The organism is Nonlabens dokdonensis DSW-6 (assembly GCF_000332115.1).
GTDB classification, from domain to species: Bacteria; Bacteroidota; Bacteroidia; order Flavobacteriales; family Flavobacteriaceae; genus Nonlabens; species Nonlabens dokdonensis.
On record NC_020156.1, the window covers coordinates 576714 to 633624 of the forward strand.

66 protein-coding genes (2 of these 66 only partly in view) are annotated in these 56911 nt (G+C 35.6%); 19 read left to right on the top strand and 47 right to left on the bottom strand.

Going from position 1 to position 56911, the window contains the following annotated elements; all coding sequences use genetic code 11:
• From DDD_RS02410 to rpsL, 36 genes are all read right to left on the bottom strand, one after another.
• Window positions 1–232 carry the beginning of a citrate synthase gene (locus DDD_RS02410; protein WP_015361135.1) on the bottom strand. 1055 nt of this gene lie to the left of the window's left edge, so only the first 232 of its 1287 coding nucleotides appear in the window; the start codon lies at window positions 230–232; the stop codon falls past the left edge of the window.
• 256 nt (window positions 233–488) lie between these two features.
• On the bottom strand, window positions 489–5753 hold the full coding sequence (locus DDD_RS02415) for a reprolysin-like metallopeptidase (RefSeq protein WP_015361137.1): 5265 nt from the start codon (window positions 5751–5753) through the stop codon (window positions 489–491).
• Between the two features lie 201 nt (window positions 5754–5954).
• Complete coding sequence (gene eno / locus DDD_RS02420; RefSeq protein ID WP_015361138.1) at window positions 5955–7241, bottom strand: phosphopyruvate hydratase; 1287 nt, start codon at window positions 7239–7241, stop codon at window positions 5955–5957.
• Entirely contained in the window at window positions 7241–8353 is a 1113-nt protein-coding gene (carA, locus tag DDD_RS02425) for a glutamine-hydrolyzing carbamoyl-phosphate synthase small subunit (protein ID WP_015361139.1), read from the bottom strand. Before carA ends, eno begins: the two co-directional genes overlap by 1 nt.
• A gap of 84 nt (window positions 8354–8437) precedes the next feature.
• Window positions 8438–8911 carry a 50S ribosomal protein L17 gene (gene rplQ, locus DDD_RS02430; RefSeq protein ID WP_041566863.1) on the bottom strand — a complete coding sequence of 158 codons (474 nt, stop codon included), beginning with the start codon at window positions 8909–8911 and terminating at the stop codon, window positions 8438–8440.
• A gap of 30 nt (window positions 8912–8941) precedes the next feature.
• Window positions 8942–9934, bottom strand: coding sequence for a DNA-directed RNA polymerase subunit alpha (locus DDD_RS02435; protein WP_015361141.1), 993 nt, complete (start codon window positions 9932–9934; stop codon window positions 8942–8944).
• A gap of 23 nt (window positions 9935–9957) precedes the next feature.
• On the bottom strand, window positions 9958–10563 hold the full coding sequence (gene rpsD / locus DDD_RS02440) for a 30S ribosomal protein S4 (RefSeq protein WP_015361142.1): 606 nt from the start codon (window positions 10561–10563) through the stop codon (window positions 9958–9960).
• Between the two features lie 89 nt (window positions 10564–10652).
• A complete protein-coding gene (gene rpsK / locus DDD_RS02445; RefSeq protein WP_015361143.1) occupies window positions 10653–11042 on the bottom strand; it encodes a 30S ribosomal protein S11 in 390 nt (129 codons plus the stop codon).
• An 8-nt stretch (window positions 11043–11050) separates the two neighbouring features.
• Window positions 11051–11425 (bottom strand): 30S ribosomal protein S13, encoded by a 375-nt coding sequence (rpsM, locus tag DDD_RS02450; RefSeq protein ID WP_015361144.1) that lies wholly within the window; start codon window positions 11423–11425, stop codon window positions 11051–11053.
• A gap of 3 nt (window positions 11426–11428) precedes the next feature.
• A complete protein-coding gene (gene ykgO / locus DDD_RS17480) occupies window positions 11429–11545 on the bottom strand; it encodes a type B 50S ribosomal protein L36 (protein WP_015361145.1) in 117 nt (38 codons plus the stop codon).
• A 1-nt stretch (window position 11546) separates the two neighbouring features.
• On the bottom strand, window positions 11547–11762 hold the full coding sequence (infA, locus tag DDD_RS02455; RefSeq protein WP_015361146.1) for a translation initiation factor IF-1: 216 nt from the start codon (window positions 11760–11762) through the stop codon (window positions 11547–11549).
• Window positions 11762–13096 carry a preprotein translocase subunit SecY gene (gene secY, locus DDD_RS02460; protein WP_015361147.1) on the bottom strand — a complete coding sequence of 445 codons (1335 nt, stop codon included), beginning with the start codon at window positions 13094–13096 and terminating at the stop codon, window positions 11762–11764. Before secY ends, infA begins: the two co-directional genes overlap by 1 nt.
• Before the next feature lie 9 nt (window positions 13097–13105).
• Window positions 13106–13558: a 50S ribosomal protein L15 gene (gene rplO / locus DDD_RS02465; RefSeq protein WP_015361148.1), complete on the bottom strand. Its 453-nt coding sequence runs from the start codon at window positions 13556–13558 to the stop codon at window positions 13106–13108.
• A gap of 11 nt (window positions 13559–13569) precedes the next feature.
• On the bottom strand, window positions 13570–13749 hold the full coding sequence (gene rpmD, locus DDD_RS02470) for a 50S ribosomal protein L30 (RefSeq protein WP_015361149.1): 180 nt from the start codon (window positions 13747–13749) through the stop codon (window positions 13570–13572).
• Window positions 13750–13758: 9 nt separating this feature from the next.
• Window positions 13759–14283 carry a 30S ribosomal protein S5 gene (gene rpsE, locus DDD_RS02475; protein WP_015361150.1) on the bottom strand — a complete coding sequence of 175 codons (525 nt, stop codon included), beginning with the start codon at window positions 14281–14283 and terminating at the stop codon, window positions 13759–13761.
• Between the two features lie 18 nt (window positions 14284–14301).
• On the bottom strand, window positions 14302–14649 hold the full coding sequence (rplR, locus tag DDD_RS02480) for a 50S ribosomal protein L18 (protein WP_015361151.1): 348 nt from the start codon (window positions 14647–14649) through the stop codon (window positions 14302–14304).
• A gap of 12 nt (window positions 14650–14661) precedes the next feature.
• The gene (rplF, locus tag DDD_RS02485) at window positions 14662–15204 is read right to left on the bottom strand and encodes a 50S ribosomal protein L6 (protein WP_015361152.1); all 543 of its coding nucleotides are present in this window, start codon (window positions 15202–15204) and stop codon (window positions 14662–14664) included.
• Between the two features lie 9 nt (window positions 15205–15213).
• On the bottom strand, window positions 15214–15612 hold the full coding sequence (gene rpsH, locus DDD_RS02490; RefSeq protein WP_015361153.1) for a 30S ribosomal protein S8: 399 nt from the start codon (window positions 15610–15612) through the stop codon (window positions 15214–15216).
• 18 nt (window positions 15613–15630) lie between these two features.
• Window positions 15631–15900 carry a 30S ribosomal protein S14 gene (gene rpsN / locus DDD_RS02495; protein WP_015361154.1) on the bottom strand — a complete coding sequence of 90 codons (270 nt, stop codon included), beginning with the start codon at window positions 15898–15900 and terminating at the stop codon, window positions 15631–15633.
• 5 nt (window positions 15901–15905) lie between these two features.
• Complete coding sequence (gene rplE, locus DDD_RS02500; protein WP_041566864.1) at window positions 15906–16457, bottom strand: 50S ribosomal protein L5; 552 nt, start codon at window positions 16455–16457, stop codon at window positions 15906–15908.
• A 2-nt stretch (window positions 16458–16459) separates the two neighbouring features.
• Entirely contained in the window at window positions 16460–16771 is a 312-nt protein-coding gene (gene rplX / locus DDD_RS02505) for a 50S ribosomal protein L24 (protein ID WP_015361156.1), read from the bottom strand.
• An 8-nt stretch (window positions 16772–16779) separates the two neighbouring features.
• Window positions 16780–17148: a 50S ribosomal protein L14 gene (rplN, locus tag DDD_RS02510; RefSeq protein WP_015361157.1), complete on the bottom strand. Its 369-nt coding sequence runs from the start codon at window positions 17146–17148 to the stop codon at window positions 16780–16782.
• Window positions 17148–17405, bottom strand: coding sequence for a 30S ribosomal protein S17 (gene rpsQ / locus DDD_RS02515; protein ID WP_015361158.1), 258 nt, complete (start codon window positions 17403–17405; stop codon window positions 17148–17150). Before rpsQ ends, rplN begins: the two co-directional genes overlap by 1 nt.
• A gap of 5 nt (window positions 17406–17410) precedes the next feature.
• Window positions 17411–17593 (bottom strand): 50S ribosomal protein L29, encoded by a 183-nt coding sequence (gene rpmC, locus DDD_RS02520; RefSeq protein WP_015361159.1) that lies wholly within the window; start codon window positions 17591–17593, stop codon window positions 17411–17413.
• A 9-nt stretch (window positions 17594–17602) separates the two neighbouring features.
• A complete protein-coding gene (rplP, locus tag DDD_RS02525) occupies window positions 17603–18022 on the bottom strand; it encodes a 50S ribosomal protein L16 (protein ID WP_015361160.1) in 420 nt (139 codons plus the stop codon).
• A 12-nt stretch (window positions 18023–18034) separates the two neighbouring features.
• The gene (rpsC, locus tag DDD_RS02530) at window positions 18035–18757 is read right to left on the bottom strand and encodes a 30S ribosomal protein S3 (RefSeq protein ID WP_015361161.1); all 723 of its coding nucleotides are present in this window, start codon (window positions 18755–18757) and stop codon (window positions 18035–18037) included.
• Window positions 18758–18761: 4 nt separating this feature from the next.
• Window positions 18762–19172: a 50S ribosomal protein L22 gene (rplV, locus tag DDD_RS02535; RefSeq protein WP_015361162.1), complete on the bottom strand. Its 411-nt coding sequence runs from the start codon at window positions 19170–19172 to the stop codon at window positions 18762–18764.
• 8 nt (window positions 19173–19180) lie between these two features.
• Entirely contained in the window at window positions 19181–19459 is a 279-nt protein-coding gene (rpsS, locus tag DDD_RS02540; RefSeq protein ID WP_015361163.1) for a 30S ribosomal protein S19, read from the bottom strand.
• A gap of 3 nt (window positions 19460–19462) precedes the next feature.
• Entirely contained in the window at window positions 19463–20287 is an 825-nt protein-coding gene (rplB, locus tag DDD_RS02545) for a 50S ribosomal protein L2 (RefSeq protein ID WP_015361164.1), read from the bottom strand.
• Between the two features lie 13 nt (window positions 20288–20300).
• A complete protein-coding gene (rplW, locus tag DDD_RS02550) occupies window positions 20301–20591 on the bottom strand; it encodes a 50S ribosomal protein L23 (RefSeq protein ID WP_015361165.1) in 291 nt (96 codons plus the stop codon).
• Between the two features lie 6 nt (window positions 20592–20597).
• The gene (gene rplD, locus DDD_RS02555; protein ID WP_015361166.1) at window positions 20598–21227 is read right to left on the bottom strand and encodes a 50S ribosomal protein L4; all 630 of its coding nucleotides are present in this window, start codon (window positions 21225–21227) and stop codon (window positions 20598–20600) included.
• Entirely contained in the window at window positions 21227–21844 is a 618-nt protein-coding gene (gene rplC, locus DDD_RS02560; protein WP_041566865.1) for a 50S ribosomal protein L3, read from the bottom strand. Before rplC ends, rplD begins: the two co-directional genes overlap by 1 nt.
• A gap of 88 nt (window positions 21845–21932) precedes the next feature.
• Window positions 21933–22238, bottom strand: coding sequence for a 30S ribosomal protein S10 (gene rpsJ, locus DDD_RS02565; RefSeq protein ID WP_006795812.1), 306 nt, complete (start codon window positions 22236–22238; stop codon window positions 21933–21935).
• Window positions 22239–22249: 11 nt separating this feature from the next.
• Window positions 22250–24388, bottom strand: a complete 2139-nt coding sequence (gene fusA / locus DDD_RS02570) for an elongation factor G (RefSeq protein WP_015361170.1) — start codon at window positions 24386–24388, stop codon at window positions 22250–22252.
• 4 nt (window positions 24389–24392) lie between these two features.
• Window positions 24393–24869 (bottom strand): 30S ribosomal protein S7, encoded by a 477-nt coding sequence (rpsG, locus tag DDD_RS02575; protein ID WP_041566866.1) that lies wholly within the window; start codon window positions 24867–24869, stop codon window positions 24393–24395.
• A gap of 67 nt (window positions 24870–24936) precedes the next feature.
• A complete protein-coding gene (rpsL, locus tag DDD_RS02580) occupies window positions 24937–25311 on the bottom strand; it encodes a 30S ribosomal protein S12 (RefSeq protein WP_015361172.1) in 375 nt (124 codons plus the stop codon).
• A gap of 172 nt (window positions 25312–25483) precedes the next feature.
• On the opposite strand from rpsL, the gene DDD_RS02585 reads away from it, so the two are divergent.
• The 5 genes from DDD_RS02585 (at window position 25484) to rlmB (ending at window position 33344) form a co-directional block, all read left to right on the top strand.
• Window positions 25484–27124: a BamA/TamA family outer membrane protein gene (locus DDD_RS02585; protein WP_146250757.1), complete on the top strand. Its 1641-nt coding sequence runs from the start codon at window positions 25484–25486 to the stop codon at window positions 27122–27124.
• 117 nt (window positions 27125–27241) lie between these two features.
• Window positions 27242–30271 carry a SusC/RagA family TonB-linked outer membrane protein gene (locus DDD_RS02590; RefSeq protein WP_015361174.1) on the top strand — a complete coding sequence of 1010 codons (3030 nt, stop codon included), beginning with the start codon at window positions 27242–27244 and terminating at the stop codon, window positions 30269–30271.
• An 18-nt stretch (window positions 30272–30289) separates the two neighbouring features.
• Window positions 30290–31753: a RagB/SusD family nutrient uptake outer membrane protein gene (locus DDD_RS02595; protein ID WP_015361175.1), complete on the top strand. Its 1464-nt coding sequence runs from the start codon at window positions 30290–30292 to the stop codon at window positions 31751–31753.
• A gap of 19 nt (window positions 31754–31772) precedes the next feature.
• Complete coding sequence (locus DDD_RS02600; protein WP_015361176.1) at window positions 31773–32519, top strand: hypothetical protein; 747 nt, start codon at window positions 31773–31775, stop codon at window positions 32517–32519.
• A gap of 93 nt (window positions 32520–32612) precedes the next feature.
• A complete protein-coding gene (rlmB, locus tag DDD_RS02605) occupies window positions 32613–33344 on the top strand; it encodes a 23S rRNA (guanosine(2251)-2'-O)-methyltransferase RlmB (protein ID WP_015361177.1) in 732 nt (243 codons plus the stop codon).
• Window positions 33345–33371: 27 nt separating this feature from the next.
• On the opposite strand, the gene DDD_RS02610 is transcribed toward rlmB, so the two are convergent.
• Window positions 33372–34091, bottom strand: a complete 720-nt coding sequence (locus DDD_RS02610) for a rhomboid family intramembrane serine protease (protein WP_015361178.1) — start codon at window positions 34089–34091, stop codon at window positions 33372–33374.
• Window positions 34092–34164: 73 nt separating this feature from the next.
• Between DDD_RS02610 and DDD_RS02615 the strand changes: the two genes are divergently transcribed.
• Window positions 34165–35457 carry a replication-associated recombination protein A gene (locus tag DDD_RS02615; protein WP_015361179.1) on the top strand — a complete coding sequence of 431 codons (1293 nt, stop codon included), beginning with the start codon at window positions 34165–34167 and terminating at the stop codon, window positions 35455–35457.
• Here the strand turns inward: DDD_RS02615 and DDD_RS02620 are convergent.
• The 6 genes from DDD_RS02620 to DDD_RS02645 form a co-directional block, all read right to left on the bottom strand.
• A complete protein-coding gene (locus DDD_RS02620; protein WP_041566869.1) occupies window positions 35439–36137 on the bottom strand; it encodes a YjjG family noncanonical pyrimidine nucleotidase in 699 nt (232 codons plus the stop codon). The genes DDD_RS02615 and DDD_RS02620 overlap by 19 nt on opposite strands.
• Window positions 36121–37434, bottom strand: coding sequence for a DUF7033 domain-containing protein (locus tag DDD_RS02625; protein WP_041566870.1), 1314 nt, complete (start codon window positions 37432–37434; stop codon window positions 36121–36123). Before DDD_RS02625 ends, DDD_RS02620 begins: the two co-directional genes overlap by 17 nt.
• Window positions 37434–38132, bottom strand: a complete 699-nt coding sequence (gene radC, locus DDD_RS02630) for a RadC family protein (protein WP_015361182.1) — start codon at window positions 38130–38132, stop codon at window positions 37434–37436. Before radC ends, DDD_RS02625 begins: the two co-directional genes overlap by 1 nt.
• A 16-nt stretch (window positions 38133–38148) precedes the next feature.
• Window positions 38149–38910 carry a peroxide stress protein YaaA gene (yaaA, locus tag DDD_RS02635; RefSeq protein ID WP_015361183.1) on the bottom strand — a complete coding sequence of 254 codons (762 nt, stop codon included), beginning with the start codon at window positions 38908–38910 and terminating at the stop codon, window positions 38149–38151.
• A 212-nt stretch (window positions 38911–39122) separates the two neighbouring features.
• Window positions 39123–40163, bottom strand: coding sequence for an RluA family pseudouridine synthase (locus DDD_RS02640; protein WP_015361184.1), 1041 nt, complete (start codon window positions 40161–40163; stop codon window positions 39123–39125).
• Window positions 40156–40740: a PASTA domain-containing protein gene (locus DDD_RS02645; RefSeq protein ID WP_015361185.1), complete on the bottom strand. Its 585-nt coding sequence runs from the start codon at window positions 40738–40740 to the stop codon at window positions 40156–40158. Before DDD_RS02645 ends, DDD_RS02640 begins: the two co-directional genes overlap by 8 nt.
• A 142-nt stretch (window positions 40741–40882) precedes the next feature.
• Here DDD_RS02645 and DDD_RS02650 point away from each other — a divergent pair, with 142 nt between their 5' ends.
• From DDD_RS02650 to DDD_RS02665, 4 genes are read left to right on the top strand one after another with little or no spacing between them, the layout of a single operon-like run.
• Window positions 40883–41866 (top strand): D-alanine--D-alanine ligase, encoded by a 984-nt coding sequence (locus DDD_RS02650; protein WP_015361186.1) that lies wholly within the window; start codon window positions 40883–40885, stop codon window positions 41864–41866.
• The gene (coaD, locus tag DDD_RS02655; RefSeq protein WP_015361187.1) at window positions 41863–42315 is read left to right on the top strand and encodes a pantetheine-phosphate adenylyltransferase; all 453 of its coding nucleotides are present in this window, start codon (window positions 41863–41865) and stop codon (window positions 42313–42315) included. The genes DDD_RS02650 and coaD overlap by 4 nt, the downstream gene beginning before the upstream one ends.
• Window position 42316: 1 nt before the next feature.
• Window positions 42317–44071 carry a M14 family metallopeptidase gene (locus DDD_RS02660; protein ID WP_015361188.1) on the top strand — a complete coding sequence of 585 codons (1755 nt, stop codon included), beginning with the start codon at window positions 42317–42319 and terminating at the stop codon, window positions 44069–44071.
• A complete protein-coding gene (locus DDD_RS02665) occupies window positions 44068–44895 on the top strand; it encodes a hypothetical protein (protein ID WP_015361189.1) in 828 nt (275 codons plus the stop codon). The genes DDD_RS02660 and DDD_RS02665 overlap by 4 nt, the downstream gene beginning before the upstream one ends.
• Here DDD_RS02665 and DDD_RS02670 read toward each other — a convergent pair.
• Window positions 44875–45486 (bottom strand): NUDIX hydrolase, encoded by a 612-nt coding sequence (locus DDD_RS02670; RefSeq protein WP_041567300.1) that lies wholly within the window; start codon window positions 45484–45486, stop codon window positions 44875–44877. The genes DDD_RS02665 and DDD_RS02670 overlap by 21 nt on opposite strands.
• Window positions 45487–45493: 7 nt before the next feature.
• On the opposite strand from DDD_RS02670, the gene pyrE reads away from it, so the two are divergent.
• Window positions 45494–46135, top strand: coding sequence for an orotate phosphoribosyltransferase (gene pyrE, locus DDD_RS02675; RefSeq protein ID WP_015361190.1), 642 nt, complete (start codon window positions 45494–45496; stop codon window positions 46133–46135).
• A gap of 9 nt (window positions 46136–46144) precedes the next feature.
• Complete coding sequence (locus tag DDD_RS02680) at window positions 46145–46531, top strand: hypothetical protein (RefSeq protein ID WP_015361192.1); 387 nt, start codon at window positions 46145–46147, stop codon at window positions 46529–46531.
• On the opposite strand, the gene DDD_RS02685 is transcribed toward DDD_RS02680, so the two are convergent.
• Window positions 46528–47235, bottom strand: a complete 708-nt coding sequence (locus DDD_RS02685) for a biotin--[acetyl-CoA-carboxylase] ligase (protein ID WP_041566872.1) — start codon at window positions 47233–47235, stop codon at window positions 46528–46530. The two genes, DDD_RS02680 and DDD_RS02685, sit on opposite strands and share 4 nt — an antisense overlap.
• A gap of 85 nt (window positions 47236–47320) precedes the next feature.
• Here DDD_RS02685 and rsfS point away from each other — a divergent pair, with 85 nt between their 5' ends.
• The 6 genes from rsfS (at window position 47321) to DDD_RS02715 (ending at window position 52163) form a co-directional block, all read left to right on the top strand.
• Entirely contained in the window at window positions 47321–47692 is a 372-nt protein-coding gene (rsfS, locus tag DDD_RS02690; protein ID WP_015361194.1) for a ribosome silencing factor, read from the top strand.
• An 18-nt stretch (window positions 47693–47710) separates the two neighbouring features.
• Window positions 47711–49720, top strand: coding sequence for an ATP-dependent zinc metalloprotease FtsH (ftsH, locus tag DDD_RS02695; RefSeq protein WP_015361195.1), 2010 nt, complete (start codon window positions 47711–47713; stop codon window positions 49718–49720).
• Window positions 49721–49785: 65 nt separating this feature from the next.
• Complete coding sequence (locus tag DDD_RS02700; RefSeq protein WP_015361196.1) at window positions 49786–50403, top strand: LUD domain-containing protein; 618 nt, start codon at window positions 49786–49788, stop codon at window positions 50401–50403.
• Window position 50404: 1 nt separating this feature from the next.
• Complete coding sequence (locus DDD_RS02705; RefSeq protein ID WP_015361197.1) at window positions 50405–51244, top strand: phosphatidate cytidylyltransferase; 840 nt, start codon at window positions 50405–50407, stop codon at window positions 51242–51244.
• Entirely contained in the window at window positions 51234–51884 is a 651-nt protein-coding gene (locus DDD_RS02710; RefSeq protein ID WP_015361198.1) for a phosphatidylserine decarboxylase family protein, read from the top strand. Before DDD_RS02705 ends, DDD_RS02710 begins: the two co-directional genes overlap by 11 nt.
• On the top strand, window positions 51885–52163 hold the full coding sequence (locus DDD_RS02715) for an acyl-CoA-binding protein (RefSeq protein WP_015361199.1): 279 nt from the start codon (window positions 51885–51887) through the stop codon (window positions 52161–52163).
• 300 nt (window positions 52164–52463) lie between these two features.
• Here the strand turns inward: DDD_RS02715 and DDD_RS02720 are convergent, their stop codons facing one another.
• Complete coding sequence (locus DDD_RS02720; protein WP_015361201.1) at window positions 52464–55097, bottom strand: valine--tRNA ligase; 2634 nt, start codon at window positions 55095–55097, stop codon at window positions 52464–52466.
• A 115-nt stretch (window positions 55098–55212) separates the two neighbouring features.
• On the opposite strand from DDD_RS02720, the gene DDD_RS02725 reads away from it, so the two are divergent.
• On the top strand, window positions 55213–55611 hold the full coding sequence (locus DDD_RS02725) for a DUF1573 domain-containing protein (protein WP_041566873.1): 399 nt from the start codon (window positions 55213–55215) through the stop codon (window positions 55609–55611).
• Window position 55612: 1 nt separating this feature from the next.
• Here DDD_RS02725 and DDD_RS02730 read toward each other — a convergent pair whose 3' ends face one another.
• Window positions 55613–56911 carry the 3' portion of an aspartyl protease family protein gene (locus tag DDD_RS02730; RefSeq protein WP_015361203.1) on the bottom strand. It continues 33 nt past the right edge of the window, so only the last 1299 of its 1332 coding nucleotides appear in the window; its start codon lies off the right edge, out of view; its stop codon occupies window positions 55613–55615.

Sequence of the window (56911 nt, forward strand, 5' to 3'; positions counted from 1 at the left end):
CTAGTTCCTCAATCGAGTAACCTCTATATCTTAGAATACCTTCTTCACCATTTAAAAACGTTATAGCACTTGTACAGCTACCTGTGTTCTTGTAACCAGGATCAATAGTGGTAAGTCCACCAGTTGCACCTCTCAACGTCTTAATATCTATTGCTTTTTCATTTTCTGAGCCAGTGATCACAGGAAAATCGTATTTCTTGCCATCAAACTCTAGTATCGCCTTGTCTGTCATTGTTAAAATTTGAGTTTTGTGCCTACGAAAATACGTCACAACCTTTGATTTTCACACTATTTGACCATCGAAGTGGGCTACTTTAATAAAAATTTAGTTTTTAATCCATCGATATAGTTGGTCAGCTATTGAAATGATATAAAATTAACAAGATAATGTATAAGATTTCCGCTTTCGCGAAAGCATGATAAAACAGAAACGACGACCAATTAAGGTCGCCGTTCAAGAATTTGTAAGTACCAAAAACTAACAAATATTATCTTACAATAACTTTTACTGTACCACTTTCTTCTGCGGTCTGTACTTTTAAAATATACATTCCAGAGCTTAATTTTAAGGATGGTTTTATGGTAAAGTTATTATTAAACTCAGTCGTTACATCGTAAACTCGTTGCCCGAGCGTATTGAATAGGATCATTGTAACCTCTTTCCCATTTAAATAATCACTACTAAGAACAAATGTATTCTCAGTAACCGGATTAGGGTAAATCGATAAACTATTTGACAAGGAAATCTCGTTTAAATTAAGAGTTACATTACTGTACTCTATATAAAATCTATCGACGTCACTACCAGAAGCGTTTACATTAAAAGATATGCTGTTCATTCCATCTTGTAGAGGCGTACGTTGCCCAGATTCTTGATCTACCAGTGTCGCATTTAAACCTGCTCCTAGTGCTACTTCAATCTCAAAAACATAAGTAGAAGACCTATAATTACGTAAATGTAAATTTGTACGTTCACTCGCAATAGGAAGTTGTTTTCTATTAATACTTAATAAATCTCCATTTACCATTGAAGCAAGGGACTCATCTATATTTGTAAATTTAAAAGCATCTTGTGTAGTTACCGCGTTATCAAAAGTAGGATCAAATTGAAATATAGTTTGATCTAACAAGTTCATACTTGCTGCATCCTTAAGCGTTATACTCAAAAATGAATTTTGATTAAACGAGCTGAACACTTGTGTAAGTGTTTGATTTACTGCCTTATCACTTTCTCTAAATTGTATGCTTGAAGGTCCTGTAGTAGGAACAAAAACGGATTGTCCAGGTTGCAAAAATTTATTTGCAGTACTACTTGCTGGTAATGCCATACCATCACCTACAGTAACGTCTACGGTTACATAGGCTCCTCTAGTATTAATATTAGGATCCCAAACATACATAAATGTAGGGTTTAATCCAGAGGTGCTCGCATCACTAAGTACCTCTTCAAAGTTGACAATTGCTTGATAAGGATTTGCTATCATCGCAAACTCGCCGTTTGCTGTTGTAAAACTTTGTGTAAAATCACCTTGATAAATTGTTCCACTCGATCTTAAGGTAGTATTTGTTGGAGTTGTGTTATTATCAGTCAAATCAACTGTACGATCACCTCTAACAAACATTCTTAAAGGAACTCCTACTTGCAGCGTTTCCATATTTGTGTTAGTAAAGGCCGTCCAAGCAAGGTTATTATTATCAAAAGTAAAAAGCGAATTTGCACCTGAACTATTCACATCAAAACCATTAATCGCTCCACCACCAGTAATGTGTGTACCGAAATTTGGCGCATTAGAACCACCTTCTTGCCAGTTTGCTCTTATAGAACTTGTAGAGTTCACTGAAGAGGCGAGAAATCTATAGGCTCTTTTGGCTGGAATGAATTGTTCCACTTTAGCATTTCCATTAATAGTTGCGTTTTGTGAATTATCTAGCTGTCCCGTGCTCGTGGCGTTACTTTTAAAAGTGACATTATCATTTAAAAATAAAGTAGATGATTGTGGTTTTAACACATCATAAATATTTGTAGCTGTATTGAAAGTAAGCCCAGCACTATTGTTGACCTCTACAACTCCTAATTCCAACGTTCCAGAACCGGATATTGTTTGTGCTGTTGAGTTGTTAATTATAAGACTACCATCTCTTCCGTCTAAAATTCCATCTACTGTTAAAGTTCCATTTACAGTAAAAGATATATCTGTGGCGATATCTAGAACTCCTCCAAAAACAGTCAAGTTATTGATTTGCGAATCTAAACTAATAGGAGCTACACCAGAAAGTACTTCGGCAGTTAAGCTTCCAGTATCTGCGTTAGGTGCAAATGGTTCCCATGATGCACCATTATAGGTAAGTACAGGATCGTTAATGGCTATAGAAAATGTTTGACCTTCTAATAGGGTATTAGAACCACCTAAGACAGTATAATCGAAGGAGTCTGCATTCACAAGCTCTGTAGAATCGTGAACATATTGTATAAGACCATTATTTAAATCACCTTGGGTAAAGGTATCTCCGACGTTCAAGTTCACTCCATTAAGTTGAATCTGACCATAATCAGTATCGTTAGTTACTACGTAGGTTAAATTCGAATTTGTAAATCCTGCTTGTGCAGACCTAAGAAGAGTTTGATCAATGGTGTTAGTCGCATTATAATTAGTAATTAAACCTAGATTTCTATTATTATCAATATCGTTTACGTATTGTAATCTACCACAAACTGTTACAGAGAATTCATTAAATGTTCCTCCATCAGCAGGTATAATATTACCGTTTCGATCTCTATTTCCTCCAACTCTATCTGTGGCTAAAAGAACCCATTCTCCTTGTGCATTTAAACCATTAAATCGTGAAAAGGCCTGACCAGGACGTTGATTACCAGTTAAAGCACCTCTATATGAAGAAGCACAACCGAAGCTTTGCGTTCCTTGATCGCTTACTGTAAGGTTAAAGTTCGCACCATCTGCACAATCTCTATTATATACCTCAGAAAACCTACCGCTAGGAGCACTCAGTTGCATCTTTATATCACCGGTATCACTATGTGTGGCGTTCATATAAAAGCTTAAGTTTGTTATTTGAATATCGTCTGGCACATCAATTATAGCGCTTACGGCATTAACATTTGTTGCGCTCCATTCATTTTGTCTATTTGTAGGCTGCGCAGTATTAATGTAAGTTTCATTGTCATAAACTCTACATACATCTTGTGCGGTTTGAAAAGAGGATATGCTCGCGTTTTGACCAGTAGAACAATCATTAGACGGCGTTACTCTCCAATAGTAAATGGTACTATGAACTAATGATGAAGGTTGATAATTATTTTGAAAAGAAACTGTATCAGATTCTACAATAGAAGAAAAATTACTGTTTTCTGAAATTTCAACCAAATAACTGGATGCACTTTCTAGGTCGATCCATTCTAATAATGGATTTGCTACTTGATTACCTGCGCCATTCATTGGACTGGTTTGCACGACGTCTCCTACACTATTTTCAAAAACTTTAAAACTGAAGTCTTCAGAGATGGTGGCTGAAGTAGATTGCGCTTGAACACTAAAATCATATTCCCCTGCATCCACACTCGATGTACCTAATATAATCACATCTACATTGGAATCACTCGAAGTAGTACTAGGAGAAAAATTTGCTGTTAATCCAGCTGGTAATCCTATGGCACTAAACGTTACTGTCTCATTAAAATCAGGAGCAGCATTATAAGTAAATGAAAATGATCCATTACTAGGTTTACAAGTTGAAAAATCATTTGTAGCTGTAGTTAATTCAAAAGTACTTTCCTTAATTTTAAAGTTACCATTATTCACGTTAAAGAAGTAGTTCCCAACAGCTTCAACCATAATTCTAGCATTGTTAGTTTTTGTTCCAGTAGGAATGGTCACATTTCTTGATCCAGTGTTACTTACCCCACTTGCTAGAGTTACTGGATACGTATAACCTCCATCTAAAGATAACAAGATATTTACTTCAGTAGCAAGTTCAACTCTATTTGTTCCAGCAACATCCCAAGTGACAGATTTTGTCTCACCTTCATGCCAAATTTCAGTCGATAAAGGAGTATTTACTACAAAAGGCCCTACGACAGAACGAGGCATAACAATTACTTCTCCACGATCTGTTTGTCCACCATTAGGATTATTATCTCTTATGGTACACACAAATCTCATATCTCTAGAAACGGAATTAAGTGTCTCCCAAATATCATCTGAACCATTAAGAACCTCTTCAAGGTTTGGGAAATACCTAGTTGGATCTGTACTAGCAAACTTAGATCTAAACATTGGTCCAATAGTGTTAGTACTTAAAGGAGGCTGTGGAGCTCCAGTATTTGCATCTGAACCTGTGTCCCATTGCTCCCAATTGTAAGTGTAAACCTCTCCGCCATCTGGAGCTTGACCTGAGTTTGCAGTGAGTTTAAATGGGGTAGATATAGGTAAAAACTTGGTAGCTAAATTGTTTGAAATAGGAGCTGTAGGATTGCTACTATTTAGATTAAGCTCATCATCACAAACGTCAATGTCAATTGAGTTATGCATTTGTTGAATACTAACTGCGTGAAAATATGCATCAGAATTGTCTTGAACGTTAGGAGCACAAATTCCAGCATAACCCATGATAGTTGAAGCACTTCCAGTCTCAAAAGGTTGAGAGGACGGAAATCCACCAAAACAACCATTATAAAATGTATGGCTAGCACCGTATTGATGACCTATTTCGTGACATACATAATCGATATCGAATGGATCAAATTCTGGAGTAACAATTCCTGTCACACCTTCTGCCTTACCAGATCCACATGGACTGGTACCAGCGATTCCTCCACCACCTGTAGAGAAAACATGACCGATATCAAAATTTCCTGAACCTATGACTGCATTTAAATTATTTCTGTTCTCTGAAAGCATTGCAGATCCTGAATAGTTACTGTATGGATCGGTTTGAGAGTTTGTATAGATAATACTACTATTATTTCCTATCAAAGAAAATCTCATAGACATTTCAAGTTCATAAACCGAATTAACTCTTGTAAGAGTAACAACTATAGCTGCAAGAGCATCTGAAATTGCATTTCCATTTGAGGCATTACCATCATCGTGATATGCAGTATATTCAGCAGTAGCTGCAATAGCGATATCGTAAGTTCTAAAAACTCTATCTCTAAAAGCTTTAGTTGTCAAATTTGCTTCAAGTTCCTCTATCACAAGTGAATCTACCTCGTCTTGTGTATGACACTCAAAATTATCGTCACTAGGTCTATTCAAGTTTTTCCTGTTATAAATCATAATAGATTCTGGAGAAACTTTTGAATAGGGATCCATATAAAGAATCTTTTCTCCTGTGATTAATCCATGAAAACCCTTTGAAGTAATTGTAAAATAAATTTTATTCAATGGGTTCTGTTGACTTTGCCCCACGAAAGAAGTGATTTCTGGATATTGAATTTGTAATTCTGGTGACACCGTTCCTGAACTATAAACACTAAAAGTTTCAAACTGATTGTTTTCTACAGGAAAATCAACATCAATGGCTGCTCCTCCAGAGAATCTATCCACCGCATTATCTAATCTATCAGATAATGCATCTACATTTACTTCAAAAAGATCGTACGTATTTGGTTGAATAGGTTTTAAGTGATCAGCTATTTTATCTAGTTGATGAGTATTTGCTGGTTGCCATATGGATTGAGCAAACGTAAAAAAAGGCAGTAGCACCCAGAAGGTGACAAGTAATAATTTTTTCATTTGTAATTAGTTTTTGGAATCACAAATAAACAACACGTCGGCGAATAAAAAGCACCTTTCGACGTTAAAAACATAATTTTAACTAATTTATACGCTTTTAATCGATGTTTCTATCGCTTCAGGCTATGTAATAAAAAAAGCCATCGTTAATAGATGGCTTTTTATCTCGCTTTCGCGAAAGCGTAATATTATAAAATCATTTTATAATTGAAATGCGTCTCGTCCAGGATAGTATGCAGAATCACTTAGTTCTTCTTCAATACGAAGTAGTTGGTTATATTTTGCCATACGATCAGATCGAGAGGCAGATCCTGTTTTAATTTGTCCAGTGGAAAGTGCTACCGCTAAGTCTGCAATCGTGTGATCTTCTGTCTCACCACTTCTATGTGACATCACTGAAGTGTAACCAGCTTTATGAGCCATAGTAACTGCCGCAATAGTCTCACTTAGAGTACCTATTTGATTAACTTTAATAAGAATAGAGTTTGCAATTCCATTTTTGATTCCTTTTTCTAAACGCTCAACATTAGTCACGAAAAGGTCATCTCCTACCAGTTGTACTTTATCTCCAGCAAGATCTGTTAAGATTTTCCAGCCTTCCCAGTCGTTCTCATCCATTCCATCTTCAATAGATATAATTGGGTATTTGTTTGCTAATGAGGCTAAATATTCTGCCTGCTCCTTGCTAGAACGAATGACACCATTATCACCTTCAAATTTTTTGTAATCGTATTTTCCGTCCACGAAGAATTCGGCCGCAGCACAATCTAACGCAATCATTACATCTTTACCAGGAGTATAACCTGCATTTTTAATTGCTTTTAAAATCGTATCGAGAGCGTCTTCAGTGCCATCCAATGTAGGCGCAAATCCACCTTCATCTCCTACAGCTGTGCTTAAACCTCGATCATGCAGCACCTTTTTTAGGTGATGGAAAATCTCAGTACCCATTTGTAATGCATGAGAAAAACTCTCAGCTTCTACAGGCATCACCATAAACTCTTGAAAGGCTATAGGAGCATCACTATGAGAACCTCCATTAATGATATTCATCATAGGTACTGGTAATTTACATGCACTAATACCACCTATGTATTTATACAATGGCTGGTTCAATTCATTTGCTGCAGCCTTTGCACAAGCAAGGGAAACACCTAAAATTGCATTAGCACCTAATTTTGCTTTATTTGGTGTTCCGTCAAGATCTATCATCAACTGATCAATGTAAGCCTGCTCAAACACCGAGGTCCCTAACAATTCCTCTGCAATTATGGTATTTACATTGTTAACTGCATTACCTACTCCTTTTCCCATAAAGGATTTTCCTCCATCACGTAACTCAACAGCCTCGTGTTCACCAGTAGAAGCTCCAGATGGAACTGCAGCTCTTCCCATTACACCGTTAGAAGTAAATACATCTACTTCTACTGTTGGATTCCCTCGTGAATCAAATATTTGTCTTGCGTGTACTTCTATAATTGTGCTCATTATATCTCTTTATTTTTGTTGATTAAATCTATAAATTGGTCAAATAAATAAGTCGCGTCATTAGGTCCAGGTCCAGCTTCAGGATGATATTGTACCGAAAAACAAGGTTTTGAAACATGTTTAATACCAGCGACTGTGTTATCGTTAAGGTGATAATGTGTAATAGTTATATCTTTATTTTTCTCAGTCTCTTCTCTATTAATTGCGAAACCATGATTTTGTGAAGTGATTTCCCCTTTGCCGGTTTCCATATTTTTAATAGGATGATTGATACCTCTATGACCGTTATGCATCTTAAAAGTAGATATACCATTTGCAAGAGCTATAACTTGATGGCCAAGGCAAATACCGAATAGTGGCTTATTTGCTTCTAATATATCCTTAGTTGTTTTAATGGCCGATTTTAGTGGCTCTGGATCTCCTGGACCGTTTGATAAGAAATATCCATCTGGCTCAAAAGATTTCATATCCTCAAAAGATGCATCATATGGAAACACTTTGATATAAACACCTCTACTTGCTAAGTTTCGTAATATATTCCTCTTCACCCCTAAATCTAGTGCAGAAACTTTAATTGGTGCATTTTCATCACCAAAATAATACGGCTCCTTACATGATACCTTTGAGGCTAATTCTAAGCCTTTCATTGAAGGAACCTGAGACAAATCTGCTTTCAACATTTTAGGATCTACAACATCAGAAGAAATAATTGCATTTTGCGACCCATTGTCTCTAATGTACGAAACCAAAGCACGAGTATCAACGTCAGAAATAATAACAAGGTTTTGCTTTTTCAAGAACGTATGCAAATCAGAATCGGCATTTTCTCTTGAGTACACCTCTGAAAAGTTTTTACAAACAAGGCCCGCAATTTTAACAGAATTGGACTCATCATCATTTACTGACACTCCATAATTACCTATGTGTGCATTTGTAGTCACCATGATTTGTCCAAAATAACTTGGATCAGTAAAAATCTCTTGATAACCTGTTGTTCCTGTATTAAAGCAAATCTCACCTGTCGCAGTTCCGCCAGCTCCAACAGCTTTACCATGAAAAACCGTTCCATCTTCTAATAAGATGATTGCATCCTTTTTTTCTAAGTATCCCATAATTAATTAAAAATCAAAAATAATTTAAAAAAAAAGGATCAATGAATAATTCATTGATCCTTTTTTTACAAGTTATAAAGAATTTTATTCTTCTTCATTTGTATTGTTTTCAACAACAGGTGCAGATTTTGAAGAAGACTTACTTCTTCTACTACGACGTGTTGTAGATTTCTTACTGCTTGCGTCAAGTTTATAAACTTCATTGTAGTCTACAAGTTCTATCATAGCCATATCAGCATTATCACCTAATCTATTACCTAGTTTGATAATTCTTGTGTAACCTCCTGGTCTGTCAGCAACTTTTGAAGCTACATCTCTGAATAATTCGGTAACCGCTTCCTTGCTTCTAAGCTTCGAAAAAACTAAACGACGATTGTGAGTAGTATCTTCCTTTGACTTAGTGATTAATGGTTCCACGAATTGCTTTAGCGCTTTAGCCTTTGCAACCGTAGTATTTATACGTTTATGTTCAATTAGAGAACAACTCATGTTTGACAACATTGCCTTACGGTGAGCTGTTTTTCTACTTAAATGATTTACTTTTTTTCCGTGTTTCATGTTATATATATTCTTTAACTAGCTTTAAGACTAGTCACGGTCTAATTTATATTTTGCTAAATCCATACCAAAGTTCAACCCTTTGACATTTACTAACTCTTCTAACTCAGTTAAAGATTTCTTTCCGAAATTTCTAAATTTCATTAAGTCATTCTTATTGTAAGAAACTAAGTCCCCTAAAGTTTCAACCTCTGCAGCTTTTAAACAATTTAAAGCTCTTACTGATAATTCCATATCAACAAGCTTTGTTTTCAATAACTGTCTCATGTGAAGACTTTCTTCATCATAAGTTTCAGTTTGAGCTATCTCATCAGCCTCTAAAGTAATGCGCTCGTCAGAAAACAACATGAAGTGGTGGATGAGTGTTTTAGCAGCTTCTGTTAATGCATGTTTAGGATGAATACTACCATCAGTAATAATTTCAAAAACCAATTTTTCAAAATCTGTTTTTTGTTCTACACGATAGTTTTCAATACTATACTTAACATTTTTAATAGGAGTAAAGATAGAGTCTACTGCTATAGTACCTATAGCGGCATTACTGTTTTTGTTTTCCTCTGCAGGAACATAACCACGACCTTTTTCAATAGTAAGCTCTAAATTAAAACTAACATTGCTTTCGGTATTACAGATAACCATTTCAGGGTTTAGAACCTGAAAACCTGAAATATGCTTTTGCATGTCTCCAGCAGTAAACTGGTCTTTTCCTGAGAATGAAACATTAACTACTTCACTATCAACCTCGTCTATTTGTCTTCTAAAACGAACTTGTTTAAAATTTAAGATAATTTCAGTAACATCTTCCACAACACCTTCAATAGTAGAAAATTCGTGATCCACTCCTTCAATGCGGATTGATGTGATTGCAAAGCCTTCTAACGAAGATAATAATACCCTTCTAAGTGCATTACCAACTGTAAGTCCATAACCTGGTTCTAATGGTCTGAATTCGAATTTACCTTCAAAATCAGTAGAATCAATCATGATTACTTTATCCGGCTTTTGGAAATTTAATATTGCCATAAGATTATTAAATGAGTTGGTTATTATTTAGAGTATAATTCAACGATTAATTGCTCTTTTATATTTTCAGGTATTTGTAAACGTTCTGGAACAGTTACAAAAGTACCTTTCATTGATGCTTTATTGAATGTTATAAAGTCATAAACTTTATCACTACTAGATAACGCGTCATCTATTGCAGTTAGGGATTTAGATTTTTCACGTACAGCTACTTCATCACCAGGTTGTAATTGGTATGATGGGATGTTTACCAATTGGCCATTAACAGTGATATGTCTGTGTGAAACTAATTGCCTAGCGCCACGTCTAGAACGTGAAAGACCCATACGGTACACTACGTTATCCAAACGAGATTCACATAACTGAAGTAACACCTCACCAGTAATTCCTGTACTACGAACAGCCTTTTCAAACATCAGTCTGAATTGCTTTTCTAATACACCATACGTGTACTTAGCTTTTTGCTTTTCCTTTAACTGAACTGCATATTCAGATTCTTTACCACGACGTCTTGCGTTACCGTGCATACCTGGAGGATAATTTTTCTTCTCCAAAGCTTTACTAGGGCCAAAAATTGGTTCTCTAAATCTACGAGCAATTTTTGCCTTAGGACCTCTATATCTTGCCATTTGTTTTAAAATTTAAGTAAGTGATGTACTATGAATTCAGGTCTATATCCTTCAGTAGCCGAATAATCACTAGATATTATTATTAATTATTAAACTCTTCTTCTTTTCGGTGGACGACAACCATTGTGTGGTAATGGAGTCACATCAACGATTTCAGTAACCTCAATACCAGAATTATGTATAGATCGAATCGCACTTTCACGACCATTACCAGGACCTTTTACGTAAGCTTTCACTTTACGTAAGCCAGCTTCATGAGCAACTTTAGAACAATCTTCTGCTGCAAGTTGAGCAGCATAAGGTGTATTCTTCTTTGACCCACGGAAACCCATTTTCCCAGCTGAGGACCAAGAAATAACTTCACCCTTCTTGTTTGTTAATGAAATCAAAATATTGTTGAAAGATGAAGATATATGTGCTTCTCCTACACTATCAACAATAACTTTGCGCTTTTTAGCTACAGTTTTAGACTTTGCCATATTAATTGTTATTTAGTTGCTTTCTTTTTGTTAGCAACAGTCTTACGCTTTCCTTTACGAGTTCTAGAGTTATTCTTAGTACGTTGTCCTCTCAACGGAAGACCAGACCTATGACGAATACCTCTATAACACCCAATATCCATTAAGCGTTTAATGTTTAATTGAGTCTCAGATCTAAGCTCACCTTCAATAGTAAACTCTCCGATAGCAGCACGAATTTTACCGATTTCATCATCATCCCATTCGTTAACCTTCTTATCAACACTTACATCGCAAGAAATCAAAACATCTTTAGCACGATTCCTACCGATACCATAAATGTACGTTAATGCTATCTCTCCTCTTTTATTTTTTGGGATATCTACCCCTGCAATTCTAGCCATAGCTTAACCTTGTCTTTGTTTAAATTTAGGATTCTTTTTGTTGATTACATACAAACGTCCTTTACGACGTACTATTTTGCAATCAGCACTTCTCTTTTTAATTGATGCTCTTACTTTCATATCAGTATCTATAAGTGATCCTTGCTTTCGTTAAATCGTAAGGACTCATTTCTAATTTTACTTTATCTCCAGGTAATAATTTTATATAGTGCATGCGCATCTTACCTGAGATATGCGCAGTCACAACATGACCATTTTCTAACTCTACCCTAAACATTGCATTAGATAAAGCTTCAATGATTGATCCGTCTTGCTCAATTGCTGATTGTTTTGCCATTATGCTACTGCTTTTCTATTTTTTCCTGTTTTTATTAAACCATCATAATGACGATTCAGTAAATACGAATTAATCTGTTGCATTGTATCAATAGCCACACCCACCATAATTAATAATGAAGTACCACCATAAAAGAGTGCCCAAGATTGCTGAACACCTATTAAAGATATTAATGCTGGGAAAATGGCAACGGCTGCAAGAAATAATGAACCAGGTAAAGTTATCTGAGACATAATACGGTCTAAATACTCAGAAGTCTCTGTACCAGGTCTTATTCCTGGTATAAAACCGCCATTACGCTTTAAATCATCTGCCATCTTATTAGTAGGAACCGTGATCGCGGTATAAAAATAAGTGAATACTATGATTAATAATGCAAAAGTAAGATTATACCAAAATCCAAAAATGTCTGTATATGCATTACCAATGGATTTTGCCCATGAAGCATCAATTTGACCTATAGCGGATGGTACAAACATAATTGCTTGAGCAAAAATTATAGGCATTACACCAGAAGCATTCAACTTAAGAGGAATATACTGTCGAGAACCGAAAGCATTTTTCTCATAACCACCAGTTGCAGATCTACGAGCATATTGAACAGGTATTTTACGAACACCCATTACAAGCATTACACAAGCTGCAATAATCAATAACCATATTACCACTTCAACTATAATTAAAAACCAACCACCAACACCATCAACTCTAGAAGTGATTTCCTGAATAAATGCCTGAGGTAACGTCGCAATTATACCTACCATGATCAACAAAGAAATACCATTACCTATTCCTTTATCTGTTATCTTCTCACCTAACCACATAGCAAACACACAACCAGTAACTAGAATTATTGTACTTAGAACTAAAAACAATGTTTGCTGATCTTGCATCATAAATGCAGAATCAGGTACACCTAATGTTTTTAAGGAAAGCATATAACTCGGTGCTTGTATCAAACAAATACCAATAGTGAGCCAACGTGTAATTTGATTAATTTTCTTTCTTCCAGACTCTCCTTCCTTTTGAAGTTTCTGTAGGTATGGTATCGCGATACCCATTAATTGAACAACAATGCTAGCTGAAATATATGGCATAATACCTAATGCAAAAACTGATGCTTTCGCGAAAGCGCCACCTGTAAAAGCATTTAAAATACCACCAATACCGTCCTTGAAGTTAGAAGCTAATCCAACTAACTGGGTAGAATCTATACCAGGCAAGGTAATTTGAGCACCAAATCGATACACCAATAACAAACTTAAAGTCATTATGATACGATCACGCAACTCTTCAATTTTCCAGATATTCCTTAAATTATCAATTAACTTCATAGTAAAGTGTTAAACTGTTGTAGCTTGACCACCAGCTTTCTCAATTGAAGAAAGTGCTGTACCTGTAAACTTATGCGCCTCAATAGTAACGGAAGAGCTTATTTTACCTCTACCTAAAATTTTAATCAAGTCATTCTTACCGGCAAGTCTCTCTGAAATAAGATCAGAAACAGTGATTTTTTCTGAAAATCTACCCTCGTTGATATAAGACTGGATAACATCTAGATTTATACCAGTGTATTCTTTACGATTGATATTTGTGAAACCAAACTTAGGAACACGACGTTGAAGAGGCATTTGACCACCTTCAAAACCAACTTTTTTGGAATATCCAGATCTTGACTTGGCCCCTTTGTGACCACGAGTAGCAGTACCACCTTTACCGGAACCTTGACCTCTTCCTATAATCTTTGCAGATTTCTTTACAGAACCTTCAGCAGGATTTAATTTGTGTAAACTCATTTTAATAATTTTTAAGCTTCTTCGACAGAAACCAAATGTTGTACTTTAGCAATCATACCCTTAATTACCAGATTATCATCATGTTCAACAACCTGATTCATTTTACGTAAACCTAAAGATTCTAAAGTTTTCTTTTGTCTAGCAGTACGATTGATAGCACTACGAACTTTTTTGACTCTTAATTTTCCCATAACCTTAATTTATCCGTTAAAAACTTTATTTAACGAAATCCCACGTTGCTTAGCAACCATTTCAGCACTTCTCAACTGTAGTAATGCATCAAAGGTAGCCTTTACCACATTATGTGGATTAGAAGAACCTTGATTTTTACTAAGAACATCATGCACTCCCACGGCCTCTAATACAGCTCTGATGGCACCACCTGCTATTACTCCCGTACCTTCAGATGCAGGCATCAAAAGTACACGCGCACCTCCAAATTTACCTTTTTGCTCGTGAGGTATAGTACCTTTCATTAATGGAATACGTACAAGATTCTTTTTAGCATCTTCCACGGACTTTGCTATTGCTTCAGACACTTCCTTAGATTTTCCAAGACCGTGGCCAACAACGCCATTTTCATCTCCAACAACAACTATAGCTGAAAAACCGAAAGCACGACCTCCTTTTGTTACTTTAGTAACACGTTGAACACCAACTAAACGATCTTTAAGTTCAAGACCACCTGGCTTTACAGTTTCTACGTTTTTATATTTTTGATACATTATCTTAAATGTTTCTGATTAAAAATTAAGTCCACCTTCTCTAGCACCTTGCGCAAGGGAAAGAACACGACCATGGTAAAGATACCCACCTCTGTCAAAAGAAACCGTTTCAATACCGGAATCTTTAGCTTTCTTAGCAACCATTTTACCGACCTCACTAGCCGCTTCTGACTTAGAAAGTGACTTCTCAAGCTCTCTAGATGAAGCAGAGGCTATAGTAACGCCATCCTCATCGTTGATTAATTGAGCATATATCTCTTTATTACTTCTAAAAACCGATAATCTAGGACGCGAAGCAGTTCCTACAATCGTTTTTCGTATACGTTTGCGAATTTTATTTCGTCTTGCTGATTTTGAAAATGCCATAATATTTATTAATTAAGCTGATTTACCAGCTTTTCTACGAATAATTTCACCAACAAACCTTACACCCTTTCCTTTATACGGCTCAGGCTTGCGGAAACCTCTAATCTTGGCAGCTACTTGACCCACCAATTGCTTGTCAAATGATGTTAACTTCACTATTGGATTTTTTCCCTTTTCTGATATCGTTTCAACTTTAACTTCTGGAGCGATATTAAGTACAATATTATGAGAAAAACCTAGTGATAAATCTAATTTTTGCCCCTGGTTAGAAGCTCTGTAACCTACACCAACTAACTCAAGTTCTTTAGTCCAACCAGTGGAGACACCTTGAATCATATTATTAATAAGAGAACGATATAAACCATGTTTTGCACGATGATCCTTAGCATCTGATGGTCTATTAACAACAACAGCATCTGGTTCAACATCTATCGAAACATCACTATATGGCTGCTCTAACTTTCCTAACTTACCTTCAACAATTATTACATTGTCATTAATCTTAACTGTAACACCAGCAGGTATTGAAACTGGGTTTTTTCCTATTCTAGACATAACAATTTTTTAATATACGTAACAAAGAACCTCTCCACCAACATTTTCTGATCGAGCCTGCTTATCAGTCATAACACCTTGCGATGTAGAGATAATAGCAATACCCAAACCATTCAATACACGAGGTAATTCCTTAGCACCGGCGTACTTTCTAAGTCCAGGCTTAGATAGACGTTGTAAGTCCTTAATAATTGACTCCTTAGTATCACGGTCGTACTTGAGTGCGATCTTGATATTTTGCTGAGATGCAGTTTCCTCAAATTTATAACTCAAAATATACCCTTGATCAAAAAGAATTTTAGTAATCTCCTTTTTAACCTTCGATGCAGGTACATCAACTACTCTATGATTTGCTCTAACAGCATTTCTAATTCTAGTTAGATAATCTGCGATTGGATCTGTATTCATAATTTTATCTTTAAGCTGTTACCAACTAGCTTTTTTAACGCCTGGAATTAAACCTTGATTAGCCATCTCTCTAAACATAACACGGGAAATACCAAATTGCCTCATGTAACCTTTAGGACGCCCAGTCAACTTACAACGATTGTGCAACCTAACCGGTGAAGCGTTCTTAGGAAGTTTTTGTAACTCTTCATAATCACCCGCTTCCTTAAGAGCTTTACGCTTTGCAGCATATTTGTCGACTAATGCCTGACGTTTGCGCTCACGCGCTTTCATTGATTCTTTTGCCATCTCTATTAATTCTTTTTAAAAGGTAAACCTAACTCCGTTAGTAGCGATTTTGCCTCTTTATCTGTTCCAGCTGAAGTTACAAAGGTAATATCCATACCAGAAATTTTATTCACCTTATCGATATTGATTTCAGGAAATATTATCTGCTCAGTAATACCTAGATTATAATTACCCCTTCCATCAAAACCATTCGCCTTAATTCCTTGAAAGTCACGAACTCTAGGCAAAGCTACAGTTACAAAACGATCTAAAAACTCATACATTCTATCACCACGTAACGTAACTTTAACACCAATCGGCATTCCCTTACGTAATTTGAATGAAGCAACATCTTTCTTAGAAAGAGTAGCAACAGCCTTTTGACCTGTAATAGTAGTGAACTCTTCCAAAGCGTAATCAATAAGCTTTTTATCAGCTACTGCACCACCTACTCCACGACTTAATACTATCTTTTGCAACTTAGGAATTTCCATAACATTCTTATACGAAAATTCACTTTGCAGAGCCGAACTAATTCGCTCTTTATACTCTCCTTTTAGTCTAGGTACGTATGACATGATTATATAACTTCTTTAGTTGTTTTGGCTACTCTTACATTCTTACCATCCTTTGTAGTAAAACCTACTTTTGTGGACTTTCCATTTCCGTCAATCAACGACAAATTTGAAACATGTAAAGACGCCTCTTTTTCCTTAATTCCACCTTGAGGATTTGTAGCACTTGGTTTTTCGTGTTTAGATACCATATTGACACCTTCAACTATAACTCTGTCTTTAGACAATAAAACCTTTGAAACCTTTCCTTCAGCTCCTTTATGCGCACCAGCAATAACCCTAACGGTATCTCCTGTTCTTATCTTAAACTTCTTCATAATAAACTCTATAGCACCTCAGGTGCAAGTGAAACAATTTTCATGAACTGCTTATCCCGCAATTCACGAGCCACTGGACCAAATACTCTGGTTCCTCTCATATCCGATGTAGGATTCAGTAATACACATGCATTATCATCAAAACGAATATAAGAACCATCTGGTCTTCGAACTTCTTTCTTTGTTCTTACAACCACAGCAGTAGAGACAGCTCCTTTTTTTATATTCCCATTTGGAGTAGACTCCTTTACGGATACCACAATCTTATCACCAACTGAAGCATATCTTCTTTTTGTACCTCCCAAAACACGAATACACAAAACTTCTTTAGCACCAGTGTTGTCAGCAACTTTTAATCTAGATTCCTGTTGTACCATTATTTAGCTCTTTCTAAAATTTCAACTAATCTCCAATTCTTTGACTTACTTAAAGGACGCGTCTCCATAATACGAACAGTATCACCCTCATTACAGTCATTATTTTCATCATGAGCTACATATTTCTTTGTTTTCAAAACAAACTTTCCATACATAGGGTGCTTCTGCCTCTTAACTTCAGCAACAACAATACTTTTATGCATCTTGTTACTCTTAACAACACCTACACGCTCTTTTCTTAAATTTCTAGTCTCCATTGTAACTATTTATTGTTTAAAGCAGTCTTAATTCTTGCAATCGTTTTACGCAACTTTGTAATCTGCGATGGATTATCAAGCGGTGACATACTATGTGATCTTTTTAAGTCACTATATGCAACTTGAGACTCTACAAGCTTATCTTTTAATTCATCAATTGAATAACCTTTAACCTCTGATTGTTTCATGACTTAATTTTATTCTTGATAATCGCGAGCGACTATAAATTTTGTTTTTACAGGTAACTTTTGTGCAGCAAGCCTTAAAGCTTCTTGAGCGACAGCTTGTGGAACTCCAGATATTTCAAAAAGAATTCTACCTGGCTTAACAACAGCGGCCCAATATTCTACATTACCTTTACCCTTACCCATACGTACCTCTAAAGGCTTTTTAGTAATAGGCTTGTCTGGAAAAATCTTAATCCAAAGAGAACCTTCCCTTTTCATAAAACGAGTAGCTGCAATACGTGCTGCCTCTATTTGTCTCGAATTAATAAAATTGGAATCTAAAGATTTGATACCAAAAGTACCATAGGCTAGTTGATTACCGCGACCAGAATCACCCTTCATGCGACCCTTTTGTTGCTTTCTAAATTTTGTTTTTCTAGGTTGTAACATTTCTAGCTATTATTATTTTCTACGACGACGGTTTCCACCTCTATTATTAGAACCACCTTTATTACCTTGTTGTTTCTTTGCAAGACCTACTAACGGAGAAAGCTCACGCTTACCATAAACCTCACCCTTCATAATCCAAACCTTTACACCAATACGACCATACGTTGTATGAGACTCAACTAAAGCATAATCGATATCAGCTCTAAAAGTAGATAAAGGAATACGACCATCTTTGTAAGACTCAGAACGCGCCATCTCAGCACCGTTTAATCTACCTGAAATTTGAACTTTAATACCTTCAGCATTCATCCTCATAGCAGCAGCAATAGCCATCTTAATCGCCCTTCTGTACGAAATACGATTTTCAATTTGACGTGCAATGCTAGAGCCGACTAAATGAGCATCAAGCTCTGGTCTTTTAATCTCATGAATGTTTATTTGAACATCCTTACCTGAGATTTTTTTCAACTCCTCTTTCAAACGATCAACCTCAGAACCACCTTTACCAATAATGATACCTGGTCTAGCAGTAGTTATAGTTATCGTAACTAACTTAAGCGTTCTTTCGATGATTACTCTAGAAACACTTGCCTTTGATAAACGAGCATGAATATACTTACGTATTTTATCATCCTCAGCTAATTTATCACCGTAATCATTACCACCATACCAGTTAGATTCCCATCCACGGATAATGCCTAATCGGTTTCCTATCGGATTTGTTTTTTGTCCCATAATATTAGTTATCCTTTAGCATTTTAGATTCACCCAAAACGAGTGTAACATGGTTTGATCTTTTACGTATTCTGTGCGCTCTTCCCTGAGGAGCTGGGCGTAACCTTTTTAACATTGTTCCGCCGTCTACTCTTATTTCTTTAATAATAAGCCCAGCTTCAACTACGTCAGAATCCTCATTTTTAGCTTGCCAATTAGCAATTGCACTCAAAACTAACTTCTCCAATCTACCTGCCGCTTCCTTAGAAGAAAACTTCAGAATACTTAACGCATCCTCAACTTTTTTACCTCTAATAATATCAGCAACTAGCCTCATTTTACGAGGTGATGTCGGACAATTATTTAATTTAGCAAAAGCAATCTTGCTTTTCTCTTCCTTAAGCCTCTCAGCCATTTGTCTTTTACGAACTCCCATAGCTTAGATTATTTCTTACCTTTATTCTTGGCACCACCATGACCTCTATAAGATCTAGTAGGAGAAAACTCCCCTAACTTGTGACCAACCATATTCTCAGTTACATAAACAGGGACAAATTGCCTCCCATTATGAACAGCTATAGTTTGACCTACAAAATCTGGAGTGATCATTGAAGATCTTGACCAAGTTTTAATAACATTCTTTTTACCAGACTCAATGTTTTGAGCCACCTTAGATTCAAGTTTATGAAATACGTAAGGTCCTTTTTTAAGTGAACGAGCCATAATTTATTTCTTTCTACGTTCTAATATATATTGAGCACTAGCTTTATTCTTATCTCTTGTACGATAACCCTTAGCAGGAATACCGTTACGAGATCTTGGATGACCTCCAGAAGACTTACCTTCTCCACCACCCATTGGGTGATCAACTGGGTTCATCACAACTGGACGCGTTCTAGGACGACGGCCTAACCATCTAGATCTACCTGCTTTACCTCCAACTAAAAGTTGATGATCACTGTTTGATATAGCACCTATCGTTGCAAGACATTCTTGTAAAATTAATCTTGTCTCTCCAGAAGGCATCTTAACAGTAGCGTACTTTCCATCCCTTGCCATAAGTTGCGCAAAAGCACCGGCACTACGAGCGATAATAGCTCCTTGACCAGGTCTTAACTCAATACAACTTATTATAGAACCAAGCGGAATATTTGCTAACTTCATAGCATTACCTACCTCAGGAGTTGCAGTATCACCAGAAACTAAATTCTGCCCAACTTTGAGACCATTTTGAGCTATGATGTATCTTTTCTCACCATCTTGATAATTAAGAAGCGCGATAAACGCGGTTCTATTAGGATCATATTCAATACTAGCCACTGTAGCCGGCACGCCAAAATGATTTCTTTTAAAATCGATAATACGGTAGCGTCTTTTATGACCACCACCCTTGTAACGCATAGTCATACGACCACTTGCATTACGACCACCAGAACGTTTTTTCGGAGCGAGCAAGCTCTTCTCCGGCTTATCAGTTGTAATAGCATCGTAGCCATTAACAACTCTAAATCGCTGTCCAGGAGTTACAGGTTTTAATTTTCTAACTGACATTATTGTCTTTTAATTATAGATTACTATAAAGATCAATGGTTTCACCATCTTTAAGTTGTACAAAAGCTTTTTTACGAGCACTTGTTTTACCAACTTGAATCCCTGATTTAGTATATTTAGTATTGCGATTGATACGAGTATTCATTGTTCTTACCTTAAGAACAGTAACACCATAAGTCGCTTCTACTTCTTTTTTAATCTGAACTTTATTTGCACTAGGAGAAACCTCAAAGCCAAATCGGTTTAAAAGCTCGCTATCTCTAGTAGCTTTTTCCGTAATGATAGGTTTAATTAGGACACTCATAACTGCTTATTTACTTAAAGTTTCTTCAATTTCTTCCAGAGAACCTTCTAGAAGAACGACGTTTGACGCGTTTGTTATACTGTAAGTACTTAATTCCGTGCACTTTACAACATTTGAACCTTTCAAATTTCGCGAAGACAAATATACATTTTTATTTGACTCTCCCAACACAAAAAGAGATTTTTTATCATTAAGTCCTAAACTCTCTAAAACTTCAATGAAATTCTTTGTTTTTGGTGCATCGAAACTAAAATTTTCAACAACCGTGAGCGCACCTTCAGAAACCTTTTTACTTAAAGCACTTTTGCGAGCTAAACGCTTTTGACCTTTATTCAATTTGAATGAATAACTGCGTGGTACAGGTCCAAAAATACGACCACCACCTCTAAATACAGGTGATTTGATAGAACCAGCACGAGCTGTACCAGTACCTTTTTGCTTCTTTATCTTTCTAGTACTACCAGCTATTTCAGCTCTTTGCTTAGCCTTATGCGTACCTTGACGACGATTTGCTAGATATTGCTTTACATCTAAATAGATCGCGTGATCACTAGGCTCGATACCGAATACATCATCAGACAATTCTACCTGACGACCAGTTTCTTTTCCTTTTAAATCTAATACTGCTACCTTCATTATTTCTGTACTATTACATAAGAATTTTTATGACCAGGAATACATCCCTTCACAACAAGTATGTTCTTTTCAGAAACAACTTTAAGAACTCTTAAATTTTGAACTTTAACTTTTTCATTACCCATCTGTCCTGCCATGCGCATACCTTTAAATACACGAGCTGGATAAGATGCAGCACCGATGGAACCTGGAGCTCTTAAACGGTTATGCTGTCCGTGAGTAGCTTGACCTACACCACCAAAACCATGACGTTTAACAACACCTTGAAATCCTTTTCCTTTAGAAGTTCCAGAAACATCTACAAATTCACCTTCTGTGAACATATCAACTGTTATTGAATCTCCTAATTTGTACTCCTCATCAAAACTTTTGAATTCAGCAATTTTTCTCTTGACAGCAGTTCCTGCTTTCTTGAAGTGACCTTGAGCCGCTTTAGAAGCATTCTTGTCTGATTTGTCATCGAAACCTAGTTGTAAAGCAGCATATCCATCTACTTCTTCAGTTCTGACTTGGGTAACAACGCAAGGACCTGCTTCTATGATAGTACATGGCATATTCTTACCATTTTCATCATAGATACTAGTCATTCCGATTTTTCTTCCTATTAACCCAGACATATTATTAATTATTTAATTGTTATTTGATAATGTAAAGTATTCCGCTTTCGCGAAAGCGGAATACTATAAAACTTTATTTGAAAAGTTATTAAACCTTGATCTCTACTTCAACACCACTTGGCAATTCTAGCTTCATAAGAGCATCAATGGTCTTAGAAGAGGAGCTGTAGATATCTAAAAGTCTTTTATAAGAGCTCAATTGGAACTGCTCGCGAGACTTTTTGTTTACGTGCGGCGATCTTAAAACAGTAAATATTTTCTTATGTGTTGGCAAAGGAATAGGTCCTGTTACCACTGCACCTGTACTTTTTACTGTCTTTACAATTTTTTCAGCAGACTTATCCACCAGCATGTAATCGTAAGATTTTAGTTTTATTCTGATTTTTTGACTCATCGTTTGAAATATTAATTGTTACCTTTTGTTGCAGCGATTACTTCTTCACTAATATTTGATGGAGTTTCAGCATAATGTGAAAATTCCATAGTTGAAGTAGCACGACCAGATGAAAGCGTACGTAATGTAGTTACATAACCAAACATCTCAGAAAGCGGAACATCAGCCTTTACAACTTTTGCACCATTACGATCTCCCATGTCGTTCATTTGACCACGGCGACGGTTTAAGTCACCTACGATATCACCCATATTTTCTTCTGGAGTGATAACCTCTAGCTTCATCATAGGCTCCAATATTACTGCTCCTGCAGATTTTGCAGCAGCTTTATAACCCATTTTTGCAGCAAGTTCGAAAGAAAGAGCATCAGAATCTACAGGGTGGAAAGAACCATCTGTAAGCGTTACTCTCATACTATCCATCTCAAATCCAGCAAGTGGGCCAGCTTTCATAGCCTCACGGAATCCTTTTTCAATTGCAGGGATAAATTCTTTAGGAATGTTACCACCTTTAATTTTATTGATAAATTGAAGACCTTCTTCTATCTTACCTTCTTCATTTTCCTCAGCTGGCTCCATCGTAAATACGATATCACCAAATTTACCACGACCACCAGATTGCTTTTTATAAGTTTCTCTGTGATCAGCTGATCTTGTTAAAGCCTCTTTGTATTCAACCTGTGGAGCACCTTGGTTAAGCTCTACCTTAAACTCACGACGCATACGGTCAACAATGATGTCTAAGTGCAACTCTCCCATTCCAGAAATGATAGTTTGACCAGAAGCCTCATCAGTTCTAACTTGGAATGTAGGATCTTCCTCAGCTAATTTAGCTAAAGCCATACCCATTTTATCAACATCGGCCTTAGTTTTAGGCTCAACAGCGATACCGATTACCGGATCAGGGAAATCCATCGATTCTAAAACGATAGGATGGTCTTGATCTGACATGGTATCTCCAGTTTTAATATCTTTAAAACCTACAGCAGCACCAATATCACCGGCTTCAATAAAGTCAATTGCATTTTGTTTATTAGAATGCATTTGATAGATACGAGAGATACGTTCTTTTTTACCAGAACGATTATTTAATATATAAGAACCTGCATCTAAACGACCAGAGTAAGCACGGAAGAATGCTAAACGACCAACAAAAGGATCAGTTGCTATCTTAAATGCAAGAGCTGAAAACGGCTCTTTTACACTTGGCTTGCGTCTTTCTTCTTCATCAGTATCAGGATTAGTACCGATAACACTATCTCTATCTAATGGCGATGGCAAATAACGACATACAGCATCTAATAAAAACTGCACACCTTTATTTTTAAATGCAGAACCACAAACCATAGGTATGATAGCCATATCCATTACAGCAGCTCTCAATGCGTTGTGCACTTCTTCCTCTGTAATAGAGTCTTCATCCTCCATAAATTTCTCTAGAAGATTTTCATCATAACTCGCTACCTCTTCTATCAGATTAGCACGATACTGACGCACCTCTTCTTTCATATCTTCTGGAATAGGCACAACATCAAATGTTGATCCGAAGTTATCTTCATGCCATACCGTAGCTCTGTTCTTTACAAGATCCACAATACCTTTAAAACCATCTTCTTCACCTATGTTTAAAACAATAGGTACAGCGTTTGATTTAAGCATGCTTTTCACCTGAGAACATACTTCTAAAAAGTTAGCTCCCTGACGGTCCATTTTATTTACAAAACCAATACGTGGCACTTTGTAATTATCTGCTAATCTCCAGTTAGTTTCAGATTGTGGTTCAACACCATCAACTGCACTAAAAAGAAATACTAAACCATCTAGTACACGCAAAGATCTATTTACTTCAACAGTAAAATCTACGTGACCAGGAGTATCGATAATATTAAAATGATATTCTTGCGCTTCTGGAGTAGGCTCCCCATTTTCTTTAGGAAAAACCCATTCACATGTTGTAGCTGCAGAAGTAATTGTAATACCTCTTTCAGCCTCTTGTTCCATCCAGTCCATAGTAGAAGCACCATCATGCACTTCACCTATCTTGTGTGAAACTCCTGTATAAAAAAGGACACGCTCAGTTGTAGTTGTTTTACCAGCATCAATATGAGCCGCAATCCCTATGTTTCTTGTTAATTTTAAATCTCTTGCCATTTCCTTAGAATCTAAAGTGTGAGAATGCCTTGTTTGCTTCAGCCATCTTATGAGTGTCAACCTTTTTCTTTACAGCAGCACCTTCTTCTTTAGCAGCTGCTAAAATTTCTGAAGCTAAACGTACAGAAAACGATTTCTCATTTCTCTTACGAGAGTAACTTATCAACCACTTCATTGCAGTAGATATCTTACGATCTGGTCTGATTTGCATTGGGATTTGAAAAGTAGCACCTCCTACACGACGGCTACGTACTTCTACGTGTGGCATAACGTTAGACAACGCATCTTTCCACACTTCTAAAGAAGTTTTTTCTTCGTCTTGATTTTTCTCTTCTACGATATCCATTGCATCATAGAAAAGCTTGAATGCTGTAGACTTCTTACCATGTAACATCATCATGTTTACAAAGCGAGTCACTAGCTGGTCGTTAAAACGTGGATCCGGAAGGATAGGACGTTTCTTGGCCTGTCTTTTTCTCATTTCTTCTTGTTGAAATTGTTAATTAAAAAAATCTAAACAGAGCATGCATAGACTTTTTAAAAATTGTTTACTTCTTAGGGCGTTTTGCACCATACTTAGATCTACGTTGCGTGCGGTCTGCAACACCTGCGGTGTCCAGTGCTCCACGTACAATGTGGTATCTAACTCCTGGCAAATCTTTTACCCTTCCACCTCTAACCAATACTATCGAGTGCTCTTGTAGATTATGTCCTTCTCCTGGAATGTAGGCATTTACTTCCTTACCGTTAGTAAGTCTAACCCTAGCTACCTTTCTCATTGCTGAGTTAGGTTTCTTAGGTGTAGTTGTGTAAACACGAGTACACACTCCACGACGTTGAGGACAAGAATCTAAAGCAGCCGATTTACTCTTCTTGGTTATTTTGGCTCTTCCTTTACGTACTAATTGTGAAATCGTTGGCATATTGTTTTACGCTAATAAATTAATCCCTATTTTAAGGGTCGGCAAAGGTATGAATAAAAATGAGTTATTCAAACCTCACTTTCAAATATTTAGAATATCTTTTAAAAAAGAATAAGATTTTGTCTTCTTTGCACGTTAAACCATAGTTTTGAATGATTTTAAAAAGCATAAATTGAAATATTATTTTGTCCTTATTATATATATATTAATTGCTCACACAGCTCTATCTCAAAATCAGTACCTACAAATAAGCTTTCAAAAAAGCCTGAAGCACCCCATAGACAGTACTTTCATTACGATATCGAAGAAGAAATCAAACGAAGTAAACGATAGCATTGTTTCTAATTTTATCAAAAAAGGGTTCCTTAACGCGACTTCTTTACCTATTACTAAAATTAATGATTCCACAAATGGTATTTCTATTGTAAAAAATAAGAAATACAATATCGTGGTTTTTGAAACAAGTGACGAACTTCAGAATGAAATGAAAACTATCTCGCTTTCGCGAAAGCGGAAAGAAATACCTATTGAAGAACTTGAAGAATATTTAGAAGACTTAAATAACCAATTAATTGAAAAAGGCTTTCCATTTGCCACTACCCAAATTACCGACATTACTTTAAATTCTAGCGACACTATAAACGCTGCTTTGAAAATTAAATTAAACTCTCAAAGACGCATTGACCGATTTGAAATAAAGGGTTATCAAAAGTTCCCTGAAAGAACGATTAATCAATTCTTAAAGAACAATAATCTCTACAATATGAAAAATATTGAAAGAATAGAGAATCACATCAGAAATATACCATTTGTCAACATGACAAAAAAAACTGAGGTTTTGTTTAAAAAAGACAGCACAACCGTTTTTCTATTTCTTGAAAAGAAGGATGTCAACTATGCAGAAGGATTACTAGGTTTTAATAACTCCGAAAATGGCAATATAGAACTCAACGGTTTTATTAATCTCCGGCTTGAGAACAACTTCAATAGAGCTGAGAGTTTCAATTTAGAATACCGCAATGACAACGAAGATCAAACCCAATTAATTACCAAAATAAACATTCCTTACCTCTGGAACAGCTCCATAGGAACCCAACTAGAGCTAAACATACAAAGAAGAGATAGCACTTATCAAAGGACATCCATAAAAGCCGGGACTTATTACAAACCTTCCTGGCAGACTCATTTAGGCATCAATTATATTAACACCATCTCTAATGCTTTAGAAAATGAACTTGGAATTAACGACATTAAAACAAACGGACTAGAACTACTTACAAGTTACCATATCAGATCAAATGATCAATTGATGCCTGAAAACGTGAAAATTGAACTAAGCTTAGGTGGCTATAATCGCCAGTTGAACCAAAAAAACGAAAATCAGTTCACTATAGACGCAACCCTTTTAAAATTATTGCATCTAAGTAATAGAAGTAAGTTTTTAGGCCACTTGAGAGGTCGCTATTTGAACTCTGATAATATCCAATTCAATGAACTTTATCAATTCGGTGGAACAGGAAGTATTAGAGGATTTAACCAAAACAGCATAGATAGCTCTTTCTATACCACGCTCGCAACTGAGTATAGATACTGTCTAAACGATCAAATTTACCTGCACAGCATTCTAGATATAGGCATATTTGAGAATTTTAACAGTAAAAAGCTGGATAAACTCTACGGTTATGGAGGTGGAATAGCAATTTTAACAAACGCAGGAATATTAAATTTAAGCATTGCAAACGGCCGTTTTGAAGGTGCTAAAGTGGACTTATCCAGCACTGTAGCTCATATAAACCTAAGAATTAACTTCTGAAATGTTAGCTTAATGTTATGTGCATCTTAACAAATCCTATAAATAGAGTCGATAAAAGTTGTTTTATTAAGTTCTTTTTTTGATTTTTGGAGCTGGCTAATTCAAATAAATCTAAACATGAAAACAAAATTAAATGGAATTTTGACGCTTTTACTAGCGTTAGTTGTGCAAGTAGCTTTTGCACAGCAAACTGTTACCGGTAAGGTAACTGGTCCCGATGGGGACGAGATTATTGGAGCGACTGTGTTAATCAAAGGTACTTCGACGTTTGCGTCAACTGACTTTAATGGTAATTTTACCATACAAGCCAGTCCAGAAGACACCTTAGTAATCTCTTACACAGGTTACGATACACAAGAAATTCTTGTAGGAAATCAAACGAGCATTAATGTAAATATGCAAAATAACTCACTCGCTGAGATTGTTATTACAGGTAGTGTGTTTGACGTAGGTGAAGAGAGAGAAAATGGAGTTTCCTCCATGGGAACTCAAGAACTTGCCGCTACAGTAGGACCAGTGTCAATTGACCGCGCAATGCAAGGTCAAATGTCTGGTGTAAATGTTGTTGCAAATTCACCAGCTCCTGGAGCGTCAGCAAACGTAAATGTAAGAGGTGCATTTAGCCCATCTGCTGGATTGCAAAATCCATTATACGTTGTTGATGGAACATATATGAACGCTGTAGACGTTCCTGCAATTAACTCTAACAACATAGCATCTCTTCAAGTATTGACAGATGCATCTCAAACTGCTCTTTATGGTAGTCGTGGTGCAAATGGTGTTGTTGTAATTACAACTAAATCTGCTAAATCAGGAAAGAGTGAAATTAACTTCAATACTAGATATGGTTTTACAGAAAGATTCCCTATCAGAGTTGATTTAATGAATTCACGTCAAAAATTAGAATTTGAGAATGAACTTTCTGGTATCACTAATGCCGCAGGAAACCCTATTGGTCTAGGAAGGTCGTTAACGCCAGCAGAAATAGATGCTGCTGCTGCTACCAATACTAATTGGGGAGATGAATATTATGAGACAGGTATTACTGAATCTTATAACTTTTCTATAACAAATGGTACTGAAACTGCAAGAAACCGTTTTTCATTAGGATATGATAACGACGAAGGTATAGTTAGAGGATATCGTGGTTTTGAAAGAATCTCAGCATCTTTCAAAAGTGATGTTAATGTAACTAAGAAGTTTAATATTGGTTATACAGTAAATGGTTCTTACTCAGAAAGAGATGATCCTAGAGATAGAAACAATGTACAATCTATTTTTCAATCTGAATTGAGAAATAACCCTTATGAGACTTTATTTATAACTGACGCCGACGGAAATCAAATAATTAGTCCTGGTGGTGTAAACGGTCCATTAAATGGTCTTGTAAACTACCAAGCATTAGATGAAGTACTTAATACTCAACAACAAGTGAGGAATTTACGTTTATTTGGTTCTGGATTTGCAGAATATTTCATCCAAGACAACTTAAAGGTAAGAACTCAATTTGGTGCTGTATATGACAGAAGACAATCTGAAAACTTTTTAAGACCAGCTGCAAGACTGAATCAATTTATCGGTAACCCAGGTGGAACTAAAAATGATAACTCTATTGACGATTTAGATTACAACTGGAGAAATGAAATTACTTATGGAAAATCTTTTGGTGTTCATGACATAAAAGTTACAGCAGCATCAGAATACCAAAGTGAGAATTTTTACAGAATATCTTTAAGTAGTCAAGGATTCCCAAATAACTTTCAGAACACTCAGAATTTAGCATCTTTAATAACACAAGATGGTTTTACAGATAGAAGCAGGGTGACGAGAACAGGTTTATTAGGAGTTGTAAACTATACTTATGATAATAAATATTCTTTTAATGGTTATGTAAGACGCGATGGTTCTTCAAGAACTGGTTTTAACAATCAATATGGTACCTTCTTTGGAGCTTCTGGATCATGGAACATTCACAAGGAGAGCTTTATGGAAGATGTTGATTTTGTAAAAGGATTAGTTTTAACAGGATCATATGGTACATTAGGAGATGATAGTGTATTAGGTTTATACTCAAACTTTACAACAATAAGTACTGCTGGTTCTTATGGTTTTGATAATGCTGCTATACCTAGCACAACTATTGCAAACCCAGATGTAACATGGGAAACTAATGAGAAGATAAATGTTGGACTAGCTTTCCAATTATTACAAGGATCGAGATTACGCGGTAAAGTTGATTTATTTCAAGACACACGTAAAGACTTTATATTTCAAGATGATTTCTCAGAAGAGGCTGGAAGCTTTACAGGTTTCAACAACTTTGGAGACAGTCGTGTTCAAGGTGTAGAAATTGACTTGAGTTATGATATTCTTCGTGACCCAGAAGGTTTAAATCTTACCGTATTTGGAAATGCAACCTTTATTGATGCAGAAATTACATCATTAGCTGTTGAAGAAGAATTTACAGGATATGCTGGTGGACAAGTTATCGCAAGAGAAGGACTTGAGCCTTTTACACATTATTTAGTTCGTTATGCAGGAGTTAACCCAGCAAATGGGGAGGCGTTGTATTTAGATGCAAATGGTGATCTAACTAACATATTTAGTGCTCAAAATGCAGTAGCTATCGAAGATAAATCACCTCTTCCATCACTTTATGGAGGATTTGGATTCAGAGCTGATTACAAAGGTTTTGATCTTGCAACTAATTTCAACTATACTTATGGTAACTATATCTATAATTTACAAGCAGCTAATATGTACGATGCTTCACAATGGCAAAGTAACAGATTTGTAGGTGCTTCAAATTTCTGGAGACAACCGGGAGATACAAACGTATTAGCAAGACCAACTACCGCTGGTATTGAAACTGGTACAACTCAGTTTTTACAAGATGGATCTTATTTAGCATTCAGAAACCTAACTTTAGGTTATACATTCAACGAGGATCAACTGGGTAAAACAGGTGTAAAATCTCTTAGAGTTTATGCACAAGGACAAAACCTAGCTATATGGTCTAACTTTGAAGGGAATCCAGAGGTTGGTGTAGGTTCTAGTGAAAACGCTGCAACCATTAATGGTGCTGTTTACATTAACAACTATCCGCAAGTTCAATCTTGGAGTTTTGGAGTAGACTTTAGATTTTAATAAAAAAAATAATAAGAAATGAAAAATATATTTAAACTATTGCTAATTGCACTTATGTTTAGTGCATGCGACGACGAAGATATCTTTCAGGAAGATCCTGATAGTATCGTAATTGAAAACTTCTTTCAAACAGAAGAAGAGTTTAACTCTGCACTGAGAGGTGTATATAGCCGAATGAAAACCGTAGGCTACTACGGTGGGTCTGGGGCATCTGGAGACTTTATCATAACTGGAGACCTGCTAGCAGATAATCTTATATCAAATCCTGATGGGCGTAGAAGTAACTTTAGAAGCCATAACTGGCAATATAATGATAACACGACTCCTACTGTACTTTATAACCAAGCCTATATTTCGGTTGCAAGAGTAAATCTTATACTTGATAACCTAGATAATCTAGAAGATGGAACAGTTAAAGACCAAATTAGAGGAGAGGCATTAGCCTTAAGAGCATCATTACTTTTTGATGTTGCACGTCTTTATAGTGAAATACCTACACAGTCTGCTAATTCAAACCAATCAATTGGTGTTGCTTACCCATTATCTTTTGATCCAACAGGTTCACCGAGTAGAGTTGCGACTGTTCAAGAAACGTATGACCTAATAAATGCAGATTTAGATTCAGCTATTTCTTTAATAGGATCTGCAAACGCTAGTGACAAAACTAGGTTTGATTTGAATGTAGTTCGTGGTATAATTAGTCGTGTTGCTTTACATCAAGGTAACTACCAAAGAGTAATACAATTTGCTCAGCCAGTTGTAAGTACTGTAAGTCCTGCTCAGGCATCTGAACTAGGTGGTTTATGGACAACTGCAAATTCAGCAGGTGTATTATTTGAATTGCCATTTATTATTGGTGATGAACTATTAGATACTAACTTTAGTCAAGGAGCTGGTACTAATCTTGTAACAGAATATAATGCTGACAAAGCTTTCTACGACTTATATGATCAAGCTACTGAACCAGAAAGAATAGCAGCTTACTTCGTGATTCAAAATAATTGGATCGCCGTGAATAAGTATATCCAAGGTTCTCAACAACAAGGTTTAAATAACGGTCGTTACTTAAGAGTAGAAGAAGTTATTCTTAACCTAGCAGAAGCTCAATATTTAGACACATCAGTATCTGAAGCAAGTGCTTTAGCAACTCTTGACATTCTTAGAAATGCAAGATATTCTTCATTCACAGGCGGAGAAACTGGTGATGCTTTATTTGATGCTATCATGTTAGAAAGAAGAAAAGAATTAGCGTTTGAATCAAGTGACCGATGGTTTACTATTAAAAGACTTCAAGGTGTAAGTGGTATTCCTTCTTCTTATACAGTAGGAGTTGTACGATCTGGAAATGGACATTTAGCAGATGGTACTGGTGTAGTTCTTCCTGAGCAAACATTACCAGCAGGAGATTTCAGATTTCAATTACCACTTCAACAAAGCTGGTTATTGGAGAATTTAAACCTTGTACAAAACAGAGGTTACTAATAATTAAAAATTTAAAAAGATGAAAAAATATTTAATAATATGGATGGCTTTGGTAGCCACAGTTTTTATAAGTTGTGATGCTGATCCTTTAGAACATGAAGTACTTAATACGTATGACGGTGTTGCTGTAGGCCTAAATGAGACATTTGCTCAAGTTTCTGTTCCAACTACTGGAATTACAGAAACATTTCCTGTAGTAATTACAAATTCGTCGACTGAAACTAGAACTTTTGGACTAGAATATGTAGGAGATGCTCCTACTGGTGGCGGAGTTTCTTTAGGAACAATAACTGTCCCTGCAAATTCTTTAGATGGAACAGCTTCTGTGAATTTTGACTTTGGAGCTATTAACTTAGGCGATGGTGAAACAGATACTTTTAGTATTAGAGCAACTAGCGATAGTACTGATATCTTTGGTACTATTTTGGAGATAGAATACTTCAAACAAGTTGTTTGTAACGATGCAACATTTACCATCAATACAGATACTTTTGCTGAAGAGACTGGTTTCTTTATCACTGATGACGCTACTGGTAATGTAGTTTACACAATGCCGGCTCTATCAAGAGGTGTTCAAACGTATACTGAGGATATCTTTTTAGCCGATGGTTGTTACACTGCTACTATCACTGATTCTTATGGTGATGGTCAAGTAGATCAAAATAATACTGGTGATTATACTATCACTTGTTCTATTCTAACATTTGCAAGTGGTGGTGGCGCATTTGGTGCTTCACAAACTAGACAATTTTGTGTGAATCAATAGTTAAATATTGATCTCAATTAATTTTAAAAGCCCAAGCCTATGCTTGGGCTTTTTTATGCTCAAAACTCAAATAAATAAAACTACCTTTACAACATGGAAAAAACGACTTTTATCTACGGGATCAGAGCTATAATAGAGGCCATAGAAAGTGAGAAAGAAATATCTAAGGTCTACTTGTTAAAAGACGGTGATGGCGTTTTAATGCAGCAATTGAAAAACATTGCAAGAAAGAATAACATCACAACTTCTTACGTACCGATTGAAAAGTTAAACCATCTCGCTCGAGGGAATCATCAAGGAGCAGTTGCTAGCATCTCTCCTATTCAATTCCATAGCTTAGAACAAATTCTGGAAAATATAGATGGAGAGAGCAAGCCTTTATTTCTGCTATTAGACGGTGTCACAGATGTTAGAAATTTTGGGGCTATCATAAGAACAGCAGAATGCACAGGAGTTACCGCTATCGTTATTTCAGAAAAAGGCAGTGCACCAGTAAATGCAGCTACTGTAAAAACTAGTGTAGGAGCTGTTTTTAATATACCCATTTGTAAAGTTAACCATATTAAAGATGCTGTATTCCTGATGCAAGCTTATGGAATAAAAACCGCTGGAGCAAATGAGAAAGCTGATGACTTGATATATGACATCGATTTAAACCAACCGATGGCTATAGTTATGGGTAGCGAGGAAAAAGGAATCAATCCTTCTACTCTAAAAATACTAGATCACAAAGTTAAACTTCCTATGCGAGGAGATATAGCGTCATTAAATGTATCAGTAGCTTGTGGAGCTATGTTGTATGAAACTTTACGCCAGCGATTATAATGTGAAATGACATCATTCCTTTTACAATTACTCTTCCTCATCTAGTTCTATGAAATTACCGTCAGCATCAAAATGACGCATAAAAGGATCATCTTCCTCACTGTAATGATCTAATTCCCATTGGAACTTTCTTTTTTCAGGCAGTTTGTTTGGAGTCAATAGAGCAAGAAGAACTCCTGCAATCGCACCGCTTAAATGCCCTTCCCAAGAAATTCCTTCTTCAATGGGCAATACATACCATACCAGACTACCATAAAAAAAAGCGACAAGAAAAGTCAGCGCGAGCATTTTATAATGTCCCGTAAAAACGCCTTTGAAAAATAAGAAGGCAGCAAGCATGTACACCACACCGCTCGCTCCTATATGATAAGAAGGTCTTCCTATAAACCATGTTAAAACTCCAGTAACAAGAATTCCGATTAACAAGACTCTTGTCGATATGTTTCTATAAAAGTAAACTAGAGCTGTTATCAAGATGATACATGGTAAAGTGTTGCTCCAAAGATGCTTTAATCCAGAATGAATAAATGGTCCAAATAACACACCTTGCAAGCCTGATAATTTATCTGGTCTAATACCATTATCTGTAAATCTAAAATGGAATTTAATTTCTAACCAATACACCAGCCACATTGTAAATACAAAAGCAATCGCAGGAACTATTGTAATAGCATCAAATTTGAAATATTCTGAATCTTTCATCTTTACAACAATATCAATAAAAAGACCATTTAGATTTACTGCCATGGTGTCGTGACAATTAACGAACAATGCACAATTCTTAATTGTACATCATCCTAAGAAGCTCTAATTTTGTAAAATGCAACAAATACCACTTGCCGAGCGTATCAGGCCTAATAATTTACAAGAATACTTAAGCCAATCTCACCTCGTAGGTGATCAAGGTACATTGAGACAACATATACTTAATGGAACCACACCTTCACTTATTTTATGGGGACCTCCAGGAACTGGAAAGACTACACTTGCTAATATTATCGCACAAGAAAGTAAAAGACCTTTTTATACCTTAAGTGCTATTAACAGTGGCGTGAAAGATATACGTGAAGTTATTGATAAAGCAAAAAGCGCTGGAGGATTATTCACCGCAAAAAACCCTATACTCTTCATAGATGAGATCCATCGTTTTAGTAAATCACAGCAAGATTCTTTGTTAGGGGCTGTAGAAAAAGGTTGGGTCACATTGATAGGTGCCACCACAGAAAACCCAAGCTTTGAAGTTATTCCAGCACTACTTTCACGCTGTCAGGTGTATGTTTTAGAAGCTTTCGCGAAAGCGGATTTAGAAAATCTATTGAAAAGAGCCATCAGAATTGATAAAACCTTGTCAGAAAAGGATATTAAAATAACCGAAACAGATGCGTTAATACGTATAAGTGGTGGTGATGCCCGTAAGTTATTAAACGTATTTGAACTTGTGGTAAATTCTATAGAAGGGTCAGAGGTTGAAATAACTAATAAACTTGTCTTATCTCAAGTGCAAGCAAATCCAGCTCGATATGATAAAACTGGAGAGCAGCATTATGACATCATCAGTGCATTTATAAAGTCCATAAGAGGAAGCGATCCTAATGCGGCTGTATACTGGCTGGCTCGCATGATAGAAGGTGGCGAGGACTTAAAATTTATAGCGCGTAGAATGCTTATTCTTGCATCTGAAGATATTGGGAACGCAAACCCTACTGCCCTAATCATGGCAAATAATACCTTTCAAGCTGTTTCTACCATAGGCTATCCTGAATCAAGAATTATCTTGAGCCAGTGTGCTATTTACCTAGCTACTTCATTAAAAAGCAACGCGAGCTATCTGGCTATAGGAAATGCTCAACGCATAGTAAAAGAAACTGGTGATCTATCTGTGCCATTAGGCTTGAGAAATGCTCCTACAAAGCTCATGAAGGAACTAGGTTATGGTGATGAATATAAATACGCCCATGATTATTCTGGGAATTTTGCATTCTATGATTTTTTACCAACAGAATTAAGTCAAACCAAAATTTACGAGCCTGGCAATAATCCTAGAGAACAATCTCAAAAAGACTTTCTACAGAAAAGATGGAAAGATCATTATAACTATAACAACAATGGCTGAATTTCTTTTAATTGATGAACTACAACCTCGTTACTGGGTATATCTTGATCAGTAATGTGAAACCATATAGTAGCAATCCCTACATTTTGCGCTCCTTTGATATCAGCTTCATAACTATCTCCTATCATAAGGCTTTCTTCTTTTGATGCACCGGCCAATTCTAGCGCCTGATAAAATATTTTAGAATCAGGTTTTTTTACACCTGCAGTTTCTGCTGTAAGAACCACATCAAAATATTTATCTAGACCAGAGTTTTTGACTTTATCTTGTTGAACTCCGTTAAATCCGTTGGTAATCAAATGTAGTTTAAACTTGTCTTGGAGCGAATCCAGCATTTCTATACATCCTTCAAATAAGTTATTGTAATTAGGTAAGTACTTGATGTATAAATCTGCAAAGAGATTAATTTTTGCATCTTCTACAAAATAATCACATGCGTCAAAAGCAGTCTTAAGCCTTTGATAACGTAAATCCTCTTTAGAGATTTTATTTTCCCTAAACATTCTCCAGAATTGAAGGTTTAAAGGTTCATAAATTGATATAAAATGATTTAAATCTAGTTCGATAGCATATTCCTCAAATATTTGCTTATACGCTAGCTTACTATTGAGATCAAAATCCCACAATGTATGATCTAAATCAAAAAATATATGTTTAATGTTATTAAATTTCTTTTTCATAAATGTATTCTAGTAGTGTAGTCGCGTGACTCTTTAAACCTTTTTCAAATTGACTATAATCAAACATCACAATAAAAGAACCAGAAACTTCAATCACTCTTTGTTTTAACTGTCGCACAATTTGTTTTTGTCCGTTGAGCATGTTTCCTGAGATACTCTTATAATGCAATGCGTAAGGATGAATTAGTAAAGGAGTTTGAACCTCATAATCTAAGTCATAGAAATAAAATGGATGACTCGTACTTGCTCTAAAGCCTGGCATCGTTTCATAACCCATACTATAATCTTCTAACTTTTCAGTTTCTACAAGACGTTTATAATGTCCAGGAGTAACAATTTTTGAATAAGCTGCCATAGTTTTTCTCAAAGGCCTATTAGAGATCTCCTCATACTTTTTACTTTGAGATTTCAGCTCTTTATCGTTGCAATAGAAAGAATACCGTAAACCTATGTCCACATAATCCCCTATTTTCTTGATGGATTCTCTATACTCTCTATATCTATAAACCGTTCCATTATCCATACGATTGTAGCTGCCTAAGTGAAAGAAAAAAATCATATCGTCTTTAGAGACAATAGACTTTCTTTTATAGCTCCATTTTGATCTTATAATCTCTATTAATCGTTCATAGTTATCATAAGGGTCAGTTTTAATTCCAAAAAGAACTAAAATTTGCTGGACGAAGTGTCTTAATTTAAATCTCCTTAAATGTTGCCACAGCATTAAAACATTATCAATAATACCACGACTTGTATATTTATAAAAAGAAGAAACTTCAATTGCTACCGTTGTATTGAATTTCTGTTCTCTTTTAAGGCTCACGTCAAAGCTGCGATTAATAAGAATTAAAAATTTTCTTACCCATAAATCCACCAAAGGCATCATAATAAAATTGCCTTTTACTGCTACACTTTCTTTTGCGCTGTAACGACCTAAATCATCCTTAACTTGTGGTAAATATTCTTCATACCTAGATAATAAGTAGAAAGAAGCAGCAAAAATATCAAATGGAATTGTGCTATTACCAGGCGCTTTAAAAAATACTGGAAGATCTTCCCATTTATGATATTCGATCTCATAATCATCGATGCCGCTTTCATCGAGTAAACCTTGAGACCATATAAACAGCTCCTCTCCTAGTGGTTTTGATCCATAACTAAATTTAACACCAGAATGACTAACAAACTCACTTACATCTGAGGTGAACTTGAAATCTTGCAACATCAGTCGCTTGAATATATGTTTAAAGATATACTCTTTACGAGAGGTGATATGAGAACAATAAATTAATATCATTAGATCAGTCCTTCGTCTGCAAAGCTGTAAAAACCTTGTTGTGTTATGATCAAGTGATCGAGTACTTTTATGTCTAGTAATTTTCCTGCTTCCACTAATTTTATGGTGAGCGCTTTGTCCTGCATACTTGGTTTTAAATTGCCACTAGGGTGATTATGAGAGAGTACCATGGCTACAGCACCTGCCTCGATCGCTTTTTTAAAGACCAACCGAGTGTCTACGAGAGTTCCTGTAATACCACCTATACTTATATTTTTCTTTTCTAAGACTTTATGGCTGTTATCGAGTAACATTACCCAAAATTCTTCGTGAGGCAATTCTCCTAAAATAGGCTGCATTATTCTAAAGGCATCATTAGAAGAGGTGATCTTAGGAAGCTCTACTGGCATTTCCATTGCTCTGCGCTTACCTAATTCTAGTGCAGCGGCGATAGTAATAGCCTTTGCCTCACCTATTCCTTTATATTTCATTAAATCTTTGAGACTTTTTTTACCTAAAGTATCCAAAGAATTTCCAGCATCATTTACGATGATACGGCTTAAATCTACAGCACTCATTTTACGAGTCCCACTACCTATCAAAATAGCAATCAACTCTGCTTCTGATAGTGAGGAACTTCCTTTATGAAGTAATTTCTCTCGTGGCCTGTCATTTAACGACCACTCCTTAATAGAAAAATGAGCATGATCTTCATCCATAGACTAAAGATAAAGTTTATCTCACAAAAACAGGCTCATTTTCCTTAACGGTTTCGCTTTCTGAAAATTTATAATCGTCTACAGCAAAGTTTTTGATACCATCTAAAGAATCGATTTTATTCTCTACAAGATATCTTGCCATACTACCTCTGGCTTTTTTGGCAAAAAATGAAATAACTTTAAGCTTTCCATTTTTGTAATCTTTAAATACAGGAGTAATTAATTTTCCTTCCTGATTTTTTTTATCGATCACCTTGAAATATTCATTACTTGCTAGATTGACTAGTAATTCATCTTTATCGATCTCCTTATTTAATCTTGGTGTCACTTTGTCCTTCCAGTATTCATAAAGATTTTTATTTCTCTCTATAGGCAAAGACGTACCCATCTCTAATCGATATGGCTGTAGTAAATCTAAGGGTCTTAAATAACCATACATACCTGATAAAATGCGAAGTGAGTCTTGTGCAAAGTCTAAATAATCTGTGTCGAGACTATAAGCATCAAAACCAGTATAAACATCTCCTGCAAAAGCATAAATGGCGGGACGTGCGTTTTCTTTAGTGAAATCCTCTTCAAACTCTTTATAACGCTGGTAATTTAAATCGGCGAGTTTATCAGAAATATGCATGAGCTCTCCGACTTCCTTTTTACTCATACGCTCCAGTTTTGCATTGATCTTGATCGCATCTTCTGAAAATAGAGATTGCGTACCTCTTGAAGTAGGCAATTTAGTTTCATAATCTAATGATTTTGCTGGTGAAAGTAAGATTTTCATAACTAAGAAATTTGAATAGTAAAAATACTATCTAGAATAGATTACAATTCTCAAAATCTAGTTAAGTTCTCTATACAACTATGAAATTTATCGATGCAGTCAAGATCGTTCCATCAACTTAAAAGATCTTAGAAAACTAATCTGCTTGAAATATTTTATTGTGATGGTTGTAATTCCGCTTTCGCGAAAGCGGTATAAAAACCTACTTCACACTACATATCTTTAGAATTCTCTGCATAAACGCGCCACTTTTCAATACATTCTACCATATCCTGAGGAACAACGCTGGTAAAACTCATCCATTCTTTTGTGTGCGGATGCTCAAAACCTAGTGTTCTAGCATGCAACGCCTGACGAGGCAAAACCTTGAAACAGTTGTCTACAAACTGTTTGTACTTTGTAAAGTTAGTTCCTTTGAGAATTCTATCACCGCCATATCGCTCATCGTTAAATAAGGTATGACCTATATATTTCATATGAACACGTATCTGATGCGTGCGCCCAGTTTCTAGTCGACAGCTTATGACTGAAACATAACCTAAATCTTCTGTAACCGTGTAATGAGTCACCGCAGGCTTGCCTTTGTAGGCCTCATCATCTAACCATACCGTATTTTGTAATCTATTCTTAGGATGACGCCCGATATTACCTTCTACAGTTCCTGATTTCTCTGTGAAATTACCCCAAACTATTGCGATATACTCTCTTTCACTGGTTTTGGCAGCAAATTGAGCCGATAAATAGGCCATTGCCTCTTCCGTTTTGGCCACTACTAAAAGGCCACTCGTATCTTTATCAATTCTATGAACAAGTCCAGGTCTATTACTAGAATTGTTCGGTAAATTTTCAAAATGATGAATAAGAGCGTTTATCAACGTACCAGAGTAATTACCATGTCCAGGATGCACTACCATTCCTGCAGGCTTATTTACAACCACAAGGTGGTCGTCTTCATACACGATATCTAGAGGAATATCTTCAGCAATTAGAAGTGATTCATGAGGTGGATGATCAAATGACACTCGTATATCATCATGAGGCTTCACCTTATAATTAGATTTTACTATTTCTCCATTTACAGTAACTGCTCCTTCTTTTATCCCTTGCTGTATTTTTGAACGTGTTGCATTCTCAATAAAATTCATGAGGTATTTATCCACACGCAATGGATCTTGTCCACTGCCAGCAGTAAATTGATAATGCTCGTGTTTTCCTTGATCTTCTAAATCTTCGTGGTCTATTTCTTTATTCATTATCACTTACATCTATACGAGCAGATGGATTTTTACCGTCTGCAAGAACAAGGTCTATGGTAGAGGTTTTGCGTAACTGAGTTCCTGGCTCTAATTTTTTGTTTTTATAACGCATTTCTAGAACGGTGTTTTCAGCAATGTTAGGTTTATAGGTAATCTCACCTATTTTAAACCCTAATGCTTCTAATGTAGGAATGGCTAGTCTTTTAGTCTTATAAATAAGATTAGGCACGAGTACTTTCTCGTATCCGGAGGCATTTACTTTAATGTAAATCTGACGGTTTTCTTTAACAAATTTTCCAGCAAGTGGATCTTGTTCAATTACTGTTCGAGGTTTAAACGCTGGATTATAACTCGTACTATCTATAATTTTACTGCGTAAATCTAAATCTTTTAACTGTTCTCTAACCTCTGTTAAAGTCAGTTTTTCTAAGTCAGGAACTTCTATCTTTTGGTCGTGGTTTGTGTACCAGTCTAACCAGAACAGATAAGCAAAACAAAGCACAACGGTAACTAAAGCAGCAATTACTACCTGAATCCAAAATGTTTTGGTAAAAATGAATCTGAAGAAATTCATAGGGATTTGTTGATTTTAAAAGGCTAAAATAAGCGTATTTTTCTCCAATTGTTAATAATGCAACAAAGATACGGATAGAATACCTTCTTAGAACGACAACTTTTTTAACTTTGTTGTGGACGCTTGCGCGAAAACCAAATCAATGAAAAACATCGCAGTATTAATGGGTGGCTATTCTCACGAGTGGGAAATATCCCTTAAAAGTGGAGCCGTGATCGCTCAGCATCTTAACAAGGACCTTTATAAGGTCTACCCTATTCACATATTGAAAGAAGGATGGTACTACTTAAATGAAAAGTCACAACGATTTGAGATCAATAAAAATGATTTTAGTTTAAAGATAGAAAACGAGCATATTTTATTTGACTGTTGTTACAATACCATTCATGGAACACCAGGAGAAGATGGAAAGCTACAGGCTTATCTTGAATTATTAAATATCCCTCAAACTTCATGTGATTCCTATCAAAGTGCGATTACTTTTAATAAAAGAGACTGTATCGCAGTTTTAAAGCCTTGGAACATAACTACTGGAAACCATTTGTACATTAATAAAGGTGACACTATCGATGCTGAATTAATTGCCCGTAACATAGGGCTACCTTTATTTGTAAAAGCTAATAGAAGTGGTAGCAGTTTTGGCGTTTCTAAAGTGTATCGAGTTAAAGAAATGGAAGCTGCTCTAGAAGTGGCCTTTGCGGTAGATGAAGAAATAATTATAGAATCCTTCTTAGACGGCGTAGAAGTATCAGTTGGAGCCTATCAAATAGACGATAAGATTCATGTACTTTTACCTACTGAAATAGTGAGTGAAAATGATTTCTTTGATTATGAAGCAAAGTATGAAGGTAAGTCTCAAGAAATAACTCCAGCGCGTATTAAAGAAGAAAATAAAATAGTCGTTCAAGAAATTACAAGACGTATTTATCAGGTATTAAAACTGAAAGGCCTCGCAAGAGCTGACTTTATTTTTCATAAAGGAACACCTCATTTCATTGAAATAAATACAAACCCTGGAATGAGCAAAGAAAGTATTATACCGCAACAAATAAAGGCATCCCACTTAAAGCTCACAGAAGTGCTTACAGATATCATTGAAAATACTATTAAACAACACACATCATGAAAAGAGCTGTTTTTCCTGGAAGTTTTGACCCTATAACTTTGGGACATTACGATATTATAGAAAGAGGTTTAGGACTTTTTGATGAAATAATTATTGCAATAGGTATAAATGCCGATAAGAAGTACATGTTTTCTCTTGAAGAACGCAAGCGATTTATTGAAGAGTCATTTGGCAGCGATGTCAAAATTAAAGTTATGACTTATTCTGGTCTCACTATCGACTTTTGTAAAGAACAAGACGCCGCTTTTATATTAAGAGGCTTGCGCAATCCTGCCGATTTTGAGTTTGAAAAAGCCATTGCACATACTAATAGAAAACTATCTGAGATTGAAACAGTATTTTTACTTACTAGCTCTGGCAAAAGTTATATCTCATCATCCATTGTAAGAGATGTCATTAGAAATAATGGAGACTACACTAGTTTAGTACCTAATTCTGTAAGAATATAATATGAAGAATTATCTATCAATTGCTCTTGTATTTCTTTTGTGCTCTTGTGGCCAGAAAACTCAAGAAGAACAAACTCAAGAAACAAAAGAATTTGTAACACCGTTTGAAAAGGGTAATGGTAATCAGACCGCTACCTATGAAGAAGTTATATCTTTCTACGAAGACTTGAGTGCTGAGTTCTCTAGTGTTGAAATGGAAGAAATAGGATCTACTGATAGCGGTAAACCGCTACACCTTATCAGCTATTCTAAAAATTCAATTGACTGGAACAGCGTCAATGAAGATAAAATCAAAATTCTCATTAACAATGGTATTCATCCTGGCGAAAGCGATGGAATAGACGCCACTATGATGTTAATGAGAGATCTAGCTGTAGGTAACATAGACGCTCCAGAAAACTTAATTTTCAGTGCCATTGCTGTTTATAATGTAGGAGGTGCTTTAAATCGCAACACTTCTACAAGAACTAATCAAAATGGTCCAGAATCATATGGCTTTAGAGGTAATGCTCGCAACTACGATCTCAATAGAGATTTTATAAAGGCAGACTCCCATAACGTTCTTGCCTTTTATGACATCTATCACCAGATAAATCCAGACATTTTTATCGATAATCATGTAAGCAATGGAGCAGATTATCAATACACACTTACCCATTTATTTACACAGCATGATAAACTAGGACACGAAGCAGGTAACTATTTACATGATCAACTACAACCTGAACTAGAAACGAGATTAGAAAAAAGAAATTTACCTATCACACCTTATGTAAATGTCTGGGGTTCTTCACCAGAAAATGGATTCTCTCAATTTATGGATCATCCTAGATACTCAACCGGTTATACCAGTTTATGGAATACATTAGGAATGATGGTAGAAACGCATATGCTTAAACCCTATAAAGATCGAGTTATGGGAACTAAAGCTATTATGGAAGAAATGATTGCTATAGGTTCTGAAAACATAGAAACTATTAAAAAAGTGCGCTCAGAATCTTTTAAATCTTTTAGTGATGACTCGTATTATGCAATGAATCACAAACTCAATAATGCAAAAGCTGATACATTGAATTTCATGGGTTATGAAGCTGTGACAACTACCAGCGCTGTGACAGGAAATGACTTAATGACCTATGATCGTTCTCAACCATTTACTAAAAAAACAGTATATAAAAATCATTTTACTGGAACAGATAGCATTTCCATTCCTGACTATTATGTGATACCTCAAGGTCAGTGGAAAGTTATTGAATTGATGCGACGCAATAATATCCAGATGGAATTCGTGACAAATGATACCACTTTAACTGTTACTCGATATCGCATAGCCGACTATCGTACCGCAAATAATGCTTATGAAGGTCACTATCCTCACAGTAATGTAAGAGTTGAAGAGCATGTTGAGGAGTTACGCTTTCGCGAAAGCGATATCCTTATCCCAACCCAGCAACCAGGATTAAGATACATCCTAGAAACGCTGGAACCTACAGGCCAAGATTCCTTTTTTAAATGGAATTATTTTGACACTATTTTGCAACAAAAAGAAGGTTTTTCTACCTATGTTTTTGAAGCAACAGCTAGAAGCCTTTTAGAAGAAAATAAAACGCTGCAAAAAGAATTTGACTCCATTAAAAAAGCAGATGAAGACTTTAGAAAAAATAATTACCGACAATTAGATTGGATTCATAAGCGCAGTCCTAATTATGAATCTGCGCATTTAAATTACCCTATTTATAAATGGAACAAGCAATGAAAAACATAGCATTAATCTTAAGTTGCATCGTACTACTTTCTTGTAAAGAGGATAAAAAAATTATAGAAATAGATGACAAACCACAAGTAAATGTAACTGTCACAAATTCTATACCTCACGAAGTTTTAAAAAGGCAAGTGGATTGTAATGAGAACACGTATATTTTTAATATTCCTATTTTCAATTCTAACACAGATGCAGACTTGGTTCTTAATAATTCTATTAAAGGATTAATAACTAAAAACTTTATAGACGTGACCTACAATCGCGACGCTCCTTTAAAGTCTCTTGTAGAAATGTTTCTGGATAGAAGAGCAAGAATATTGTGTAAGGAGAAAAAAGAAGAAGGACTTTTGAGCGTAGATACTTCTTTTATTACAGACACTGATAAATTTATCAGTTATGAATTAGAATACGTAGAAGGAAAAGAAAAAGGACGACTACTTAAAACCTTTTTAAAACCAGACTTGAAAGAAATTCATTTAAGCGATGTGATCCAAGAGAATAAAAAACAAGATGTTCTGACTATTTTCAATGCAAACTTGCAACAGGCCGTTGCTAATCTTGTAACAGAAATTCCTACCGGAGAAGTTAAAAATGAATTTATGGACTACGTGCGTAACACTGCTTTCACTTTTGACACAAAAGATTTTGAAACTTCAGGTCTTGCATTTGATTTTAAAGGAGAAACAACTAAAAAGTTGAGGCTATCTAAAAATGTCAACCTTCCTGAGAAGTTTCAATTTCTTAATAACACTATTATCATAGAAATAGACGCATATCAATTGAGTCATTATCTAGATCTATCTCGAGTGATTGATTAACATATCGTCAGGGAAAAGCTCTCTGATATTAGCGTATGATTCTTTAAGTGCTAGCGTGGCCATTTCTTTATTGAGCCATACCGCTTTATCGATGCCTTCTTTCTTTTGTGGTTTCAACTTTTTGTTTGAGTCGGTTTCCATGATAAACCAATGCGTCAGTTTTAGCTTGACCTTTCCTTTTCTTGAAAAAGTATGATAGGTATGCCCTAAGTAATCTGTGATGTGTAAATTTTTAACACCTGTCTCCTCTTTTACTTCTCTGATTGAGGTTTCCTCGATGGTTTCTCCTTTTTCTTCTTTCCCTTTAGGTAAGTCCCATTTGCCATTACGATGTATAAACAAGAAGTCATTATTTTGATTTAACACAAGCCCACCACCAGCAATAACAATAGGAGCCAGCTTGTGGAGCCTTTTCAGAAGTTTTTTCTCACTCTTAGAATATAGAACAACGTTTTCTATTTCTTTGTTTTCTATTTTTTCTATAAGATCTTGAAAATCTACCTTTTTAATATTGAAGATATGATGATCTTTAAATTTGCTTTTATCAGAGGTCAGGATTATGGCGACCTCTTTCACAAAAACTTTATACATTTGTCCCATGGTAAGAGATAAGGATATAGCAATAAAAACTGCTGAGTTATTATTGCAAATTAAAGCAATTAAACTGCAACCACAAGAACCTTTTACGTGGGCAAGTGGATGGAAATCGCCTATTTACTGCGATAATAGAGTAACACTCTCATATCCAGCGATAAGAAATTTCTTAAGAGAACACCTTGCAGCTCGTATAGAAGCTCTTTATGGTAAACCAGATGTTATTGCCGGTGTGGCGACTGGAGCGATAGGTATAGGAATGCTAGTGGCAGACTATATGAACTTACCTTTTATTTATGTACGACCAGAAGCAAAAAAGCACGGGCGCCAAAACCAAATAGAAGGTCACCTAGAAAGCGGCAACAAAGTAGTTGTCGTAGAAGATTTAATAAGCACTGGTAAAAGTAGTCTTAATGCAGTAGATGCTTTAAAAAATGCTGGAGCAGATGTAAAAGGAATGATCGCACTTTTTTCTTATGGCTTTGATTTTGCAGTAGAAAATTTTAAAAAATACGACTTAGAGCTTACTACTTTAAGTGATTATGATCACCTCATTGAACAAGCCACTCAGGCTGGTCACTTCAATGAGTCAGAAATTGAATTATTAAAAAGCTGGAGAAAAGATCCTAGCAATTGGAACTCATAAATATTACAAATGAATTTAGAAAGTCGTGTTGCAAAAACACAAAAATCTCCTGAAGAACTTTATAACTTCTTAACTCAAGTAGAAAATTTTAAAAACTTGATGCCAGATGATACAAAGTTTGAATTAAGAGGTGAAGATAAATTTCTTTTTGGATTAAAAGGAATGCCAGAAATCGCATTAGGGCTAAAAGATAAAACGCCGCATTCTGAAGTAGTTTTAGGATCTACGAGCGATAAATTAGCTTTTACACTTACTTGTAAGATTCATGAAGCATCTACTGGATCAGAGGCGCAATTATTCTTTGATGGAGATTTCAATGCCATGATGGCTATGATGATCAAAGGCCCTATCAACAAGTTTCTCGATCAACTTGCAAACGGTATAGAAAAAATCTAATACACCCATTGCAATTCTTTGAGATCAAAAGCCTTTTGTTCTCCTTGTACTTCTAGTATTAGTTTACCATCGAGATCAGTTCCTTTTACAATTCCTTCTATTGTACCAGAAGAGGAATTAAAGGAAGTAAACTGTTGATAATTAAATAGATACTTATTATAATTTTGCGCAATCTGTAATGGGTTGCGCAAATTCTTTTTAAGATGCTCTAGAAAACTTATCAGCAACTCTTCAAGGTCAAATTCACGATTAGTGATTTGTTTTAAAGAAATGGCTTTTGGTAAATCAACAAATTCCTCTTGATTTACATTGAGACCTATCCCAATTATAGAATAAGCCATTTTATCTTTTGCAAACACGTTTTCTATTAGAATTCCACACAACTTATGACGCACTGACAGTATGTCGTTAGGCCACTTAATTTTTGACTGTATTTGTAATTCGTCCTTTAACCACTCGACTATCGTGACAGAGATCACTTGGTTTAATTTAAAAGGTGAAAGCTTCTGTAAGTTTTCCTTAATTAAAACACTAAACGTCAAGTTTTTACCTTTTTCAGAAACCCATGTTGCACCTTGTTGACCTTTACCTCTAGTTTGCTCCATAGTATAGATAGTGGTAAGATGTGGCAATTCGCTTTCGCGAAAGCGAGATTTCAACTCATCATTTGTAGATGTAGTGGCATGTAATTTGACTATGTTCAATTTGAATATAAATTTGCGAGTTTATGGGTAATTTAGTAAAACAAGCTCAAAAAAAGAATAAATTTGTGAATACAAACAATAATTAATGATTAAAGAAAATGTTTCTGCTGATGCGCTCATTGCACAAATCGTTGCCGGCATTGAGGATGTAAAAGGAAAAGACATCACTATACTAGACCTTAGAGAAATTGAAAATACAGTAACCAGTTACTTTGTTATATGTAATGGTAGTTCAAATACTCAAGTTAATGCTATTTCTAGCTCTATTCAGAGAAAAGTGAGTAAAGAGTTGCAAGAAAATGCATGGCACGTAGAAGGTGAAAGCCAAGGAGAATGGGTTCTAATGGACTACGTTAATGTAGTGGTTCATGTTTTCCAAACACAAATTAGAGAATATTACGATTTAGAAGAGCTTTGGGGTGATGCAAAAATCACCGTTATAGAAAGTGCTTATTAATAAGTTCATACCAGTAAAATGTCAGAAAATCAAAATAATAAAAAACGTCCAAATTTAAAGCCAGGTCCAGGTAAACCAAAATTCAATATCTGGTGGATCGTGACTCCTATAGCTTTACTTTTCATAGGATACTATCTAGTAAATAACTCGGTAAATCAAACTAAAAAGTTAGATTATCTAGAGTTTTTTGATGCGATAGAAGATAAAGAAGTAGATAGTATCGTAGTAGTGAGTAATCGAGGTATTGCTCAAGTATATATGACTACCGAGGCTCTTAAACAACCAGAGCATAAAGCAAGTAAAAAAGCCCCATCCTTCGGTGGTATTAAATTACCTAACTATACTGTAGAATTTGGTGATGCAAAAGCTTTTGAAGAGCAACTTAAGGAAGTTATCAAAACTTCTAGTCCAGAAACAACGCTAGTCTTTGACCGTGAAGATGAAGGCCTCATGGATTTATTGCTTTCTATTTTACCATTTATTTTAATCATAGGAATCTGGTTATTCTTAATGAGAAGAATGAGCGGTGGCAGCGCTGGTGGAGGCGGCGGCCAGATTTTTAATATAGGAAAATCAAAAGCCAAATTATTTGATCAAAAAACTGACGTTAAGACCACTTTTAAAGATGTGGCAGGTCTTGAAGGTGCAAAAGAAGAAGTACAAGAGATTGTAGACTTTCTTAAAAATCCTGAAAAGTATACATCTTTAGGTGGTAAAATTCCAAAAGGAGCCTTGCTAGTAGGATCTCCAGGAACAGGTAAAACTTTACTCGCAAAAGCAGTTGCTGGTGAAGCAAAAGTTCCTTTCTTTTCATTAAGCGGATCTGATTTTGTAGAAATGTTTGTAGGTGTAGGTGCTAGTCGCGTACGTGACTTATTTAAACAGGCAAAAGAAAAATCTCCTGCTATCATATTTATTGATGAGATAGATGCAATAGGTCGTGCTCGTGGTAAATCAAACATGTCAGGTTCTAACGATGAAAGAGAAAACACATTAAACCAGCTTCTTACTGAGATGGACGGTTTTGGTACCAACACTAATGTAATCGTTCTTGCAGCAACTAACAGAGCTGACATTCTGGACAAGGCGTTGATGCGTGCTGGTCGTTTTGATAGACAGATCTATGTAGATCTACCAGATGTAAGAGAACGAGAAGAAATATTTGAAGTTCACTTAAGACCTCTGAAGAAAGTAGAAAATGAGTTAGACACGGCATTTCTTGCTAAGCAAACTCCTGGATTCTCTGGAGCTGACATTGCAAACGTGTGTAATGAAGCAGCGCTTATAGCTGCAAGAAATGGTAAAAAAGCTGTTGGCAAACAAGACTTTTTAGATGCTGTAGATAGAATTGTAGGTGGTCTAGAAAAAAAGAATAAGCTCATCACGCCATCTGAGAAAAAGACGATTGCATTTCACGAGGCTGGTCATGCTACGGTAAGCTGGATGACAGAGCACGCGGCACCTCTCATAAAGGTGACTATAGTACCAAGGGGACAATCTCTAGGTGCAGCTTGGTATTTACCTGAAGAAAGACAGATCGTTAGGCCAGAACAAATGCTTGATGAAATGTGTGCTACCATGGGTGGACGTGCTGCTGAGAAAGTAATTTTTGACAATATATCTACTGGAGCATTAAGTGATCTTGAAAAGGTGACAAAACAAGCTCGAGCAATGGTAACCATTTATGGTTTGAATGACAAAGTAGGGAATATTACTTATTATGATTCTAGTGGTCAGTCAGAGTACTCCATGACAAAACCATATAGCGAGCAAACAGCAGTAGTTATTGATGAGGAAATTTCAAAAATTATAGAAGCGCAATACCAGCGAGCTATTAAGATTCTTACTGAGAATAAAGATAAGCTTACTGAACTAGCTGAAATTCTTCTTGAAAAAGAAGTAATTTTCAAAGATGATTTAGAGAAAATTTTTGGAAAACGCACCTTTGTAAAAGAGGAAGCGGTTGCCTTAAAATCGTCTAATCGATCGTCATTAAACGGTAGTGTAGCTGCCGATGAGGAAGAATAGTTTGCTTGCATAAATTTAAGTAACTATATTTACCTCAACCCTATAATGAAGGCTAGCGAAAGGCAATGAGCATATTTAAAAAATTATTTGGAAAATCTTCTGATTCAGAACCTATTAAAGGGTCCAACAAGGAGCGCTCTAAATATATGCCAGATGAAAAGCCTCCGTTAGACGAAGAATTTATTCATAATTTTCAGCATCAAGGTGGAAGATTTCTTTATGCTATAGATGAAAAAGAGATAAAACAGCATTTTGAAGATATTCTTGTTGAACATGATTATTTCGAAAAAAGTGTGCTCTGTTTTGATGAGCAACTTATAGATAGATTTGATGGGTTTAATTTAGATTTTAACTCTTCAAATCTGAAATCAGATTTTTTTCTAGGGACTTGTGAATATGTGATTGCTAATAATGGAGCGATACTTTTTTCTTCAAGACAAGTAAAAGAAACTAAGCCAGCTGATTTACCAGAAACTTATGTCATTCTAGCAAGTACAAGTCAGATAGTTGAATCTATAGGTGAAGGATTGCGTGGTATTAAACATCAAAGTAAAGGACATATTCCTACTAACATTACTACATTAAAAAATTTCAGAGAGGCTGCTCCTAAACAGGATAAAGACTTAATGAATTATGGTGCTCCTAAAAAAAGGTTGTACCTACTACTTTTAGAAGACTTATAACATGAGAGAATTAATAACTCGTTCCATATCTGGAATCGTTTATGTATCTCTAGTGGTATTAAGCGCTTTATACTCAAGAGATGTATTTATACTTTTGTTTTGTGCATTTGCATTTATTTGCTTGTTGGAATTAATGCCCATGATCAGATTGAAACAATGGCTCATTTACCCTATTCTACCTATTGCCTATTACTTTATAGTTTGGAAAAATGTCTCAATGGAGTTTATTTACATTCTATTGGCAGCTACTTTACTCGTCAACATCTATCTCATTAGGGATCTAGTATTGGTAGATCGTATTGCTTTATTTAATACTAAGAAACATATCATTGCACTACTCTACCTCATAGGTAGCAGTCTATTTCTAGCACTCATTCCCGATGTCGTCATTCATCTAGACTTAGTAACACCTAATTATCAACCAGAGTTACTCATAGGTATTTTTGCTATTATCTGGACTAATGATAGTTTTGCTTATTTGTTTGGAAAAAACTTTGGTAAGCACAAACTCATGAAACGCATTTCTCCTAAAAAAACCATTGAAGGTTTTGTAGGTGGTTTGGTAATGGCAATTGCAGCTGGTGCAGGATTGTATTTTTATCTTAAATCAATAGGAATTATAAATTATACCGTTTGGAACTGGATGACCATTGCCTTGGTTGTTGCGTTTTTCGGAACTCTAGGAGATCTTATACAAAGTAAAATAAAAAGACAAGCAGCAGTTAAAGACAGCGGTAGTATCATGCCTGGCCATGGTGGTATTTTTGATCGCATGGACAGTATTATATTTGCAGCTCCATTTGCTTATGCCACTTTTTTAATAATCAATTATGTTTCATAAAGAAGGAAATACCTCAATTTTAATAGCATTTGTCTTGACAGTAGTACTCATGAGTATTATCTGGCTAGTACCTATACCGCAATGGGCTCAAATAAGCCTCTCTGTAATTGTTATCGTTTTTCTATTTATCATCTTGCAATTTTTTAGAAACCCAATAAGAAATACCATTCTCAGTGATACTACAGTGGTTTCTCCAGTAGACGGAAAAGTCGTAGTTATTGAAAAAGTTACTGAAAACGAATACTTCAAAGGAGAACGATTAATGATATCTGTATTCATGTCGCCTATAAATGTACATGTTACTAGGTATCCTATTACAGGTAAGATTGCTTACAGTAAATACCATCCTGGTAAATACCTTGTTGCCTGGCATCCCAAAGCTAGCGAAGAAAATGAGAGAACAACAGTAGTAATTGATCACAAGAATAAACACCAAGTAATGTATAGACAGATTGCTGGTGCTCTAGCAAAACGTATTGTAAACTACGCTAAAGAAAATGAATCTATCATACAAGGAAACGACAGCGGATTTATTAAATTTGGGAGTCGTGTAGATGTTTACCTGCCGGTGGACACGCCTATAAACGTAGAATTAAATCAAAAAGTTAAGGGAGGAGAATCTGTTCTTGCCACTTTCTAGATGACCGAAAAAGAGTTAGATAAAAAATTTAATGCCGCTTTCGCGAAAGCGTCCTCTGAAGAACAATCTCTGGTGCCACCAGACTTGCAACTTCATCTCTATGCCTATTATAAACGAGCTATAGATGAACCTTATGTAAGCAACAGAAGTTTTGAGTCCAACGATTTAAGAAATGCTTTTAAAATGAATGCCCTCATTCAAGTACAGGCAATTTCTAAAAAAGAAGCTAAGAAGAGATATATTGAAATTATCGAAAATCTATATCCAAAACCGTGGTGATTTTATATTTTAAACAGAAATCATAAAGCCTCAAAAGATCTAATCTTTTGAGACTTTTACTTATAATTTTAGGACTGCTTACCTAATCTTTCTTTCTAAGAATATATATAGCTAGTGCCGTCAAACATAAAACTGCAGCGCCTAAAACGATCACTATAGTAACAAATGGATTCATAATTATTCTCTTTTGTTCAATATGTATTTCATGTACTTAATTGCACCTATAACGAGTACTACGACGATAATCATAGAAGCTCCTAGAAATAGAAGCGCTTTAGCGTCTGTGGTACTCATATAGATTTATTTCAAAGCTTTCATACTAGCTTCTATCGTGTCGATTTTCGCAAGAGCATCAGCCTCTTTTTTCTTTTCTATAGCTACAACCGCATCTGGCGCGTTGCTTACAAATCGTTCATTACCTAGCTTCTTTTGTACACCTATCAAGAAACCTTTTGCTCTCTTGAGCTCAGCCTCCAGTTTTTCAAGCTCTGCAGCGACATCTATATTACCTTCTAGTGGTATGAAATACTCATTAGACTTCACACGATAGCTAGCAGCGCCGGCAAGTTGCTCATTAATCACCTCAACATTAGAAACATTACCCATTTTTTGAATTAATGAGTTATATTCCAAACTTAGGTTTTCGTTATTGATTGTTTTTAGTTCGATCTCGTTTTTGAAAGCAATTTGCTTCTCCTTGCGTACCGTTCTTATTCCAGCAATAACATCTTGAACTAATTCAAAATCGGTCAAAATTTGATCATCAACTTCTCCTACTTCTGGCCAACTATTTACACATAATGCGTCTTCTGGTTTACGATCAATTATTGCCTGCCATAATTCCTCAGATATAAAAGGCGTAAAAGGGTGAATCAATCTCAAATTATCTTCAAAAAGCTCGATTACTTGGGCAATAGTTTTTGCATCAATAGGTTTTTGATATTCTGGCTTTACTATCTCTAGCAACCAGCCACAAAAATCATCATAAATCAATTTATAAGACGACATCAAGACATCACTTATTCTGTATTTAGAATAATGATCTTCTATTTCTTCTAGCACCTTATTGAATCTGCTCTTGTACCAGGCGATTCCCTGAGCGGCGTGCAATGGTTGTTCTAGCGATTTATCAACTTCCCATTTATCAATTAAACCAGTGTATGCACTATAGATTTTATTTACAAATCCTTTACCTTGTTGACATAGTTTTTCATCAAACATGATGTCATTTCCAGCCGCAGCACTTAATAACAAGCCAACTCTTACACCATCTGCTCCATACTCTTCAATAAGTTTTAAAGCATCTGGTGAATTACCTAGAGACTTAGACATTTTGCGTCTTTGCTTATCTCTTACTAAACCAGTTAAATAAACTTTGTCAAAAGGCTTTTCACCTCTTAATTCATACCCAGCAACAATCATTCTAGCCACCCAAAAGAAAAGGATATCTGGTCCAGTTACTAAATCTCTTGTCGGATAATAATAATTGATCTCCTCATTATTTGGCTCTAAAACTCCGTTAAAAACACTTATAGGCCATAACCAACTCGAGAACCACGTGTCCAAAACATCATTTTCCTGACGTAAGTCTTCTGGTTGTAAATTGTTGTTATTAGTTCGCTTTCGCGAAAGCGTAACAGCTTCTTCTACACTACTCGCAACTACAAAATCCTCTTTTCCATCACCAAAATAATAAGCAGGAATACGCTGTCCCCACATTAGTTGTCTTGAGATATTCCAATCGCGTACATTTTCCATCCAGTGGAAATAGGTACTTTTAAATTTAGGCGGCAACAGCTCTACAATATCATTTCTTACAGCATCAATAGCAGGTTGTGCAAGATCTTCCATCTTTAAGAACCATTGATCTGATAATCTAGGTTCAATTACGGCCTTTGTACGCTCACTAGTTCCTACTTTATGAACATGATCTTCTTTCTTTATTAAAAATCCTTTTTCTTCAAGCTCCTGAGAAATCTCTTTACGCACTGCAAAACGATCCTTACCGACATAATGAAGACCAAAACTATTTAAAGTTGCATCTTCATTGAAGATATCAATAACTTCAAGATGGTGCGTCTCTCCTATCTTCTTATCATTTTCATCATGAGCTGGTGTGATTTTTAACGCTCCTGTACCAAATTCCATGTCTACATACTCGTCTGCAATGACAGGAATCTCTCTATTTACTATAGGTACGATAACTGTCTTACCTACTAATGATGTATATCGTTCATCTTCTGGATGCACACAAATTGCAGTATCACCTAGAATAGTTTCTGGGCGAGTTGTAGCTATGCTTACAAAGTCTTCGCTTCCTTTGATTTGATATTTCAGATGGTATAAGTGACCATTGCGCTCCTCATAAATAACTTCTTCATCACTTAGAGTTGTTTTTGCTTCAGGATCCCAATTTACCATACGGTAACCTCGGTAAATTAGCCCTTTATTATAAAGATCGATAAAGACTTTTATAACAGATGCAGACATATCGTCATCTAACGTAAACTTAGTTCTAGACCAGTCACAACTAGCTCCTAGTTTTTTGAGTTGCTCTAATATAATACCACCGTATTCATCAGTCCAGTCCCAAGCATGTTTTAAAAATTCTTCTCGAGTGAGGTCATTTTTATCGATACCTTGCTCTTTAAGCTTTTTTACCACCTTTGCTTCAGTTGCAATTGATGCATGGTCAGTTCCAGGAACCCAACATGCATTATATCCTTTTAAACGAGCACGACGGATTAAAACATCCTGAATAGTGTTGTTTAACATGTGTCCCATATGTAAGACTCCGGTCACATTAGGTGGCGGAATTACTATAGTGTAGCTCTCTCTTTCATCTGGTACCGATGAAAAGAAGTCATTTTCCATCCAGTATTGATACCATTTCTCTTCGCTCTTTTTAGAATCGTACTTTGACGCTAGGGACATGTTTGGCTTAATTTTTGAAATTGACTTACAAAAGTACTATTAAGTTAAAAATTACGCAGCATTAACCATGACTTTAAGCTCGATAGTTTACTTTTATTAATTGAAATCAATAATGATGAAAAATTTACTACTTCCATTCTTGCTAACGGCCTTTTTATTTTCTGGTTTAAATGCTCAGAATAATAGTTCGCTTGATCCATTAACAACTATAGAGTTTGAAACAACAACTATAGATTATGGAGAAATAGCTAAAGGAAGTGATGGTGTAAGAACGTTTACTTTTAAAAATACTGGTAATAATCCACTAAAGATTTATAAAGTTTATTCTTCATGCAGCTGCGATATCTTATCAAAACCTGAGGACCCTATAAACCCTGGAGAAAATGGCGAGATCAAGGTAAAATATGACACTAATAAAGTAGGTCCTATCGTTAAAACTATTACGGTTTATGTAAACATTGAGAAGAAACTTGTTCCATTGCGTCTTAAGGGAATTGTTTTAAAAAGTTCTTAGATTACAAAATCAATGGGATATTTTTAAATTTTACCTTAAACTCTTCATCTCCTCTCTTAAGTTTTATTCTTAAGTTTTTATAAGGGTTTTTATAAAACAACTGACTTACTCTATGTAAGGTGAGTTGTCTTTGTCTGTAACCATTAATAGAAATAATTTGATCTCCTACTTCTATTCCTGCTTTATCTCCTGGAGAATTTTCTCTTACGTAATCTATAAAAATTTTGGGTACGTATTTGTAAGATATCTCAAGAGTACTTGAAACCGTCACTTTGCGTGCTGTAATACTACCATAATCATCTTTATCTTGAGAAAAGTTTCTTCCTATTTCTGTGAACAACTTTGTTTCTCCTCTCTGTATTCCTAAACCACTCATATTATAGTAAAAACCCTCGTTAAAGAATCTATTGGGTTTCATTGCTATTTTTTTGTTGGGATAATCAATGATTACATCATATCTGCGTAATATTTCTCCTCCTAGACTCCCATCATTAGACACCGATGTTCTTTCCACATTATGGTATTTTTTATAGGGATAGGAAACAGAGACTTTCTGAAGCGATGTATCAAATAAATCAATCGAATTTACCTTAGTTCTTAAACCATAAATTTTACCATTAATACCAAACCCTAAATAGTCTTCAAAACTATTATCCATAGTAAATGTTTCATCTATCTCATTGAACACCCATAATGCATCACCACTTCCTGTGTCAATGAGAAAATCGTACGCTCCATTGAGCAGGTCATTTTCTAGTTTTATTTGGACCAAAGGCCTTCCGTTTTTGACTTTTAAATCAAACTGCTTTTTCTTGCGCAATGATCTAGGCAAATCCTCATAATTAGAATATGCTCTTACATAAGATTTTCTATAATCGAGATGAATTACAAAATTTTTAAAAAAATCGATTCCCAATAAGCCATGTACTTCGACATCGACTTTTGAAGAAAGGTCTATTTCCTTATCGCTTAGAACTAACACCTCGGCATTCTTATTATGAATATGATCGCCTATTTCTATCGTATTCCCTTTTGACTGGTATGCTTTAAGAAACTCTTTGTCACCATAACCTCTCACCTTTATATAATCACCTTCTCTTAAGCTTAAAGAATCAATACCTTTTAGATTAAAAATGATAGTTTTATTAGCACCAGTATCAAGTATAAAGTTAAACTCAACATTGTTAATTTTCACAGGCATTACTATAAGGTTAGAATGCTCCCTAAAAGCAATTTTTTCTTTTGTGACTCCTTCTTTAAACACAAAACCTTCTTGACTACATCCATTTTGATAACCAAG

What these genes read in the sequence shown, in the direction of transcription:
- coaD (WP_015361187.1), top strand. Translation starts at nt 41,863, where the DNA reads ATGAAAAGAGCTGTTTTTCCTGGAAGTTTTGACCCTATAACTTTGGGA.
- DDD_RS02645 (WP_015361185.1), bottom strand. Translation starts at nt 40,740, where the DNA reads ATGAATTTCTTCAGATTCATTTTTACCAAAACATTTTGGATTCAGGTA.
- rplR (WP_015361151.1), bottom strand. Translation starts at nt 14,649, where the DNA reads ATGGCATTTTCAAAATCAGCAAGACGAAATAAAATTCGCAAACGTATA.
- rpsH (WP_015361153.1), bottom strand. Translation starts at nt 15,612, where the DNA reads ATGAATACAGATCCAATCGCAGATTATCTAACTAGAATTAGAAATGCT.
- DDD_RS02610 (WP_015361178.1), bottom strand. Translation starts at nt 34,091, where the DNA reads ATGGCAGTAAATCTAAATGGTCTTTTTATTGATATTGTTGTAAAGATG.
- rpsL (WP_015361172.1), bottom strand. Translation starts at nt 25,311, where the DNA reads ATGCCAACGATTTCACAATTAGTACGTAAAGGAAGAGCCAAAATAACC.
- DDD_RS02720 (WP_015361201.1), bottom strand. Translation starts at nt 55,097, where the DNA reads ATGTCCCTAGCGTCAAAGTACGATTCTAAAAAGAGCGAAGAGAAATGG.
- DDD_RS02620 (WP_041566869.1), bottom strand. Translation starts at nt 36,137, where the DNA reads ATGAAAAAGAAATTTAATAACATTAAACATATATTTTTTGATTTAGAT.
- rpsQ (WP_015361158.1), bottom strand. Translation starts at nt 17,405, where the DNA reads ATGGAGACTAGAAATTTAAGAAAAGAGCGTGTAGGTGTTGTTAAGAGT.
- DDD_RS02615 (WP_015361179.1), top strand. Translation starts at nt 34,165, where the DNA reads ATGCAACAAATACCACTTGCCGAGCGTATCAGGCCTAATAATTTACAA.
- rpsM (WP_015361144.1), bottom strand. Translation starts at nt 11,425, where the DNA reads ATGGCTAGAATTGCAGGGGTAGATATCCCAAAAAATAAAAGAGGAGAG.
- rpsJ (WP_006795812.1), bottom strand. Translation starts at nt 22,238, where the DNA reads ATGAGTCAAAAAATCAGAATAAAACTAAAATCTTACGATTACATGCTG.
- DDD_RS02670 (WP_041567300.1), bottom strand. Translation starts at nt 45,486, where the DNA reads ATGTATAAAGTTTTTGTGAAAGAGGTCGCCATAATCCTGACCTCTGAT.
- DDD_RS02725 (WP_041566873.1), top strand. Translation starts at nt 55,213, where the DNA reads ATGAAAAATTTACTACTTCCATTCTTGCTAACGGCCTTTTTATTTTCT.
- rplB (WP_015361164.1), bottom strand. Translation starts at nt 20,287, where the DNA reads ATGTCAGTTAGAAAATTAAAACCTGTAACTCCTGGACAGCGATTTAGA.
- rplC (WP_041566865.1), bottom strand. Translation starts at nt 21,844, where the DNA reads ATGTCTGGGTTAATAGGAAGAAAAATCGGAATGACTAGTATCTATGAT.
- DDD_RS02600 (WP_015361176.1), top strand. Translation starts at nt 31,773, where the DNA reads ATGAAAAAATATTTAATAATATGGATGGCTTTGGTAGCCACAGTTTTT.
- rpsK (WP_015361143.1), bottom strand. Translation starts at nt 11,042, where the DNA reads ATGGCAAAGTCTAAAACTGTAGCTAAAAAGCGCAAAGTTATTGTTGAT.
- eno (WP_015361138.1), bottom strand. Translation starts at nt 7,241, where the DNA reads ATGAGCACAATTATAGAAGTACACGCAAGACAAATATTTGATTCACGA.
- rplN (WP_015361157.1), bottom strand. Translation starts at nt 17,148, where the DNA reads ATGGTACAACAGGAATCTAGATTAAAAGTTGCTGACAACACTGGTGCT.
- radC (WP_015361182.1), bottom strand. Translation starts at nt 38,132, where the DNA reads ATGGATGAAGATCATGCTCATTTTTCTATTAAGGAGTGGTCGTTAAAT.
- rpsC (WP_015361161.1), bottom strand. Translation starts at nt 18,757, where the DNA reads ATGGGACAAAAAACAAATCCGATAGGAAACCGATTAGGCATTATCCGT.
- yaaA (WP_015361183.1), bottom strand. Translation starts at nt 38,910, where the DNA reads ATGAAAATCTTACTTTCACCAGCAAAATCATTAGATTATGAAACTAAA.
- DDD_RS02660 (WP_015361188.1), top strand. Translation starts at nt 42,317, where the DNA reads ATGAAGAATTATCTATCAATTGCTCTTGTATTTCTTTTGTGCTCTTGT.
- rplX (WP_015361156.1), bottom strand. Translation starts at nt 16,771, where the DNA reads ATGAAGAAGTTTAAGATAAGAACAGGAGATACCGTTAGGGTTATTGCT.
- DDD_RS02700 (WP_015361196.1), top strand. Translation starts at nt 49,786, where the DNA reads ATGAGCATATTTAAAAAATTATTTGGAAAATCTTCTGATTCAGAACCT.
- DDD_RS02710 (WP_015361198.1), top strand. Translation starts at nt 51,234, where the DNA reads ATGTTTCATAAAGAAGGAAATACCTCAATTTTAATAGCATTTGTCTTG.
- rlmB (WP_015361177.1), top strand. Translation starts at nt 32,613, where the DNA reads ATGGAAAAAACGACTTTTATCTACGGGATCAGAGCTATAATAGAGGCC.
- rplF (WP_015361152.1), bottom strand. Translation starts at nt 15,204, where the DNA reads ATGTCTAGAATAGGAAAAAACCCAGTTTCAATACCTGCTGGTGTTACA.
- rpmD (WP_015361149.1), bottom strand. Translation starts at nt 13,749, where the DNA reads ATGGGAAAATTAAGAGTCAAAAAAGTTCGTAGTGCTATCAATCGTACT.
- ykgO (WP_015361145.1), bottom strand. Translation starts at nt 11,545, where the DNA reads ATGAAAGTAAGAGCATCAATTAAAAAGAGAAGTGCTGATTGCAAAATA.
- rpsD (WP_015361142.1), bottom strand. Translation starts at nt 10,563, where the DNA reads ATGGCAAGATATAGAGGTCCTAAGGCAAAAATTGCTCGTAGATTTAGA.
- rplD (WP_015361166.1), bottom strand. Translation starts at nt 21,227, where the DNA reads ATGAAGGTAGCAGTATTAGATTTAAAAGGAAAAGAAACTGGTCGTCAG.
- rpsE (WP_015361150.1), bottom strand. Translation starts at nt 14,283, where the DNA reads ATGTATCAAAAATATAAAAACGTAGAAACTGTAAAGCCAGGTGGTCTT.
- rpsS (WP_015361163.1), bottom strand. Translation starts at nt 19,459, where the DNA reads ATGGCTCGTTCACTTAAAAAAGGACCTTACGTATTTCATAAACTTGAA.
- rplE (WP_041566864.1), bottom strand. Translation starts at nt 16,457, where the DNA reads ATGTCATACGTACCTAGACTAAAAGGAGAGTATAAAGAGCGAATTAGT.
- rplP (WP_015361160.1), bottom strand. Translation starts at nt 18,022, where the DNA reads ATGTTACAACCTAGAAAAACAAAATTTAGAAAGCAACAAAAGGGTCGC.
- secY (WP_015361147.1), bottom strand. Translation starts at nt 13,096, where the DNA reads ATGAAGTTAATTGATAATTTAAGGAATATCTGGAAAATTGAAGAGTTG.
- pyrE (WP_015361190.1), top strand. Translation starts at nt 45,494, where the DNA reads ATGGTAAGAGATAAGGATATAGCAATAAAAACTGCTGAGTTATTATTG.
- DDD_RS02415 (WP_015361137.1), bottom strand. Translation starts at nt 5,753, where the DNA reads ATGAAAAAATTATTACTTGTCACCTTCTGGGTGCTACTGCCTTTTTTT.
- ftsH (WP_015361195.1), top strand. Translation starts at nt 47,711, where the DNA reads ATGTCAGAAAATCAAAATAATAAAAAACGTCCAAATTTAAAGCCAGGT.
- rplQ (WP_041566863.1), bottom strand. Translation starts at nt 8,911, where the DNA reads ATGAAACACGGAAAAAAAGTAAATCATTTAAGTAGAAAAACAGCTCAC.
- rplW (WP_015361165.1), bottom strand. Translation starts at nt 20,591, where the DNA reads ATGAGTGTCCTAATTAAACCTATCATTACGGAAAAAGCTACTAGAGAT.
- rpsG (WP_041566866.1), bottom strand. Translation starts at nt 24,869, where the DNA reads ATGAGAAAAAGACAGGCCAAGAAACGTCCTATCCTTCCGGATCCACGT.
- rsfS (WP_015361194.1), top strand. Translation starts at nt 47,321, where the DNA reads ATGATTAAAGAAAATGTTTCTGCTGATGCGCTCATTGCACAAATCGTT.
- rplV (WP_015361162.1), bottom strand. Translation starts at nt 19,172, where the DNA reads ATGGGAGTTCGTAAAAGACAAATGGCTGAGAGGCTTAAGGAAGAGAAA.
- DDD_RS02705 (WP_015361197.1), top strand. Translation starts at nt 50,405, where the DNA reads ATGAGAGAATTAATAACTCGTTCCATATCTGGAATCGTTTATGTATCT.
- DDD_RS02625 (WP_041566870.1), bottom strand. Translation starts at nt 37,434, where the DNA reads ATGATATTAATTTATTGTTCTCATATCACCTCTCGTAAAGAGTATATC.
- DDD_RS02435 (WP_015361141.1), bottom strand. Translation starts at nt 9,934, where the DNA reads ATGGCAATATTAAATTTCCAAAAGCCGGATAAAGTAATCATGATTGAT.
- infA (WP_015361146.1), bottom strand. Translation starts at nt 11,762, where the DNA reads ATGGCAAAACAATCAGCAATTGAGCAAGACGGATCAATCATTGAAGCT.
- rpsN (WP_015361154.1), bottom strand. Translation starts at nt 15,900, where the DNA reads ATGGCAAAAGAATCAATGAAAGCGCGTGAGCGCAAACGTCAGGCATTA.
- carA (WP_015361139.1), bottom strand. Translation starts at nt 8,353, where the DNA reads ATGGGATACTTAGAAAAAAAGGATGCAATCATCTTATTAGAAGATGGA.
- DDD_RS02595 (WP_015361175.1), top strand. Translation starts at nt 30,290, where the DNA reads ATGAAAAATATATTTAAACTATTGCTAATTGCACTTATGTTTAGTGCA.
- DDD_RS02590 (WP_015361174.1), top strand. Translation starts at nt 27,242, where the DNA reads ATGAAAACAAAATTAAATGGAATTTTGACGCTTTTACTAGCGTTAGTT.
- DDD_RS02715 (WP_015361199.1), top strand. Translation starts at nt 51,885, where the DNA reads ATGACCGAAAAAGAGTTAGATAAAAAATTTAATGCCGCTTTCGCGAAA.
- rpmC (WP_015361159.1), bottom strand. Translation starts at nt 17,593, where the DNA reads ATGAAACAATCAGAGGTTAAAGGTTATTCAATTGATGAATTAAAAGAT.
- DDD_RS02640 (WP_015361184.1), bottom strand. Translation starts at nt 40,163, where the DNA reads ATGAATAAAGAAATAGACCACGAAGATTTAGAAGATCAAGGAAAACAC.
- rplO (WP_015361148.1), bottom strand. Translation starts at nt 13,558, where the DNA reads ATGAGTTTACACAAATTAAATCCTGCTGAAGGTTCTGTAAAGAAATCT.
- DDD_RS02650 (WP_015361186.1), top strand. Translation starts at nt 40,883, where the DNA reads ATGAAAAACATCGCAGTATTAATGGGTGGCTATTCTCACGAGTGGGAA.
- fusA (WP_015361170.1), bottom strand. Translation starts at nt 24,388, where the DNA reads ATGGCAAGAGATTTAAAATTAACAAGAAACATAGGGATTGCGGCTCAT.
- DDD_RS02665 (WP_015361189.1), top strand. Translation starts at nt 44,068, where the DNA reads ATGAAAAACATAGCATTAATCTTAAGTTGCATCGTACTACTTTCTTGT.
- DDD_RS02680 (WP_015361192.1), top strand. Translation starts at nt 46,145, where the DNA reads ATGAATTTAGAAAGTCGTGTTGCAAAAACACAAAAATCTCCTGAAGAA.